This is a genomic window from Citrobacter sp. wls717 (genome assembly GCF_005280955.1).
Classification (GTDB): domain Bacteria; phylum Pseudomonadota; class Gammaproteobacteria; order Enterobacterales; family Enterobacteriaceae; genus Citrobacter; species Citrobacter werkmanii.
This window is the reverse complement of record NZ_SZWW01000017.1, coordinates 1-57,671: the sequence shown is the minus strand read 5'-3', so window position 1 is coordinate 57,671 and position 57,671 is coordinate 1. Positions and strand designations below refer to the sequence as shown.

53 protein-coding genes, 1 tRNA gene and 1 other RNA gene (1 of these 55 running past the window's edge) are annotated in these 57,671 nt (G+C 52.7%); 34 read left to right on the top strand and 21 right to left on the bottom strand.

All coding sequences use genetic code 11. The features are described 5' to 3' along the window. Positions 1-758: the 5' portion of an argininosuccinate synthase gene (argG, locus tag FDX09_RS13030; protein ID WP_006687887.1), read on the bottom strand. 586 nt of this gene lie to the left of the window's left edge; 758 of the gene's 1,344 nt are visible here — the first part of the coding sequence; the start codon lies at positions 756-758; its stop codon lies beyond the left edge, outside the window. 334 nt (positions 759-1,092) lie between these two features. Between argG and FDX09_RS13025 the strand changes: the two genes are divergently transcribed. The 12 genes from FDX09_RS13025 (at position 1,093) to mtr (ending at position 15,044) form a co-directional block, all read left to right on the top strand. Further along, positions 1,093-1,169, top strand: a tRNA-Met gene (locus FDX09_RS13025). A gap of 207 nt (positions 1,170-1,376) precedes the next feature. Beyond that, positions 1,377-1,829 (top strand): ribosome maturation factor RimP, encoded by a 453-nt coding sequence (gene rimP / locus FDX09_RS13020; protein WP_003024996.1) that lies wholly within the window; start codon positions 1,377-1,379, stop codon positions 1,827-1,829. A 28-nt stretch (positions 1,830-1,857) separates the two neighbouring features. After that, the gene (gene nusA / locus FDX09_RS13015; protein WP_038634199.1) at positions 1,858-3,345 is read left to right on the top strand and encodes a transcription termination factor NusA; all 1,488 of its coding nucleotides are present in this window, start codon (positions 1,858-1,860) and stop codon (positions 3,343-3,345) included. 24 nt (positions 3,346-3,369) lie between these two features. After that, positions 3,370-6,060, top strand: coding sequence for a translation initiation factor IF-2 (infB, locus tag FDX09_RS13010; protein ID WP_038634196.1), 2,691 nt, complete (start codon positions 3,370-3,372; stop codon positions 6,058-6,060). Between the two features lie 220 nt (positions 6,061-6,280). Beyond that, positions 6,281-6,685, top strand: a complete 405-nt coding sequence (gene rbfA / locus FDX09_RS13005) for a 30S ribosome-binding factor RbfA (protein ID WP_003024988.1) — start codon at positions 6,281-6,283, stop codon at positions 6,683-6,685. Beyond that, positions 6,685-7,629, top strand: a complete 945-nt coding sequence (gene truB, locus FDX09_RS13000; protein ID WP_121529596.1) for a tRNA pseudouridine(55) synthase TruB — start codon at positions 6,685-6,687, stop codon at positions 7,627-7,629. The genes rbfA and truB overlap by 1 nt, the downstream gene beginning before the upstream one ends. Positions 7,630-7,902: 273 nt before the next feature. Then, positions 7,903-8,172, top strand: a complete 270-nt coding sequence (gene rpsO / locus FDX09_RS12995) for a 30S ribosomal protein S15 (protein ID WP_000059465.1) — start codon at positions 7,903-7,905, stop codon at positions 8,170-8,172. 246 nt (positions 8,173-8,418) lie between these two features. Next, a complete protein-coding gene (pnp, locus tag FDX09_RS12990) occupies positions 8,419-10,554 on the top strand; it encodes a polyribonucleotide nucleotidyltransferase (protein WP_038634187.1) in 2,136 nt (711 codons plus the stop codon). Between the two features lie 109 nt (positions 10,555-10,663). Further along, positions 10,664-11,548: a lipoprotein NlpI gene (nlpI, locus tag FDX09_RS12985; protein ID WP_038634184.1), complete on the top strand. Its 885-nt coding sequence runs from the start codon at positions 10,664-10,666 to the stop codon at positions 11,546-11,548. A gap of 106 nt (positions 11,549-11,654) precedes the next feature. Then, positions 11,655-11,735, top strand: a complete 81-nt coding sequence (gene yrbN / locus FDX09_RS12980) for a protein YrbN (protein ID WP_010723222.1) — start codon at positions 11,655-11,657, stop codon at positions 11,733-11,735. Next, complete coding sequence (deaD, locus tag FDX09_RS12975) at positions 11,728-13,653, top strand: ATP-dependent RNA helicase DeaD (RefSeq protein WP_038634182.1); 1,926 nt, start codon at positions 11,728-11,730, stop codon at positions 13,651-13,653. The genes yrbN and deaD overlap by 8 nt, the downstream gene beginning before the upstream one ends. Positions 13,654-13,799: 146 nt before the next feature. Further along, positions 13,800-15,044, top strand: coding sequence for a tryptophan permease (gene mtr / locus FDX09_RS12970; RefSeq protein WP_085048659.1), 1,245 nt, complete (start codon positions 13,800-13,802; stop codon positions 15,042-15,044). 88 nt (positions 15,045-15,132) lie between these two features. Here the strand turns inward: mtr and FDX09_RS12965 are convergent, their stop codons facing one another. The 3 genes from FDX09_RS12965 to FDX09_RS12955 form a co-directional block, all read right to left on the bottom strand. Continuing rightward, positions 15,133-16,140, bottom strand: coding sequence for a luciferase-like monooxygenase (locus tag FDX09_RS12965; protein WP_121529595.1), 1,008 nt, complete (start codon positions 16,138-16,140; stop codon positions 15,133-15,135). A 178-nt stretch (positions 16,141-16,318) separates the two neighbouring features. Beyond that, the gene (locus tag FDX09_RS12960) at positions 16,319-17,215 is read right to left on the bottom strand and encodes a U32 family peptidase (RefSeq protein WP_137347330.1); all 897 of its coding nucleotides are present in this window, start codon (positions 17,213-17,215) and stop codon (positions 16,319-16,321) included. Beyond that, on the bottom strand, positions 17,206-18,201 hold the full coding sequence (locus FDX09_RS12955; RefSeq protein WP_006687898.1) for a peptidase U32 family protein: 996 nt from the start codon (positions 18,199-18,201) through the stop codon (positions 17,206-17,208). The genes FDX09_RS12960 and FDX09_RS12955 overlap by 10 nt, the downstream gene beginning before the upstream one ends. A 220-nt stretch (positions 18,202-18,421) precedes the next feature. Here FDX09_RS12955 and FDX09_RS12950 point away from each other — a divergent pair, with 220 nt between their 5' ends. Continuing rightward, the gene (locus tag FDX09_RS12950) at positions 18,422-18,946 is read left to right on the top strand and encodes an SCP2 domain-containing protein (RefSeq protein ID WP_038634172.1); all 525 of its coding nucleotides are present in this window, start codon (positions 18,422-18,424) and stop codon (positions 18,944-18,946) included. After that, on the top strand, positions 18,940-19,443 hold the full coding sequence (locus tag FDX09_RS12945) for an N-acetyltransferase (RefSeq protein WP_003024966.1): 504 nt from the start codon (positions 18,940-18,942) through the stop codon (positions 19,441-19,443). The genes FDX09_RS12950 and FDX09_RS12945 overlap by 7 nt, the downstream gene beginning before the upstream one ends. On the opposite strand, the gene FDX09_RS12940 is transcribed toward FDX09_RS12945, so the two are convergent. Continuing rightward, complete coding sequence (locus FDX09_RS12940; protein WP_038634168.1) at positions 19,430-19,729, bottom strand: GIY-YIG nuclease family protein; 300 nt, start codon at positions 19,727-19,729, stop codon at positions 19,430-19,432. The genes FDX09_RS12945 and FDX09_RS12940 overlap by 14 nt on opposite strands. A 52-nt stretch (positions 19,730-19,781) precedes the next feature. Between FDX09_RS12940 and FDX09_RS12935 the strand changes: the two genes are divergently transcribed. Continuing rightward, positions 19,782-20,225, top strand: a complete 444-nt coding sequence (locus FDX09_RS12935) for a YhbP family protein (RefSeq protein ID WP_085048662.1) — start codon at positions 19,782-19,784, stop codon at positions 20,223-20,225. On the opposite strand, the gene FDX09_RS12930 is transcribed toward FDX09_RS12935, so the two are convergent. Then, the gene (locus FDX09_RS12930; protein WP_038634164.1) at positions 20,205-20,723 is read right to left on the bottom strand and encodes a type 1 glutamine amidotransferase domain-containing protein; all 519 of its coding nucleotides are present in this window, start codon (positions 20,721-20,723) and stop codon (positions 20,205-20,207) included. The genes FDX09_RS12935 and FDX09_RS12930 overlap by 21 nt on opposite strands. A 128-nt stretch (positions 20,724-20,851) precedes the next feature. Here FDX09_RS12930 and FDX09_RS12925 point away from each other — a divergent pair, with 128 nt between their 5' ends. Beyond that, the gene (locus tag FDX09_RS12925; protein ID WP_038634162.1) at positions 20,852-21,487 is read left to right on the top strand and encodes an NAD(P)H-binding protein; all 636 of its coding nucleotides are present in this window, start codon (positions 20,852-20,854) and stop codon (positions 21,485-21,487) included. Between the two features lie 93 nt (positions 21,488-21,580). Here the strand turns inward: FDX09_RS12925 and dolP are convergent, their stop codons facing one another. Genes dolP through FDX09_RS12905 form a run of 4 tightly spaced genes read right to left on the bottom strand, consistent with a single transcriptional unit; the run spans position 21,581 to position 25,195 of the window. Continuing rightward, positions 21,581-22,156: a division/outer membrane stress-associated lipid-binding lipoprotein gene (gene dolP / locus FDX09_RS12920; RefSeq protein WP_003024954.1), complete on the bottom strand. Its 576-nt coding sequence runs from the start codon at positions 22,154-22,156 to the stop codon at positions 21,581-21,583. 9 nt (positions 22,157-22,165) lie between these two features. After that, positions 22,166-22,756 (bottom strand): DnaA initiator-associating protein DiaA, encoded by a 591-nt coding sequence (diaA, locus tag FDX09_RS12915; protein WP_003024948.1) that lies wholly within the window; start codon positions 22,754-22,756, stop codon positions 22,166-22,168. Positions 22,757-22,790: 34 nt separating this feature from the next. Then, complete coding sequence (locus FDX09_RS12910) at positions 22,791-23,186, bottom strand: YraN family protein (RefSeq protein ID WP_137347329.1); 396 nt, start codon at positions 23,184-23,186, stop codon at positions 22,791-22,793. Further along, positions 23,144-25,195 carry a penicillin-binding protein activator gene (locus tag FDX09_RS12905; protein ID WP_137347328.1) on the bottom strand — a complete coding sequence of 684 codons (2,052 nt, stop codon included), beginning with the start codon at positions 25,193-25,195 and terminating at the stop codon, positions 23,144-23,146. The genes FDX09_RS12910 and FDX09_RS12905 overlap by 43 nt, the downstream gene beginning before the upstream one ends. 63 nt (positions 25,196-25,258) lie before the next feature. Between FDX09_RS12905 and rsmI the strand changes: the two genes are divergently transcribed. Both rsmI and FDX09_RS12895 read left to right on the top strand, forming a co-directional pair. Further along, positions 25,259-26,122: a 16S rRNA (cytidine(1402)-2'-O)-methyltransferase gene (gene rsmI / locus FDX09_RS12900; RefSeq protein WP_137347327.1), complete on the top strand. Its 864-nt coding sequence runs from the start codon at positions 25,259-25,261 to the stop codon at positions 26,120-26,122. Between the two features lie 2 nt (positions 26,123-26,124). Continuing rightward, on the top strand, positions 26,125-27,126 hold the full coding sequence (locus tag FDX09_RS12895; protein ID WP_137347326.1) for a Fic family protein: 1,002 nt from the start codon (positions 26,125-26,127) through the stop codon (positions 27,124-27,126). 318 nt (positions 27,127-27,444) lie between these two features. On the opposite strand, the gene kbaY is transcribed toward FDX09_RS12895, so the two are convergent. The 8 genes from kbaY to kbaZ all read right to left on the bottom strand — a co-directional run bounded on the left by kbaY (position 27,445) and on the right by kbaZ (position 34,844). Next, positions 27,445-28,320, bottom strand: a complete 876-nt coding sequence (kbaY, locus tag FDX09_RS12885) for a tagatose-bisphosphate aldolase subunit KbaY (protein ID WP_137347325.1) — start codon at positions 28,318-28,320, stop codon at positions 27,445-27,447. Between the two features lie 12 nt (positions 28,321-28,332). Beyond that, entirely contained in the window at positions 28,333-29,487 is a 1,155-nt protein-coding gene (locus tag FDX09_RS12880; RefSeq protein ID WP_121529590.1) for an AgaS family sugar isomerase, read from the bottom strand. 299 nt (positions 29,488-29,786) lie between these two features. Then, positions 29,787-30,920, bottom strand: coding sequence for an N-acetylglucosamine-6-phosphate deacetylase (gene nagA / locus FDX09_RS12875; protein WP_137347324.1), 1,134 nt, complete (start codon positions 30,918-30,920; stop codon positions 29,787-29,789). Next, complete coding sequence (gene agaF, locus FDX09_RS12870; RefSeq protein WP_137347323.1) at positions 30,917-31,351, bottom strand: PTS galactosamine/N-acetylgalactosamine transporter subunit IIA; 435 nt, start codon at positions 31,349-31,351, stop codon at positions 30,917-30,919. The genes nagA and agaF overlap by 4 nt, the downstream gene beginning before the upstream one ends. Positions 31,352-31,367: 16 nt before the next feature. Beyond that, a complete protein-coding gene (gene agaE, locus FDX09_RS12865) occupies positions 31,368-32,246 on the bottom strand; it encodes a PTS N-acetylgalactosamine transporter subunit IID (RefSeq protein ID WP_038634142.1) in 879 nt (292 codons plus the stop codon). Beyond that, positions 32,236-33,015, bottom strand: coding sequence for a PTS N-acetylgalactosamine transporter subunit IIC (gene agaW, locus FDX09_RS12860; RefSeq protein ID WP_038634140.1), 780 nt, complete (start codon positions 33,013-33,015; stop codon positions 32,236-32,238). Before agaW ends, agaE begins: the two co-directional genes overlap by 11 nt. Positions 33,016-33,025: 10 nt before the next feature. Further along, positions 33,026-33,499 carry a PTS N-acetylgalactosamine transporter subunit IIB gene (agaV, locus tag FDX09_RS12855; RefSeq protein WP_038634137.1) on the bottom strand — a complete coding sequence of 158 codons (474 nt, stop codon included), beginning with the start codon at positions 33,497-33,499 and terminating at the stop codon, positions 33,026-33,028. 19 nt (positions 33,500-33,518) lie between these two features. Beyond that, entirely contained in the window at positions 33,519-34,844 is a 1,326-nt protein-coding gene (gene kbaZ / locus FDX09_RS12850) for a tagatose-bisphosphate aldolase subunit KbaZ (protein WP_071888042.1), read from the bottom strand. Between the two features lie 219 nt (positions 34,845-35,063). Between kbaZ and FDX09_RS12845 the strand changes: the two genes are divergently transcribed. Next, entirely contained in the window at positions 35,064-35,873 is an 810-nt protein-coding gene (locus FDX09_RS12845) for a DeoR family transcriptional regulator (RefSeq protein ID WP_038634132.1), read from the top strand. Between the two features lie 59 nt (positions 35,874-35,932). On the opposite strand, the gene garD is transcribed toward FDX09_RS12845, so the two are convergent. Next, entirely contained in the window at positions 35,933-37,504 is a 1,572-nt protein-coding gene (gene garD / locus FDX09_RS12840) for a galactarate dehydratase (protein ID WP_038634129.1), read from the bottom strand. A 406-nt stretch (positions 37,505-37,910) separates the two neighbouring features. On the opposite strand from garD, the gene garP reads away from it, so the two are divergent. The 14 genes from garP to FDX09_RS12760 all read left to right on the top strand — a co-directional run bounded on the left by garP (position 37,911) and on the right by FDX09_RS12760 (position 55,647). Beyond that, positions 37,911-39,245 carry a galactarate/glucarate/glycerate transporter GarP gene (gene garP, locus FDX09_RS12830; protein WP_038634125.1) on the top strand — a complete coding sequence of 445 codons (1,335 nt, stop codon included), beginning with the start codon at positions 37,911-37,913 and terminating at the stop codon, positions 39,243-39,245. Between the two features lie 15 nt (positions 39,246-39,260). Then, the gene (garL, locus tag FDX09_RS12825; protein WP_038634122.1) at positions 39,261-40,031 is read left to right on the top strand and encodes a 2-dehydro-3-deoxyglucarate aldolase; all 771 of its coding nucleotides are present in this window, start codon (positions 39,261-39,263) and stop codon (positions 40,029-40,031) included. 30 nt (positions 40,032-40,061) lie between these two features. Beyond that, positions 40,062-40,952 carry a 2-hydroxy-3-oxopropionate reductase gene (gene garR / locus FDX09_RS12820; RefSeq protein ID WP_038634119.1) on the top strand — a complete coding sequence of 297 codons (891 nt, stop codon included), beginning with the start codon at positions 40,062-40,064 and terminating at the stop codon, positions 40,950-40,952. Between the two features lie 65 nt (positions 40,953-41,017). Next, on the top strand, positions 41,018-42,163 hold the full coding sequence (gene garK, locus FDX09_RS12815; RefSeq protein WP_121529587.1) for a glycerate 2-kinase: 1,146 nt from the start codon (positions 41,018-41,020) through the stop codon (positions 42,161-42,163). A 32-nt stretch (positions 42,164-42,195) separates the two neighbouring features. After that, positions 42,196-42,572, top strand: an RNA gene (gene rnpB / locus FDX09_RS12810) — RNase P RNA component class A. Positions 42,573-43,431: 859 nt separating this feature from the next. Then, a complete protein-coding gene (gene tdcA / locus FDX09_RS12805; protein ID WP_042311194.1) occupies positions 43,432-44,370 on the top strand; it encodes a transcriptional regulator TdcA in 939 nt (312 codons plus the stop codon). A gap of 98 nt (positions 44,371-44,468) precedes the next feature. Continuing rightward, entirely contained in the window at positions 44,469-45,458 is a 990-nt protein-coding gene (tdcB, locus tag FDX09_RS12800) for a bifunctional threonine ammonia-lyase/L-serine ammonia-lyase TdcB (protein WP_042311192.1), read from the top strand. A 22-nt stretch (positions 45,459-45,480) separates the two neighbouring features. Then, the gene (tdcC, locus tag FDX09_RS12795; RefSeq protein WP_006687934.1) at positions 45,481-46,812 is read left to right on the top strand and encodes a threonine/serine transporter TdcC; all 1,332 of its coding nucleotides are present in this window, start codon (positions 45,481-45,483) and stop codon (positions 46,810-46,812) included. 31 nt (positions 46,813-46,843) lie between these two features. Continuing rightward, positions 46,844-48,052, top strand: coding sequence for a propionate kinase (gene tdcD / locus FDX09_RS12790; protein WP_137347321.1), 1,209 nt, complete (start codon positions 46,844-46,846; stop codon positions 48,050-48,052). A 28-nt stretch (positions 48,053-48,080) separates the two neighbouring features. After that, complete coding sequence (gene tdcE / locus FDX09_RS12785) at positions 48,081-50,375, top strand: 2-ketobutyrate formate-lyase/pyruvate formate-lyase (RefSeq protein ID WP_085048674.1); 2,295 nt, start codon at positions 48,081-48,083, stop codon at positions 50,373-50,375. 13 nt (positions 50,376-50,388) lie between these two features. After that, positions 50,389-50,784 carry an enamine/imine deaminase gene (locus FDX09_RS12780; protein ID WP_038634102.1) on the top strand — a complete coding sequence of 132 codons (396 nt, stop codon included), beginning with the start codon at positions 50,389-50,391 and terminating at the stop codon, positions 50,782-50,784. Positions 50,785-50,871: 87 nt separating this feature from the next. Beyond that, positions 50,872-52,236 carry an L-serine ammonia-lyase gene (gene tdcG / locus FDX09_RS12775; RefSeq protein ID WP_038634099.1) on the top strand — a complete coding sequence of 455 codons (1,365 nt, stop codon included), beginning with the start codon at positions 50,872-50,874 and terminating at the stop codon, positions 52,234-52,236. Between the two features lie 744 nt (positions 52,237-52,980). Continuing rightward, the gene (locus FDX09_RS12765; RefSeq protein ID WP_038634097.1) at positions 52,981-54,312 is read left to right on the top strand and encodes an amino acid permease; all 1,332 of its coding nucleotides are present in this window, start codon (positions 52,981-52,983) and stop codon (positions 54,310-54,312) included. A 24-nt stretch (positions 54,313-54,336) separates the two neighbouring features. Beyond that, positions 54,337-55,647, top strand: coding sequence for a serine dehydratase subunit alpha family protein (locus FDX09_RS12760; RefSeq protein ID WP_137347320.1), 1,311 nt, complete (start codon positions 54,337-54,339; stop codon positions 55,645-55,647). 53 nt (positions 55,648-55,700) lie between these two features. On the opposite strand, the gene FDX09_RS23690 is transcribed toward FDX09_RS12760, so the two are convergent. Together FDX09_RS23690 and FDX09_RS12755 are read right to left on the bottom strand one after the other, a co-directional pair. Beyond that, a complete protein-coding gene (locus FDX09_RS23690) occupies positions 55,701-55,850 on the bottom strand; it encodes a hypothetical protein (protein WP_087856874.1) in 150 nt (49 codons plus the stop codon). Between the two features lie 26 nt (positions 55,851-55,876). Further along, on the bottom strand, positions 55,877-56,578 hold the full coding sequence (locus tag FDX09_RS12755) for a pirin family protein (protein ID WP_085048676.1): 702 nt from the start codon (positions 56,576-56,578) through the stop codon (positions 55,877-55,879). A gap of 104 nt (positions 56,579-56,682) precedes the next feature. Here FDX09_RS12755 and yhaJ point away from each other — a divergent pair, with 104 nt between their 5' ends. Then, positions 56,683-57,579 (top strand): DNA-binding transcriptional regulator YhaJ, encoded by an 897-nt coding sequence (gene yhaJ, locus FDX09_RS12750; RefSeq protein WP_016154624.1) that lies wholly within the window; start codon positions 56,683-56,685, stop codon positions 57,577-57,579. The last annotated feature ends 92 nt before the right edge of the window (positions 57,580-57,671 follow it).

Below are 57,671 nucleotides of genomic sequence, written 5' to 3'. Positions count from 1 at the left end.
GTTTTACCGTTTAGCGCTACAGGATGACCCTGTTCAAAGCGTACGGTCACTTCTTCTGCCGGGATCTTCACGCTCTCATCCCAGAACTTCACGCCCATAATCGGGTTGACGATTTTGACGCTGGAGTTCAGGAATTCCAGGTCTTTCGCTTCGTGGGTCGCGCCGAGCATATTGGAGTCAGTGGAGTACGCTTTCTCGACAGACATTTTGTAGTCGAAACCGCAGGCGATCATAAATTCGGACATCTCATGGCGACCACCCAGTTCATCGATAAAATCGGTATCCAGCCATGGTTTGTAAATCTGCAGTTCCGCGTTGGTCAGCAGGCCGTAACGATAGAAACGTTCAATATCGTTGCCTTTATAGGTGCTGCCGTCACCCCAGATATTCACGCCATCTTCTTTCATGGCGGCAACCAGCATGGTGCCGGTGACTGCACGGCCCAGTGGGGTGGTATTAAAATAGGTTAGTCCGCCAGTAGTGTTGTGGAAGGCGCCGCACTGAATGGCTGCGATCCCTTCGGCAACCAGTTGCTTACGGCAATCTACCAGGCGAGCATTCTCAGCACCATATTCCATTGCGCGGCGAGGAATGGCGTCATAGTCATCCTCATCCGGCTGGCCCAAATTCGCAGTATATGCATATGGGACAGCCCCTTTTTGTCGCATCCACAGCAGTGCTGCACTGGTGTCCAGGCCGCCGGAAAAAGCGATACCAATACGTTGACCTACCGGGAGATGCTTGAGAATCGTCGTCATAAAATAAAACCCTGCTTGATAGACTGGTGAAGAGGTCGGCTTATTATACTAAATGCATTTTTATGCAAAATAAATGAGTTTTCATTTAATCATCTTTTCTGGATGACAGGAAGAGTTTAGCGATAATTTCGTTAAATAACGGCGCGGCCGGTACATTTATCTTGATTACCACCCGCTGGTCAGCATTCATTGATTTGCATAGTGGTAACAAGGTTGACATAACACATAGAGTATCAATATACTGTGAGCAGATTTTACGTCCCGTCCTCGGTACCAAATCCCAGCAGTATTTGCATTTTTTACCCAAAACGAGTAAAATTTGCCACGTTTCAGGCGCGGGGTGGAGCAGCCTGGTAGCTCGTCGGGCTCATAACCCGAAGGTCGTCGGTTCAAATCCGGCCCCCGCAACCACTTTCCCTTAGAGTTCTTTTTCAAATATACTGTGAAGACTTAGGCCTTCGTAGCTGGATTTGAAAAAAATTCTTTCGGAAGGTTCTCCGAACCGCAGGTGCGGTTATAGGGTTCAGTTATCTAAAGCCCCGATTTATCGGGGTTTTTTGTTATCTGACTACAGAATAACTGGGCTTTAGGCCCTTTTTTTATGTCTTGGGGGTGGGCTTGTCCACATTAGAGCAAAAATTAACAGAGATGATTACAGCCCCGGTTGAAGCCCTGGGCTACGAACTGGTCGGCATCGAATTTATTCGCGGTCGCACATCCACACTGCGCATCTATATTGATAGTGAAGATGGCATCAATGTTGATGATTGTGCTGATGTGAGCCATCAGGTAAGCGCCGTGATGGATGTCGAAGACCCAATCACCGTTGCCTATAACCTGGAAGTTTCCTCGCCGGGTCTCGACCGTCCTCTGTTCACTGCTGAACACTACGTGCGTTTCCTGGGGGAAGAAGTCACGCTGGTTCTTCGTATGGCGGTTCAAAACCGTCGTAAATGGCAGGGCGTTATCAAAGCGGTGGACGGTGAGATGATCACGGTCACAGTCGAAGGTAAAGATGAAGTGTTCGCGCTGAGTAATATCCAGAAGGCGAACCTGGTTCCCCACTTTTAACAGTCTGGATTGAGGTGAAAAGCCCGCGATGAACAAAGAAATTTTGGCTGTTGTTGAAGCCGTATCCAACGAAAAAGCGCTGCCACGCGAGAAAATTTTTGAAGCGCTGGAAAGTGCGCTGGCTACAGCAACAAAGAAAAAATATGAGCAAGAGATCGACGTCCGCGTAGAAATTGATCGTAAAAGCGGTGATTTCGATACCTTCCGTCGTTGGGTAATCGTAGAAGAAGTTACCCAGCCAACCAAAGAAATTACGCTGGAAGCGGCACGCTTCGAAGACGAAAGCCTGAACGTGGGCGACTATGTTGAAGATCAGATTGAATCTGTCACCTTTGACCGTATCACCACCCAGACTGCGAAACAGGTTATCGTACAGAAAGTACGTGAAGCTGAACGCGCAATGGTTGTTGATCAATTCCGCGAACACGAAGGCGAAATCGTTACGGGTGTGGTGAAAAAAGTTAACCGTGACAACATTTCCCTGGATCTGGGCAGCAATGCTGAAGCCGTGATCCTGCGCGAAGACATGCTGCCGCGCGAAAACTTCCGTCCAGGCGACCGTATTCGCGGTGTTCTGTACTCTGTGCGCCCGGAAGCGCGCGGTGCGCAACTGTTCGTCACCCGTTCCAAACCGGAAATGCTGGTTGAGCTGTTCCGCATTGAAGTGCCAGAAATTGGCGAAGAAGTGATTGAAATTAAAGCGGCTGCTCGCGATCCGGGCTCTCGTGCGAAAATCGCCGTTAAGACCAACGATAAGCGTATTGATCCGGTCGGCGCGTGTGTGGGTATGCGCGGTGCGCGCGTTCAGGCGGTCTCTACCGAACTGGGCGGCGAGCGTATCGATATCGTCCTGTGGGATGATAACCCGGCGCAGTTCGTGATTAACGCAATGGCGCCAGCAGATGTCGCTTCTATCGTGGTGGATGAAGACAAACACACCATGGATATCGCGGTTGAAGCCGGTAACCTGGCTCAGGCGATTGGACGTAACGGTCAGAACGTCCGCCTGGCTTCACAACTGAGCGGTTGGGAACTCAACGTAATGACCGTTGATGATCTGCAAGCGAAGCATCAGGCTGAAGCTCATGCCGCCATCGATACCTTCACCAAATATCTCGATATCGATGAAGATTTCGCGACAGTTCTGGTGGAAGAAGGTTTTGCGACGCTGGAAGAACTGGCCTACGTGCCAATGAAAGAACTGCTGGAAATTGACGGCCTTGATGAACCGACCGTTGAAGCGCTGCGCGAGCGTGCTAAAAACGCACTGACCACTCTGGCTCTGGCCCAGGAAGAAAGCCTCGGTGATAACAAACCGGCTGACGATCTGCTGAATCTGGAAGGATTGGATCGCGATATGGCCTTCAAACTGGCTGCCCGTGGTGTTTGTACGCTGGAAGATCTCGCCGAACAGGGCATTGATGATCTGGCTGATATCGAAGGGTTGACCGACGAAAAAGCCGGTGAGCTGATTATGGCTGCCCGTAATATTTGCTGGTTCGGTGACGAAGCGTAATAAACTGTAGCAGGAAGGAACAGTATGACAGATGTAACCGTAAAAACGCTGGCTGCAGAGATACAGACCTCCGTGGATCGCCTGGTACAGCAATTTGCTGATGCAGGTATCCGGAAGTCTGCTGATGACTCTGTGTCCGCACAAGAGAAACAAACCTTACTGGCGCATCTGAACCGTGAGAACGGCTCAGCGCCGGATAAGTTGACATTGCAGCGTAAAACGCGCAGTACTCTCAATATTCCAGGTACCGGTGGGAAAAGCAAATCGGTACAAATCGAAGTCCGCAAGACACGCACCTTTGTGAAACGCGATCCGCAAGAGGCTGAACGCCTGGCCGCGGAAGAGCAGGCGCAGCGTGAAGCGGAAGAGCAAGCCCGTCGTGAGGCAGAAGAAGCTGCCAAACGCGAGGCGCAACAAAAAGCCGAACGTGAGGCCGCAGAACAAGCTAAGCGTGAAGCCGCTGATAAAGCGAAACGTGAAGCTGCGGAAAAAGACAAAGTGAGCAATCAACAGACCGACGATATGACTAAAACCGCCCAGGCCGAAAAAGCCCGCCGTGAAAATGAAGCCGCAGAACTGAAACGTAAAGCGGAAGAAGAAGCACGTCGCAAGCTTGAAGAAGAAGCTCGCCGCGTAGCGGAAGAAGCTCGCCGTATGGCGGAAGAAAACGAGAAAAATGGTGTGGATAACGCTGAACCTGTTGAAGATACCAGCGATTATCACGTCACGACTTCTCAGCACGCTCGCCAGGCAGAAGACGAAAACGATCGTGAAGTTGAAGGCGGCCGTGGTCGTACTCGCAGCGCGAAAGCCGCGCGTCCGGCGAAGAAAGGCAACAAACACGCTGAATCGAAAGCCGACCGTGAAGAAGCGCGCGCCGCAGTTCGTGGTGGTAAAGGCGGTAAACAGCGTAAAGGTTCCGCTCTGCAGCAGGGCTTCCAGAAGCCAGCTCAGGCCGTTAACCGTGACGTTGTGATCGGCGAAACCATCACCGTTGGCGAACTGGCTAACAAGATGGCGGTTAAAGGCTCTCAGGTCATCAAAGCGATGATGAAACTGGGCGCAATGGCGACCATCAACCAGGTCATCGACCAGGAAACCGCACAACTGGTTGCCGAAGAGATGGGCCACAAAGTTATCCTGCGTCGTGAAAACGAGCTGGAAGAAGCAGTAATGAGCGACCGTGACACCGGCGCTGCGGCTGAACCGCGCGCACCGGTTGTAACCATCATGGGGCACGTTGACCACGGTAAAACCTCCCTGCTGGACTACATTCGTTCTACGAAAGTGGCTTCTGGCGAAGCGGGCGGCATTACTCAGCACATCGGTGCGTACCACGTTGAAACTGACAACGGTATGATCACCTTCCTGGATACTCCGGGTCACGCCGCGTTTACCTCTATGCGTGCTCGTGGTGCTCAGGCAACGGATATCGTGGTTCTGGTTGTTGCAGCAGACGACGGCGTGATGCCGCAGACCATCGAAGCTATCCAGCACGCGAAAGCGGCAGGTGTGCCGGTGGTGGTTGCAGTCAACAAAATCGATAAACCAGAAGCGGATCCGGATCGCGTTAAAAACGAACTGTCCCAGTACGGCATCATGCCGGAAGAGTGGGGCGGCGAAAGCCAGTTCGTCCACGTTTCTGCGAAAGCCGGTACCGGTATCGACGAACTGCTGGATGCGATCCTGCTGCAGGCCGAAGTTCTGGAGCTGAAAGCTGTTCGTAAAGGTATGGCGAGCGGCGCGGTAATCGAATCCTTCCTGGATAAAGGTCGTGGTCCGGTTGCTACCGTCCTGGTGCGTGAAGGTACGCTGCATAAAGGCGACATCGTACTGTGTGGCTTCGAATACGGCCGCGTGCGTGCGATGCGTAACGAACTGGGTCAGGAAGTTCTGGAAGCAGGTCCGTCCATTCCGGTGGAAATCCTCGGTCTGTCCGGTGTTCCGGCTGCCGGTGACGAAGTGACCGTGGTGCGTGACGAGAAGAAAGCCCGTGAAGTTGCACTGTATCGTCAGGGCAAATTCCGTGAAGTTAAACTGGCTCGTCAGCAGAAATCTAAACTTGAGAACATGTTCGCCAACATGACCGATGGCGAAGTTCACGAAGTGAACGTCGTACTGAAAGCTGACGTACAGGGTTCTGTAGAAGCGATCTCCGACTCCTTACTGAAACTGTCTACCGACGAAGTGAAAGTGAAGATCATCGGTTCCGGCGTAGGTGGTATCACTGAAACCGACGCGACCCTGGCTGCGGCGTCCAACGCGATTCTGGTTGGCTTCAACGTCCGTGCTGATGCTTCTGCGCGTAAAGTGATCGAATCTGAAAGTCTGGATCTGCGTTACTACTCCGTCATCTATCATCTGATCGACGAAGTGAAAGCGGCGATGAGCGGTATGCTGTCTCCGGAACTGAAACAGCAGATCATTGGTCTGGCTGAAGTGCGCGATGTGTTTAAATCACCGAAATTTGGCGCGATCGCGGGCTGTATGGTTACCGAAGGTACTATCAAGCGTCACAACCCAATCCGCGTCCTGCGCGACAACGTGGTTATCTATGAAGGCGAGCTGGAATCCCTGCGCCGCTTCAAAGATGACGTTAACGAAGTCCGTAACGGTATGGAATGTGGTATCGGCGTTAAGAACTACAACGACGTTCGCGTTGGCGATATGATCGAAGTGTTCGAGATTATCGAGATCAAACGTACCATCGCATAATCTTCGTCGTCTTTTGGACCGCAACGGCGTTGGCTGCGCTCGCTCACCCCGGTCACATAGTTATCTATGCTCCCGGGGATTTACGAGCTTGCCGCCTTGTTGCAATCCAAAATCCTTAGAAGATGATTAGGCGTAGGCCGGGTAAGCGAAGCGCCACCCGGCAAGAAATTTAAAAAGGGGCTTATGGCCCCTTTTTTGTCATTATTCTGGAGAATTTATTATGGCGAAAGAATTTGGTCGCCCGCAGCGTGTGGCGCAGGAGATGCAGAAAGAAATCGCACTCATCTTGCAACGCGAAATCAAAGATCCGCGCGTAGGCATGATGACTACCGTATCTGGTGTTGAGATGTCCCGTGACCTGGCGTATGCCAAAGTATTCGTGACTTTCCTTAACGACCAGGACGAAGCGGCTGTGAAAAACGGCATTAAGGCCCTGCAGGAAGCCTCTGGTTTTATCCGCTCCCTGCTGGGGAAAGCGATGCGTCTGCGTATCGTGCCTGAACTGACCTTCTTCTACGACAACTCGTTGGTTGAAGGGATGCGTATGTCTAACCTGGTGACCAGCGTGGTGAAACATGACGATGAACGTCGTGTGAACCCAGCGGACGACAGCAAGGAGGACTGATGAGTCGTCCTCGTCGTCGTGGTCGCGACATTCACGGTGTCCTGCTGCTGGATAAGCCGCAGGGCATGTCCAGCAATGACGTACTGCAAAAAGTAAAGCGCATCTACAACGCCAACCGTGCGGGTCATACCGGCGCGCTGGATCCGCTGGCGACGGGCATGCTGCCTATCTGCCTCGGCGAAGCGACGAAGTTTTCACAGTATTTGCTGGATTCTGACAAACGCTATCGCGTAGTAGCCCGCCTGGGGCAACGTACTGACACCTCCGATGCTGACGGGCAAATCGTGCAGGAACGTCCGGTAATCTTCAGCGCAGAGCAACTTGCGAGCGCACTGGAGACTTTCCGCGGCGATATCGAGCAGATTCCGTCAATGTATTCGGCGCTGAAATATCAGGGTAAAAAGCTGTACGAATATGCGCGTCAGGGCATTGAAGTGCCGCGTGAAGCGCGCCCGATTACCGTCTATGAGCTGCTGTTTATTCGCCATGAAGGTAACGAGCTGGAGCTGGAAGTTCACTGCTCCAAAGGCACCTATATTCGCACTATTATCGACGATCTGGGCGAGAAGCTCGGCTGTGGTGCGCACGTAACGTACCTGCGTCGTCTGACGGTCAGCAAGTATCCGGTGGATCGTATGGTGACGCTGGAACACTTGCGCGAGCTGGTTGAACAGGCTGAGCAGCAGAACATTCCGGCCGCTCAGTTGCTTGATCCCTTGCTGATGCCAATGGACAGTCCAGCATCGGACTATCCTGTTGTTAATTTGCCTTTAACATCGTCGGTTTACTTTAAAAATGGTAACCCGGTACGTACGACAGGTGTCCCGCTGGAAGGCCTGGTGCGTGTGACGGAAGGCGATGACGGCAAATTTATCGGCATGGGGGAGATCGACGATGAAGGTCGTGTCGCCCCCCGTCGCCTGGTGGTTGAGTATCCTGCATAGCGCTCTCTGTCTTGCGATAAAAGGGCGCTGCGAGTAGAATACTGCCGCTTAACGTCGCGTGAATTGTTTAACAATCTGCGTGGCGTATACACAAAATCATTCGAGCTGCATCAAGGCGGCAAGTCTGAGAATCCTCAGGAGCTTACTTAGGTAAGTGACTGAGGTGAGCGGACGCAGCCAACGCAGAGTCAGTTTGAAGGATAAAGTGTATACACTGGGATAGCTGAATTAGAGATCGGCATCCTTTCATTCTTAACACTTTGGAGTTTTAAAATGTCTCTAAGTACTGAAGCTACCGCTAAAATCGTTTCTGAGTTTGGTCGTGATGCAAACGACACCGGTTCTACCGATGTTCAGGTTGCTCTGTTGACTGCACAGATTAACCACCTGCAGGGCCACTTTGCAGAGCACAAAAAAGATCACCACAGCCGTCGTGGTCTGCTGCGCATGGTTTCTCAGCGTCGTAAACTGCTCGACTACCTGAAACGTAAAGATGTTGCACGCTACACCGCGCTGATCGAGCGTCTGGGTCTGCGTCGCTAATTCTTTCGAGTTTCAGAAAGAGGGGGCCTTCATGGCCCCTTTTTTCCAGCAGATGGCAGCAATTCGCTGGAAACTAATGTATTGTTGCTATGAATGATCTTCCGTTGCAGAGGTTCGCGCGGCTAATGAGAGGCTTTACTCATGCGTATGGGTTAGGGTTGTCATTAGTCGCGAGGATGCGCAGAAGATCGGGTATTAACGATGGCGCAAAAATGTGCCGTCAAAAAATAGAGAAAGGATATTATTTTGCTTAATCCGATCGTTCGTAAATTCCAGTACGGTCAGCATACCGTTACGCTGGAAACCGGCATGATGGCGCGTCAGGCGACTGCCGCTGTTATGGTTAGCATGGATGACACTGCGGTATTCGTTACCGTTGTCGGCCAGAAAAAAGCGAAACCAGGCCAGGACTTTTTCCCACTGACCGTTAACTATCAGGAGCGTACCTACGCTGCTGGCCGTATCCCGGGTAGCTTCTTCCGTCGTGAAGGCCGTCCGAGCGAAGGTGAAACCCTGATCGCGCGTCTGATTGACCGCCCGGTTCGCCCGCTGTTCCCGGAAGGGTTCGTTAACGAAGTTCAGGTTATCGCGACCGTTGTGTCCGTTAACCCGCAGGTTAACCCGGATATCGTGGCAATGATTGGCGCATCCGCTGCGCTGACGCTGTCTGGCATCCCATTCAACGGCCCGATCGGTGCTGCGCGTGTTGGTTATATCAATGACCAGTACGTACTGAACCCGACTCAGGACGAACTGAAAGAAAGCAAGCTGGATCTGGTTGTTGCCGGTACCGAAGGTGCCGTACTGATGGTTGAATCCGAAGCTGAACTGCTGAGCGAAGACCAGATGCTGGGCGCTGTAGTATTCGGTCACGAACAGCAGCAGGTTGTTATTCAGGCGATCAATGAGCTGGCGAAAGAAGCCGGCAAACCGCGTTGGGACTGGCAGCCAGAAGCCGTCAACGAAGCACTGAACGCGCGCGTTGCCGCACTGGCAGAAGCTCGCCTGAGCGATGCTTACCGTATCACCGACAAACAAGAGCGTTACGCTCAGGTTGACGTGATCAAATCTGAAACCATCGCTCAGCTTACGGCAGAAGATGAAACCCTGGACGCCAACGAACTGGGCGAAATCCTGCACGCCATTGAGAAAAACGTTGTTCGTAGCCGCGTACTGGCAGGCGAGCCGCGTATCGATGGCCGTGAAAAAGACATGATCCGTGGTCTGGACGTGCGTACTGGCGTTCTGCCGCGTACCCACGGCTCCGCGCTGTTCACCCGTGGCGAAACTCAGGCGCTGGTTACTGCGACCCTGGGCACCACCCGTGATGCGCAGAACCTCGACGAACTGATGGGCGAGCGTACTGACAACTTCCTGTTCCACTACAACTTCCCTCCGTACTGCGTAGGTGAAACCGGTATGGTCGGTTCTCCGAAGCGTCGTGAAATTGGTCACGGTCGCCTGGCGAAGCGTGGCGTGCTGGCAGTGATGCCGGAACTGGATAAATTCCCGTACACCGTGCGTGTGGTTTCTGAAATCACCGAATCTAACGGTTCTTCTTCCATGGCTTCCGTATGTGGCGCTTCCCTGGCGCTGATGGACGCAGGCGTGCCGATCAAAGCGGCCGTTGCGGGTATCGCGATGGGTCTGGTGAAAGAAGGCGACAACTATGTTGTTCTGTCTGACATCCTGGGCGACGAAGACCACCTGGGCGATATGGACTTCAAAGTAGCGGGTTCCCGCGACGGTATCTCTGCACTGCAGATGGATATCAAAATTGAAGGTATCACCAAAGAGATCATGCAGGTTGCTCTGAACCAGGCTAAAGGTGCGCGTCTGCACATCCTGGGTGTGATGGAACAGGCGATTAACGCGCCGCGTGGCGATATCTCTGAATTCGCGCCACGTATCCACACCATCAAGATCAGCCCGGACAAGATTAAAGACGTTATCGGTAAAGGCGGTTCTGTTATCCGCGCCCTGACCGAAGAAACTGGCACTACTATCGAAATCGAAGATGACGGTACTGTGAAGATCGCAGCGACCGACGGCGAGAAAGCGAAATATGCTATCCGTCGTATCGAAGAGATCACCGCAGAGATCGAAGTAGGTCGTATCTACACGGGTAAAGTGACCCGTATCGTTGACTTTGGCGCATTCGTTGCCATCGGTGGCGGTAAAGAAGGTCTGGTACACATTTCTCAGATCGCTGACAAGCGCGTTGAGAAAGTGACCGATTACCTGCAGATGGGCCAGGAAGTACCGGTTAAAGTTCTGGAAGTTGATCGCCAGGGCCGTGTACGTCTGAGCATTAAAGAAGCAACTGAGCAGTCTCAGCCTGCAGGCGAACCGGAAGCTCCGGTAAGCCAACAGGGCGAGTAAGGTTGCCATTGCCCTCCGTGAGAACGGAGGGCCTTTAACCCGGCAGGACGCCTTGTTAGCAACCGGGGAACCTGGACGTTCATTCAATCGTTGTCTTCGGGAGTGGGAAATGAAGCCTTTTTTGCGCTGGTGTTTCGTTGCGACAGCACTCACGCTGGCTGGATGTAGTAATTCCGCCTGGCGTAAGAGTGAAGTCCTCGCAGTACCATTGCAACCGACTTTGCAGCAGGAAGTGATTCTGGCACGTATGGAACAAATTCTTGCCAGTCGGGCTTTAACCGATGACGAACGCGCACAGCTTTTATATGAGCGCGGAGTGTTGTATGATAGTCTCGGTCTGAGAGCACTGGCGCGAAATGATTTTTCACAAGCGCTGGCAATCCGACCAGATATGCCTGAAGTATTCAATTACTTAGGTATATATTTAACGCAGGCAGGCAATTTTGATGCTGCCTATGAAGCGTTTGATTCTGTACTTGAGCTTGATCCAACTTACAACTACGCGTACTTAAATCGCGGTATCGCATTGTATTACGGCGGTCGCGATAAGTTAGCGCAAGATGATCTGCTGGCGTTTTATCAAGACGATCCCAATGATCCTTTCCGCAGTCTGTGGCTTTATCTTGCCGAGCAGAAGCTCGATGAGAAGCAGGCTAAAGAAGCGTTAAACCAACGCTTCGAGAAATCGGATAAAGAGCAATGGGGATGGAACATTGTCGAGTTCTACCTGGGCAACATTAGCGAAGCAACGCTGATGGAACGCCTGAAGGCGGACGCAACGGATAACACCTCGCTCGCTGAGCATCTCAGTGAAACCAACTTCTATTTAGGTAAGTACTACCTAAGTCTGGGGGATTTGGACAACGCTACGGCATTGTTCAAACTGGCGGTGGCTAACAACGTTCATAACTTTGTTGAGCACCGATACGCATTGTTGGAATTATCGCTCCTGGGCCAGGACCAAGATGACCTGGCAGAATCGGACCAGCAATAGCTGACGTACACATCAGCCCGTAATCTTTTTTGATTGCCATCACCTTCACGGGTGAGGGCGTTGTTGTTCGTTAATACACCTACTTTGAGCCGGTTCACACTTTTCAATGAAAATTGCAGATCAATTTCATGATGAGTTATGTAGACTGGCCGCCATTAATTTTGAGGCACACGTACTACATGGCTGAATTCGAAACCACTTTTGCAGATCTGGGCCTGAAGGCTCCTATCCTTGAAGCCCTTAACGATCTGGGTTACGAAAAACCATCTCCAATCCAGGCAGAGTGCATTCCGCATCTGCTGGGCGGTCGCGATGTTCTGGGTATGGCCCAGACCGGTAGCGGCAAAACGGCAGCGTTCTCTTTACCGCTGCTCAACAATCTTGATCCTGAGCTGAAGGCACCTCAGATTCTGGTGCTGGCACCGACCCGCGAACTGGCGGTTCAGGTTGCAGAAGCCATGACGGATTTCTCTAAACACATGCGCGGCGTGAACGTGGTTGCCCTGTACGGCGGCCAGCGTTATGACGTGCAATTACGTGCCCTGCGTCAGGGACCACAGATCGTCGTCGGTACGCCGGGTCGTCTGCTGGATCACCTGAAGCGCGGTACTCTGGACCTCTCCAAACTGAGCGGTCTGGTACTGGACGAAGCTGATGAAATGCTGCGTATGGGCTTCATCGAAGACGTTGAAACCATTATGGCGCAGATCCCGGAAGGTCATCAGACCGCTCTGTTCTCTGCCACCATGCCGGAAGCGATTCGTCGTATTACCCGCCGCTTTATGAAAGAGCCGCAGGAAGTACGCATTCAGTCCAGCGTCACTACACGTCCTGACATCAGCCAGAGCTACTGGACTGTGTGGGGCATGCGTAAAAATGAAGCGCTGGTGCGTTTCCTGGAAGCAGAAGATTTTGATGCGGCGATTATCTTCGTCCGTACCAAAAATGCGACTCTGGAAGTGGCAGAAGCGCTGGAGCGTAGCGGTTATAGCAGCGCTGCGCTGAACGGCGACATGAACCAGTCTCTGCGTGAGCAGACTCTGGAGCGTCTGAAAGATGGCCGTCTGGATATTCTGATTGCAACCGACGTTGCGGCCCGTGGCCTGGACGTTGAACGTATCAGCCTGGTCGTTAACTACGATATCCCGATGGACTCCGAATCTTACGTTCACCGTATCGGCCGTACCGGTCGTGCGGGTCGTGCTGGCCGTGCGCTGCTGTTCGTTGAGAACCGCGAGCGTCGTCTGCTGCGTAACATCGAACGCACCATGAAGCTGACTATTCCAGAAGTAGAACTGCCGAACGCAGAGCTGCTGGGCAAACGCCGTCTGGAAAAATTCGCCGCGAAAGTACAGCAGCAGCTGGAAAGCAGCGATCTGGATCAGTACCGTGCTCTGCTGGCGCAGATTCAGCCTACCGCTGAAGGCGAAGAGCTGGACATGGAAACCCTGGCAGCCGCACTGCTGAAAATGGCTCAGGGCGAACGTAGCCTGATCGTACCACCAGATGCACCGATGCGTCCTAAGCGTGAATTCCGCGACCGTGACGATCGTGGTCCGCGTGACCGCAACGATCGTGGCCCGCGTGGCGACCGTGAAGACCGTCCGCGTCGTGAACGTCGTGACGTTGGCGATATGCAGCTGTACCGCATTGAAGTGGGTCGTGATGACGGTGTTGAAGTCCGCCATATCGTTGGCGCGATTGCTAACGAAGGTGATATCAGCAGCCGTTACATCGGTAACATCAAGCTGTTTGCTTCCCACTCGACCATCGAACTGCCGAAAGGTATGCCGGGCGACGTGCTGCAGCACTTTACCCGTACCCGCATCCTGAACAAGCCGATGAACATGCAGCTGGTTGGCGATGCAGTACCGCATACCGGTGGTGAGCGTCGTGGCGGTGGCCGTTTCAGCGGCGAGCGTCGTGAAGGCGGTCGCGGTGAAGGCCGTGGTTTTGGCGGTGAGCGTCGTGAAGGCGGTCGTGGTGATGGTCGTCGTTTCAGCGGCGAACGTCGTGAAGGTGGTCGTGGCCCGCGCCGTGACGATTCTTCTGCTCCACGTCGTGATGACTCAGCCGGTCGTCGTCGTTTCGGCGGTGACGCATAAGCCAAAACGGCTTAAAAGCGTAAAATAAAGTATACAGCCCCGATCTCAACAATCGGGGCTTTTTTTATTTCAATTGTACTCGTGTACTGGTACAGTGCAGCACATTGATAAGTAGTCACAATATAAATGACTGGAGAGATGGCTAAATGGCAACACTAACCACCACCCAAACGTCACCTTCGCTGCTTGGCGGCGTGGTGATCATCGGCGGCACCATTATTGGCGCGGGGATGTTCTCTCTGCCGGTGGTCATGTCCGGGGCGTGGTTCTTCTGGTCAATGGCGGCGCTGATCTTCACCTGGTTCTGCATGCTGCACTCCGGGCTGATGATCCTTGAAGCCAACCTCAATTACCGGATTGGTTCCAGCTTCGACACCATTACCAAAGATCTGTTGGGCAAAGGCTGGAACGTTGTTAACGGCATCTCCATCGCCTTTGTGCTCTACATTCTGACCTACGCCTATATTTCGGCAAGCGGCTCGATTCTGCATCACACCTTTGCCGAGATGTCGCTGAACGTTCCGGCGCGCGCGGCAGGTCTTGGCTTTGCGCTGCTGGTCGCGTTTGTGGTGTGGTTAAGCACCAAAGCGGTTAGCCGCATGACGGCGATTGTGCTGGGCGCGAAGGTGATTACCTTTTTCCTGACCTTCGGCAGTCTGCTGGGACACGTGCAGCCCGCAACGCTGTTTAACGTGGCGCAGAGCAACGCTTCATATACGCCGTACCTGCTGATGACGCTGCCATTCTGTCTGGCTTCATTTGGTTATCACGGCAACGTCCCAAGCCTGATGAAGTATTACGGCAAGGATCCGAAGACCATCGTTAAGTGCCTGGTATACGGCACGTTGCTGGCGCTGGTGCTGTATACCGTATGGTTGCTGGGAACGATGGGTAATATTCCGCGTCCGGAATTTATTGGTATTGCGCAGCAGGGTGGGAACATTGATGTGCTGGTGCAGGCGTTGAGCGGTGTGCTGAACAGCCGTAGTCTGGATCTGCTGTTGGTGGTGTTCTCCAACTTTGCGGTCGCCAGTTCCTTCCTCGGCGTGACGCTGGGCCTGTTTGATTATCTGGCTGATTTATTTGGTTTTGATGACTCCTCAATGGGGCGTTTTAAAACCGCATTGCTGACGTTTGTGCCGCCAATTGTCGGTGGCCTGCTGTGGCCGAACGGTTTTCTGTACGCCATTGGCTATGCAGGTTTAGCTGCAACTATCTGGGCTGCCATTGTGCCAGCGCTGTTGGCACGTAAATCTCGCGAACGTTTCGGCAGCCCGAAATTCCGCGTCTGGGGCGGTAAACCGATGATTGCCCTGATTCTGGTCTTCGGCGTCGGCAACGCGGTTATCCATGTTCTGTCGAGCGTTAACCTGCTGCCGGTGTACCAGTAGAACAATTGCCCGGTGGCGCTACGCTTACCGGGCCTACAGAGATTGCGTAGGCCGGATAAGGCGCAGCCGCCATCCGGCACAAATAGCACTATCCCAACAATTCCTGCTTCACATCCATCGCCAAATCAAATGAGTGTAGCCGCGCCTGGTGATCAAAAATCTGGCCGTTAACCATAATTTCATCAGCCTGGGTTTCACGCAAAATAGCCTCCAGCCCGTGCCGCACTTTCGCCTTATCACCGACCAGCGACATGCGTAGCGCCTGCTGCACGCCATACTGTTCAGAAGCGGACCACAGTTGATGCATATTCTCTACCGGTGGCGGTAGCTGGCCGGTTTCGCCACGACGCAGTTTCATAAACGCCTGCTGCATTGAGGTGAAAAGATATTCGGCATCGCGATTGCTGTCGGCAGCAATGATGTTGATGCATACCATTGCATACGGCTTTGCCAGGCGCGCCGAAGGCGTGAATTGGCTACGATACAGATGCAGCGCCTGATGCAGCATATCCGGAGCAAAGTGCGAGGCGAAGGCAAACGGCAGGCCAAGCTGCGCCGCCAACTGTGCGCTATACAAGCTGGAACCTAATAACCAGACCGGGATCTGCTCGCCGTAGCCAGGCACCGGGCGTACATGGGGGTTCGGGTCGTGGGCGTCGAACCACTCCACCAGTTCTGCTACGTCGCGTGGGAAGTTATCGATATCGCCACTCATATGGCGGCGCAGCGCGCGCATCGTTGGCTGATCGCTCCCCGGTGCGCGGCCAAGCCCGAGATCGATGCGTCCCGGATACAGCGTGTTCAGGGTACCGAACTGCTCGGCGATCACCAGCGGCGAATGGTTGGGCAGCATCACGCCGCCAGAACCCAGATGCAGCGTGGTGGTATTGGCAGCCAGATAACCAATCAGCACAGAGGTTGCGGCGCTGGCGATGCCGGTCATGTTGTGATGTTCTGCCAGCCAGTAGCGGTGATAGCCGCGCTTTTCAGCCAGCCGTGCGAGATCAAGCGAGTGCGTAAAGGCTTCTTTTGCCGAAGATCCTTCAGGGATCGGTGCCAGATCCAGCACCGAGAACGGAATAGTTTTATCAGTCATAACGGCTCACTTTGTTACCGGTTAATCATTTAATACTGCATTAAAATTTGATTAACGTTGTTAACAAAGTGAGCTTTATGAGACTGACGGCAAAAACAATGCCTGATGGCGCTGCGCTTATCGGGCCTACGGGATCGCGATTTGTAGGCCGGATAAGGCATTTATGTCGCCGGTTTTATCAGGATTGCAGCTCCAGCCCAGCCAGACGTTTCCAGTAACCGTTGCAGTCGCTATGGGCGGCAAGCGGTAATGGGGCAGTGCCGTTTTCATTGGCGCGGAAGGCATCCAGCATGGCAAATGTTTCCGTGCCTGAAGGGGACAGACGCACAATATCTACCAGTCCCTGCATGGATGTCAGCTCGTTGCCGAGGTTATAAACATAGCCGCTCATGGTCTGAATCCCGTTGAGAACAAAGACCTGTTGATTCTCCTGCGACAGCACATCTCGCCCGTTCGGGTATTTGATGCAGCAGGTTTCACACTCGTCTTTTGGCCGATCTTCGGAACGCGCCGTAAAGCAGCGGGCAGAGTACGCCAGCGGCAGATGGCCGTAGCTCAGCACTTCCACTTCAAACTTATCGCGGATAGCTAACTCTTCACACTGGTTGAGCAGATTGATCAGCCAGTCGCGAGATAATTCTACCGGCATACACCAGCGCACCATCCCTTGTTTGAGCAGCAAACGTAGCGTCACCGCGTTGTAGCAGTTGAGCGCATGTCCGGCGACAAACGGCAGCTTACGTTCCGCGCACATGTTTACCACGCCCAGATCGCTGGCTTCCAGCAGGAAGTCGCCGTTTTCGACATAGCGCTTTAATTCGCCTAGCTCAGACGAGGCCTGCACCAGCGCCAGCGTTGACAGCACCACCTGTTTACCGCTGCCGGCGAGCGACTTCGCCATATCAATCCAGTCGCCGACTTTAGTGGCGCGACGTTTGCTGCATACCGCTTCGCCAAGATAGATAATGTCGGCCTGGCTGGCGGCGGCCTGATGATAAAAATCTTCCAGCGTTTCTTTTGGCCAGTACCACAGCACCGGCCCTAAGGAATATTTCATTGCTTCTCTCACTGCCATTTACGGTGATACGCGCCAAGCGTGGTCTGCGTGCCTTCGGACATGGAACCGAGCGTTTCCATCCATGCCGCCTGTGGCGCATAGTTCTGTGGGTCGGCTATACAACGATCGATCGCCTGACGCCACACTTTCGCCACCTGGCTGACGTAGGCCGGACTACGCTGGCGTCCCTCGATTTTTACCGAGGCAATATTGGCCGCCAGCAGCTCCGGCAGCAGCTCCAGCGTGTTCAGGCTGGTGGGTTCTTCCAGCGCATGATAGCGCTCGCCGTCAACCAAATAGCGGCCTTTACACAGTGTCGGATAACCGGCATTTTCTCCGTCCTGATAGCGGTCAATCAGCACTTCATTCAGACGCGATTCCAGACCTTGTTGGGTCTGCTGCCAGCGAACAAAACGCGCGGGAGAGCAAGCGCCAACCGTGTTAGGCGATTCACCCGTCAGGTAGGATGAAAGATAACACCGCCCTTCCGCCATAATGCACAGACTGCCAAAGGCGAACACTTCGAGTGGAACGGGCGTGACGCGAGCGAGCTGTTTCACCTGATGAATAGACAACACGCGCGGCAGCACCACGCGGGCGACATCAAAGTTGCGATGATAAAAATTAATCGCCTCTTCGTTGGTAGCAGATGCCTGAACAGAGACATGGCGCTCAATATGCGGGTAGCGCTCTGCGGCATACTCAAGCATGGCGAGGTCGGCGAGGATTAGTGCATCCGCACCCAGTTGCGCCGCCATATCTACGGCCCGCTGCCAGCGCGCATAACCATCCGGATGCGCAAAGGTGTTAATCGCGATGTGCAGCTTACGACGGTGTTGATGGACAAAACTCACCGCTTCCTGCAATTTTTTCTCGGTAAAATTAAGGCCGGCGAAATGACGGGCGTTGGTATCATCTTTCAGCCCGATGTAGACAGCATCAGCGCCGTTCTCGATGGCCGCCTTAAGCGCCGGGAGATTTCCGGCAGGGCAGAGCAGCTCCATAATTTATCCTGAACGTAGCGCCGTGAAGGGCGCAGAAATGTTAACGAAGAGGGATTTTAGTTAACCTTGCTGAGACAATTTTTGATTTGAGGCAGTTAAAGTCGTATTGGTGACAGCAATAAAGAGGTAACAATTTCGCATCGAATTGTTGATTTATGCCGCTATGTCGTTTATTGGATATGGCAAAATAGCAGGACTATTGAAACAGGGAGTAAAGCTCGTGTTGGATAAACTGCGTTCACGCTTAGTACATTTTGGTCCTTCTCTGATGAGTGTACCGGTTAAACTGACGCCCTTTGCGCTGAAGCGCCAGGTCCTGGAGCAGGTTCTGAGCTGGCAGTTTAGCCAGGCGCTGGCTGATGGAGAGCTGGAGTTCCTCGAAGGCCGCTGGCTGAGTATTCATGTGCGTGATATTGGCCTCCAATGGTATACCTCTGTTGAGAACGATAAACTTATCGTCAGCCAGAGTGCCGATGCGGATGTGAGTTTTAGCGCTGACGCCAGCGATTTACTGATGATTGCTGCACGTAAGCAGGATCCGGATACGCTTTTCTTCCAGCGTCGCCTGGTGATTGAAGGTGACACAGAATTAGGGCTATACGTAAAAAATCTGATGGACGCCATCGAACTGGATCAGATGCCTAAAGCGTTGCGCGTCATGCTGATGCAGTTGGCGGATTTTGTTGAGGCGGGAATGAAAACGACGCCAGACACCAAACAGACTTCGGTAGGTGAGCCATGCTGATTCGAGTTGAGATTCCCATCGATGCCCCCGGTATTGATGCGTTGCTGCGTCGTTCATTTGAGAGCGATGCGGAAGCGAAATTAGTGCACGACCTGCGTGAAGATGGTTTCTTAACGCTGGGTTTGGTTGCGACAGATGACGAAGGTCAGGTAGTGGGTTACGTCGCGTTCAGTCCTGTCGATGTTCAGGGTGAAGATCTGCAATGGGTTGGCATGGCGCCGCTCGCAGTGGATGAAAACTACCGTGGTCAGGGCCTGGCGCGTCAACTGGTCTATGAAGGACTCGACTCCCTGAACGAGTTTGGCTACGCCGCGGTGGTTACGCTGGGCGATCCGGCACTGTACAGCCGTTTTGGCTTTGAGCTGGCTGCACATCATGACCTGCGTTGCCGCTGGCCGGGCACCGAAAGCGCGTTCCAGGTTCATCGCCTGGCGGACGATGCGCTGGAGGGCGTGACGGGCCTGGTGGAATACCACGACCACTTCAATCGTTTTTAACATCCGGGGTTTGCAGGCTGCTCAGCAGAGCCTCAAGCCCTCCGCCCTCTACAAGGCGCTCTTTCTGACGCTTTGTGAGCTGTTTGACGCGATACTCGATGCGCAGAGCCAGCGAACGGTCGCCGACCTGCGCCGCAAATGCCAGGGTGAGTTCTCCCTTTCCACGTAGCGCCTTCGCGCCTTTCCCGCTCTGATGTTGCTTATATCGACGCTCCACATCGGTGGTTATTCCGGTGTATAAAGCGTTGTCCGCGGTACGGATCAGATACAGATACCAGGGTGTCATTGTCACCATCGACGTGATAATTTTCAGGCCTACAGTATAAAAGAGAACAGAAATGGAAACACTGACTGCGGTGACCCGCTGGCTGGCAAAACAGCACGTCGTAACCTGGTGTGTTCACCATGATGGTGAATTGTGGTGCGCCAATGCGTTTTACCTGTTTGATGCGCAAAAGGTGGTGTTCTATGTGCTGACCGAAGAGAAAACGCGTCATGCTCAGATGTCCGGGCCACGTGCGCCTGTTGCCGGTACGGTAAACGGCCAGCCCAAAACGGTAGCCCTGATTCGCGGCGTACAGTTTAAAGGGGAAATCCGCCGTCTTGAGGGGGAGGAGAGTGACGTTGCGCGTAAAGCGTATAATCGCCGCTTCCCGGTGGCCAGAATGCTGTCCGCACCCGTGTGGGAAATTCGGTTGGATGAAGTCAAATTTACGGACAACACGCTGGGCTTTGGCAAAAAAATGCTCTGGCTACGAGACTCACGCCCCGAGAATACGTAATGCCTCACGGTTAAACGCTGGCAGGTCATCCGGTGTTCTGCTGGTTATCAGCTGATCGTTATCATTCACCATTTCCTGATCGTAAAATTCGGCGCCCGCATTTTTTACGTCAATGATGATAGGTTTCACGGCGGTAAGTTTACGGCCACGAATGACATCCGCGCTGATCAGCAACTGTGGACCGTGGCAAATAGCAAACACCGGTTTGCCGCTGTTAACGAAATCCCGGGTAAAGGTCACGAAACGATCGTCCCCGCGCAGGTAGTCCGGCGAGTGACCGCCTGGCAGTAGCAGGGCGTCAAAATCGGCAGGGCGCACATCCTCGATCGCTTTGTCGATGGTGACACTGGCTTCTCCTTTTTTTCCCTTCACCGTTTTGCCTGCCTGTTTTTCAATGGTGATGACTTCATGCCCGGCCTGGCGAAATTCTGCTGCTGGTGATGTAAATTCTGAATCTTCAAACTCATCAGTGATTAAAACGGCAATCTTCTTGCTCATGTTTCCTCCGTTGAGTTGCTTGCGAATGAGGCAGAATTTCCATGTTGGCGGATAATTACCTCACGAACTATTAAGTCTGGTCGCTAAGGCTGAGAGTGCAAGACGGACAAATCTGTAAAGGAGCAAGGATGAGTCAGGTGTTAATAACAGGCGCAACGGGGCTGGTAGGCGGAAATTTACTGCGTATGCTGCTTAATGAACCCCGGGTCAACGCCATTACGGCGCCGACGCGTCGACCGCTGGCTGATACGGTTGGCGTTTATAATCCCCATGATCCGCAGCTAACTGATGCTCTGGCGCAAGTCACCGATCCGGTCGATATCGTTTTTTGTTGTCTGGGAACCACCCGGCGTGAAGCCGGCTCGAAAGAGGCGTTTATCCACGCTGACTATACGCTGGTGGTGGACACCGCCCTGACGGGACGCCGGTTAGGTGCCCAGCATATGCTGGTGGTGAGTTCGATGGGCGCGAATGCGAATTCACCGTTTTTTTATAACCGGGTGAAAGGGGAAATGGAGCAGGCGTTAATCGCGCAGAAATGGCCGCGCCTGACGATTGTCCGACCTTCGATGCTACTGGGGGAACGGGATAAACAGCGGACGAATGAGAAGTTTTTAGCGCCGTTGTTCAGGCTGCTGCCGGGTAACTGGAAGTCGATTGAAGCGCGTGATGTTGCACGGGCAATGCTGGCAGAAGCGCTGGCGCCAGGAGATGAGGGCGTTACGATCCTGACCTCCTCCGAGCTACGCGAAAGGGCAAAATAAAATGCCGGGTGGCGCTGACGTTTATCCGACCTACAAACGATGACGTCCTGTAGGCCGGATAAGACGCTTATGCGTCGCTATCCGGCATCGGTATTACTTAATAAACGTAAAGGCCGTCGTGACGCGTTTCACGCCGCTTACCCGGCTGGCGATATCCGCCGCCGCCTTCGCTTCACGTTCAGTAACCAGGCCCAGCAGGAACACTTCCCCGTTCTCGGTGGTGACTTTCACGTTAGAGGATTTCACCTGATCGCTGGTCAGCAACTGGGAACGTACTTTGGTGGTGATCCAGGTATCGTTGGACGCATCGCCCAGACCGATTGGCTGGCCCTGACGGATCTCATTAAAGACCTCAGTGGTACCTTCTACGCCCATTGCAATCTGTTTTGCCCGCGCAGACAGCTCGCTATTTGGTGACTGACCGACCAGCAGAACCTTGCCCTGATACGCGCTAACGTTGATACGCGCTTCTTTCTTGATCTGGGCATCTTTCGACAACGCCGTATTGACGCGTAATTCCAGGGTTCCGTCGTCTACCTGAGTGCCGACACTACGCGGATCCGTCGCGGCTTTAGTCCCGACGGCTGCGGTTCCGACCACGGCGGCAGCTACACAGCCTTGCAGCAGCAGTGCAGCGATAATCACAGCAAGCGGCGAAAATGCCTTCATGTGTACTCCTTAATCATCCTGGTGAGGAAAAAGCGTGTTATCGATGAGATCGCAAAGGCAGTTGACCGTAAGCATATGCATTTCCTGAACGCGGGCGCTGTGGTGTGAAGGAATGCGGATTTCAACATCCTGCGGCCCCAGCAACCCGGCCAGCTCCCCTCCGTCATACCCGGTCAGCGCGACGATTGTCATGTCGCGGGTCACGGCGGCTTCAACGGCTTTCACGATATCGCGGCTATTACCACGCGTAGAGATTGCCAGCAGAACATCACCTGCATGTCCCAGCGCACGGACTTGTTTTGCATAAACTTCGTCGTGCAGGCGATCGTTGGCAATCGCAGTTAAGACCACATTATCAGTATTTAGTGCAATAGCAGGTAAACTTGGCCGTTCCGTTTCAAAACGATTGATCATGCTGGCAGCAAAATGCTGTGCGTTGGCAGCGGACGTCCCATTACCACAACAGAGAATTTTGTTGCCATTGAGCAGGGACTGAACCAGCGTCATGGCTGCACGGGAGATCGCATCCGGGAGCGCTTCAGCCGCAGCTATCTGAGTTTGAATGCTTTCTGTAAAGCAGACTTTAATTCTATCTAACACGCTAATCCTTAAGAACCAGGCTCTGAATCTTCAACTATGAGCGGTCGTTGAACGCGTCTTTAAACCACTCAACATCATTTCCGGTGAAGGCTAACACATCGAACCGGCAATCCACAGTATCAAAACTCCCATTGTGGCGCGCAAGCCACAAGCGGGCGGTCTGTAATAATTTGTGTTGTTTGCTCCGGGTCACACTCGCCGCCGCGCCGCCAAACTGGGCTGAACGCCGGTAGCGAACTTCAACAAATACGGTGGTGTTGCCTTCACGCATTATCAGGTCGATTTCGCCGCCACGTTTACGCACGTTGGCGGCGATGAAATGCAGTCCCTTGCTGTGCAGCCAGTCACGCGCAACAGCTTCCCACGCGTCACCGGTCTGTTTACTCGTTAACTGGCGGGGACGACCTGTCCTTGCTGGTATTTGAGCCATGATAACTTCCTGTTAATCACACAATCCTGATTTGCGGTTAATGCGCCAGTGTTGCCGTTAATTTCGAAGCCCTGCACCTGACGCATTTGCGAGAAGTGGTTGGCAAGCGACCAGGCATCGACACCCATCGCGTACATACGCGCCAGCGAGTAGTCGTTACGCACCGCGCCAAGCGCCTGCTGCATGAGAGGCATGTTAGCGCCTGCCAGCATTGGGATTTCGCTGTACTGCAAGCCTTCCATTTCCAGACGGAAGTCCGGGCCAGCGGTTCCCTGCGCGCTACGGGAGCTGGCATACAGCGTTGCTCCGCTCTGGCTGCCGTTACGCATGGCGATCATCGGTTTAATAAAGGCGATTTCTTCCGGCGTCGCCAGAATATACACGGCGTCAACACGGCCACTGCCCCCGGTGATTTGCGCATCGGTGGGCGCTGCCGGAATCGTCAGACCGCCAATCGTCACGCCAGGCTGCGCAGGTACAGAAGAGGCTACCGGGCTGCCCGTCAGGGAAATACCAGCGCCGCCGTTGACACCCATTTTCAGCTCAGCCGTGGAGCCGAACTTCTGCTGCAGCACGACGCCGCCGCCCAGTTTTTGCCATTCCTGCGCAAAAGCATTAGCCACGCGATCGCCTAACGAACTGCGTGGGATCAACAGCAGCGGCGTCTGTTTGCCTTGATCGCGGATGTGGCGTGCGGCATCGCGCGCTTCATCTTCTGGCGACAGGGCAAAGTAACAAACATTCGCCAGATTCTGTACGGACTCAGGCTGGTTAAGCGCCAGGACGTTTAATGGCGTATTGCTTTTCATCAGCTCTTCAACATTATTCTTCAACAGCGGGCCTACCACGATGCTGGCGCCATCTTGCTGAACCTGGGCCAGGATCTGGTTCAGCGGCTGCGATGAGGTGTCGTAGATTTTCAACTCAGCGGACGGATTTGCCGGCGCGCTGGCGATAGTTGGTTGTGCTGGTGCGGTTGGCTGTGGGGCTGTAGCTCCTGGCTGCGCAGGCGTCTCGTTGGTCAGATCGCTTACTGACGCCTGAGAAGGGCTGGCAACACCGTCAGTCGTTTGCGGCTGATCCGTGGTCGTCACAGCAGAGGCATCCGCAGCAGGCGCGGCGGTAACAGGAGCGGCTACCGGCTGAGTGCCCATGTTTTTCGCGGCTTCAAAGCCTTGCTGAATAGTACGACCAAATACAGCGGCCTGACCGTTCAGCGGCAGCAGCAGGGCAATCTTGCTGGTGGAAGCTGGCTTAAAGCTCTGCACGTTAACCAACTGCGTTGGCAGCAGTTTTGCTCCCGGGTTTTGCGGGTAACGTTTTTGCCAGTCGGCAATACCGGCTTTCATCATGTCCGGGTCGTTACGGTTATCGAACCAGACGCGCTGGAGGTCCAGCCAGCCTTGCAGTACGTTTTCATCCGCATTGATGACCAGCGTCTGCGCTTGCTCCTGGGTCATGGACGACAGCGCCTGCCAGGTTGCATCGATGTTTTTCTGTTTAGCGTTCGCGGCAAGCAGTGGTTCCTGGGCGATCAGGGCGCGCAGCAGCGACAGCGACGGGCGACCCTGATTGGCGTCGATTTGCGCCTGCCAGTAACGCGCCTGCTGGTTTTGGTCGAAATCGGCGGGCGTGAGTTTATCCAGCAGGGCCTGGGCTCCCGCGACATCTTTCTGCGCGAGCTTGATCTCGACGGCCAGCAGTGACTGCTCACGACGCTGGGCATCGTTTAGTTTCTGCGGTAACTGGTTGAACAATTCGATAGCCTGCTGGCTCTTGCCTTCTTTCAGCAGTGCACGAATGGCGAGTAATTGCCAGTTGGTCTTGCTATCATCTGAACTTTGCTGCATCTGTTGCAGATAAAAGGCGGAATCAGCCTGCGCAGTGCCCTGCATATAGGCTGCACTCTGGTCTGGCGCCTGGGTGCCACAGCCTGCGAAAATCAATGCTGCCAGAATGACTGGTAGCGCGCGCGCGGCTTTCAAACGAGAAAATGTTGAGGGTACCATACTGTATCCAGTGATATTTTTTTACGCAATGCTCAATATTAAATCGGCAATACGGACGACACAATGAAACAACACGAATCGGCGGATAATTCTCAAGGCCAACTCTTTATTGTACCTACTCCTATCGGAAATTTGGCTGATATTACCCAACGAGCGCTCGAAGTTTTACAAGCCGTTGATTTAATTGCCGCTGAAGACACCCGTCATACAGGATTATTGTTACAACACTTCGCGATTAACGCCCGTTTGTTTGCCTTACACGATCACAATGAGCAACAAAAAGCCGAGACGCTGGTGGCAAAGCTCAAAGAGGGGAAAAACATTGCGCTGGTTTCTGATGCCGGAACGCCGCTGATTAACGATCCGGGCTACCATCTGGTGCGCACCTGTCGCGAAGCAGGTATCCGCGTGGTGCCGCTGCCTGGCCCGTGTGCGGCGATTGCCGCGCTGAGCGCTGCCGGTCTGCCGTCTGACCGTTTTTGCTATGAGGGTTTTCTGCCTGCCAAATCGAAAGGCCGCCGCGATGCGATGAAAGCCATTGAGGCAGAACCGCGTACGCTTATTTTTTATGAATCCACTCACCGTTTACTGGATAGTCTGGAAGATATGGTCGCCGTCTGGGGAGAATCCCGTTATGTGGTGCTGGCGCGCGAACTGACCAAAACCTGGGAAACCATACACGGCGCGCCGGTCGGCGAACTACTGGCGTGGGTCAAGGAAGATGAAAACCGTCGTAAGGGCGAAATGGTGCTGATTGTCGAAGGGCATAAAGCGCAGGAAGATGACCTCCCGGCTGATGCGCTGCGTACGCTGGCGTTGTTACAAAAAGAGCTGCCGCTGAAGAAAGCGGCGGCGCTGGCAGCTGAAATTCACGGCGTGAAAAAGAATGCGCTGTATAAGTACGCGCTGGACCAGCAGGGGGAGTAAGAGTGAGCACCTACCAACCACCTTTCGTCGTCACTCCATTGATCCTTAATCAAGTCATTGAAATTGGTGAGTTGATGGGGCATTGGGCCGCGATGGCTGGTAGGGCATCTCCTCTTTTGCACAAAGAAAATCGTATTCGCACCATTCAGGCCTCTTTAGCGATTGAGCATAATTCATTGACTACAGAACAAGTCACCGCTCTGATGGAAGGAAAACGTATTCTGGCTCCTGCTAAAGACATACAGGAAGTGAGAAATGCGATTCTGGCCTATGAAAAGATGTCGGAATGGAAAAGTGAACAATTATCCGACCTTTTACAAGCACATCGGGTCCTCATGCTCGGTCTGGTCGATAACCCGGGCCAGTTACGTGCCGGCAATGTTGGTGTTTACAGGGAAAAGCAGCTTATTCACATGGCTCCGCCAGCCTCACAAGTTTTACGTTTGATGAATGATTTACTGGGCTGGTTAAAAACGACAGAGCTTCACCCGCTGATTGCTGGCGCTGTTTTTCATTATGAATTTGAATTTATTCATCCTTTTGCCGACGGTAATGGACGGATGGGACGGCTGTGGCAGACATTAATCCTGCGTGAGTGGCGATCGGAATTGGCGTGGTTACCCGTAGAGACACTGATCCACTACCAACAGGACCGCTATTACCAGGTGTTAGGGCAGTGCGATCGGCAAAGTAGCTGCACGCCATTTATAGAGTTTATCCTGGAAAACATCATCTCTGCTTTGCAGGAGGGATTGGGAAAACCATCAACCCTGTCGGAAGAAATGTCGGAAGAAATGTCGGAAGAAATGTCGTCTGATTTACTGGATATAGAAAAACGTATTCTACAAATCTTGTCGAATCAGCCGGGCAGATCTGCCAAAAGTATCGCTGATGAGTGTGAAATTTCAGCCCGCACCGTAGAGCGCTATCTGAAAGCGTTGCAGCTAAAAGGCAAACTGCAACGCGTTGGCGCGACAAAAGGGGGGATATGGAGGGTGCTGTAAATTTTTATTTATCAGGATATTGTGAGCCATCAATCAGACTACTCACATTACGGTGCAGTCATAAAAATGAATCAGGAATAGTTGTAGTGACGGTGGCGGCCTGGTCGTTTTCTACCGCATTGTGCTTCGCTTTAGCTGCTATCAGTAGCAAGATCTCTTTAGCATTCAGGATGTCCTTCTACCCTGGCGTATGTCGCGAATCACACGATGAGCAGCCGTTTTTAACATGTCATGATGGTGTGTATCCCGCCTAATTATTCGAACAATGAGCGCTACCTGACAACACGCAGATAGCACTCGCGCAGAATATAATGATGGTCACGATAATTCGCAGGTAGCCATCAATTTGTTTGCTGAACCACAGACATTAATTTTACTCCGCACCACTTCTTTCATCGCATCCATACCGACCCGCATGTAATAGCGGGGATCGTTGCCCTGCGGATTTTCTGCAAACCATGCTTTGACCGCGTCGGCAAAGGCGATTTTCAGTTCGGTGGCCACGTTAACTTTGCATATTCCCAGTTCGATTGTGCGGCGGACGTAGTCGTCAGGAACATCGCTTGCGCCATGTAGCACCAGCGGAATATCCACCACTTCACGGATTTCCCCTAAACGCTGGAAATCGATTTTTGGCGTTTTAGTATACAAACCGTGTGCCGTGCCGATGGCAACAGCCAGGCTGTCGACGCCGGTACGTTCGACAAACCGTTTCGCTTCCTGCGGGTCGGTCAGGAAGGCGCTTTCGGCATCCACGCTCATATCATCTTCAACGCCGCCGAGGCGGCCCAGCTCAGCTTCCACGCTGCAATCTTTGGCATGGCAAAAATCCACAACGGATTTCACCAGCTTGACGTTTTCTTCAAACGGGAAGTGGCTGCCATCAATCATGGCGCTGCGCACCCCGGCATTCACCTTACGGCGGATATCGTCCAGCGATTCATGGTGGTCGAGGTGCAGCGCCAGCGGCATGCCGTAGCTGGTGGAATAAGCGCTGCACAGCGCATAAATCTCTTCCAGCGCGATATGTTTAAACGTACCCGGCGTTCCGGCAAGGATCACCGGCGATTGCATTTCATCGCACACTTCCAGGATCGCCTGGATCGTTTCGGCGTTATGGATGTTAAAGGCCGGTACGGCATAGCCTTTTTTTTGCGCATCCTGCAGGAGGTATTTTGTAGAAATAATGCTCATAAAACGATCCTTTTAGGCGTTCCAGGGATGAATAACAACGCCCTGTACGACGCGGTTCACGGTACCGCTGGCAGAAGGCGTATCTGGCGTATTACCGATACTGATTGACTGTGTCAGGGCAAAGACCTGCGCATACATCAGGAAGCAGAACGCCAGTTCCATATCATTGAAGGTGCGGGCAGGCGGCAGCAGGATATGCGGACCGGCTTCAATCACGTCATCGGTTTGTGCGGCAATCGCGACTACCCGCAGCGCCTGCCGATCGCGGCGTAACTCAGCTAACAGATCAAGATCGTATTGGCGTGTATAGGGGTGGCTGGAAACAAAGACCACTACCAGCGTTTCGTTATCAACCAGCGATTTTGGCCCATGACGAAAACCGGTCGGCGAATCATAGAATGCCGCCAGTTTACCCGCTGTCAGTTCCAGGACTTTCAGTGCCGATTCACGCGCGGCTCCCTGTAACCCACCGCTACCGAGGTAGACGATCCGTTTCCATGGCGCGTTGCCGAATACGCCGTCGCTGAAATCACCCAGTGATGTCAGGATCGTCTGGCAACGATCGGCCACGTCGCGGAAGGTCTGGCTGTTGATTTTTTGCGGGGCGAATACCGCCAGGCAACTGGCCATCATGGTGGTAATACTGCTGGTCATGGCGAAGCCACGGTCATGCGTTTCAGCAGGCATTAACAGTGCAAAGGCATTGTCGCTTGCGACGGCGTTTTGATACAGGCTACCTGCTTCGTTACAGGTAATTGGCAGGTGATAACACTCAGGTACAAACTGATTAGCCAGTTCCACAGCCGCAACGCTTTCGGGGCTGTTACCTGAGCGAGCGAAAGAAACCAGCAGCAACGGATGTGCGGGATTCAGATAATCCATAGGATTGGTGACCAGATCGGTGGTCGGCACGGCGCTGATGTTTTTTCCGGTTTGGCTTGCCAGCCACGGAGCAATAATGTCGCCGATAAATGCGGAAGTACCCGCCCCGGTCAGTACGATCCGCAGATCGTTTTTGCGCAACAATGGCGCGAGAAAGCTATCAATGGCGGATCGAATATTATCGATATTAGCGAGAGAGCGGATCCAACTAGCGGGTTGCTGACGGATCTCTTCTTCTGTCCAGGTGCCCGTCGACGCGTGAGCAGGGGTGTAGGTTTCTGGCATAACTTAAGTCCTTAGTCTCGTAAATTCCACATAAGACGCTGGCAAAATGTCGCTATCTTTCGTTTCGTTTCACTTGTTCATATGATCGATTGATTAAAATCTATATGAAAGAAAGTGAAAGTTCAATGATGCAAAATGAAATAAAACGAAATTTGTGATCATGAGAACGAAGGCTGTAATTATCTTGTTGATCTTTAAAGAATCGCTTGCAGATAGTGCGGATCAAAATTTTATAAGCGAAAGGAAAAGAAAGGCCGGCGATCAAAGACCGCAGGCCAATACGAGACAAAATGAAAGGTCTAAAGGGGGAGAGCCTGACCCTGAATCCAGATCTGCTGCAAATGCAGGCCGCTATTGAGGGCGATAATGTCGGCATATTTGCCCACCGCTAACGATCCGCGTTGGCGATCGATTCCCAACAGGCGAGCAGGATGGAGCGAAGCCATGTGGATCGCCTCTTCAGAGGTAATCCCGGTGAACTCGACCATATTACGTACGGCTGCATCAACCGAGAGCGTGCTGCCCGCCAGGCCACCGGAAGCGGTACGCACTATACCGCTGCGCATTTCCACCTCCTCACCGCAGAGCGTATAGCGCCCGTCCGGCATACCAGCAGCCTGCATCGCATCGGTGATCAGCACCAGTCTGTCTTTTGCGCAACAGCAGCACAGCTTCATGGCCGCCGGGTGGACATGGTGTCCGTCAGCGATAAGCTCCAGCCAGGCGCGAGAGTCGGTTAACCCTGCGCCAACCATTCCGGGCTCCCGGTGGTGTAAACCGGTCATACCGTTATAGCAGTGAACCAGTCCATCAGCCCCGGCATCAAAGGCGGCGCGGGTTTGCTCCCAGGTGGCTGCGCTGTGGCCCAGCATCACCCGTACGTTGCGCTGCTTCAGATGTTTGATAGCCTGCAATGCGCCGGTTTTTTCTGGCGCCAGCGCAACGACGCGCAATGTTTGTTGGGAAATCGCAATCAGTTCATCCAGTTCCCTGAGCTCCAGTTCCCTGAAGAGCTCAGGCGGATGCGCCCCTTTGTTCTGTGGCGTAAAGTACGGACCTTCAAGATAACTCCCCAGCACCTGCGCGCCAGGCCCGCCGGAATAGTAGCGGTGGGCAATACGTTTCAATGCGCGGTGAATATCGGGTAATGGGGCGGTGACGGTGGTGGGTAGCCAACTGGCTACCCCTTCGCGCGCTTTATGCATTGCCAGCTTGTCGAGCGTATCCGGCGCATCATCCATGACATCGACACCTGCGCCTCCATGCACATGGGTATCGATATATGCAGGGCACAACAGCTCAGCATCGCGCACCATCACGCCTGAGACGATAGGCTCAATGGCTCTAATGGTGCCATCCTCAATACGCACCTGATGATCGTCCAGCCAGCCTTGTTCCGTGAGCAGACGCTTGGCGCGTAGCACCTGTATCATATCCCTTCCTCGACGGTTTTTTCCTCGCGACAGCGTCCCAGCTCGTCCACCAGGCTGGTCAACCCCCGATGTCCGCATTCCAGCGCCTGCAAACGAAACGCTTCGCTGCTCAGGCCGTCGCGTTCCAGTACCATTTCCAGCAGCAGTTGCAGATTGGTGCCGGTGATCACTTCAGTACCTTGCCTTTGCATGGCCAGTGTGGAAGCGACGCGAAATGGTGTTCCGCCCAACAAGTCAGTCAGAAACACGATGTCTTGCTGAGCATCCAGTTCACTCACTGCCTGTTCAAGTTGCGAGGTGAGTAAGGCTGTGGTTGAGGTTTCCGGAAAGTCGATGGCGATGAACTGAGTCTGTTCACCTAAAATCTGTTTCATCGCTTTTTCCATTCCGCTGGCAAACCCGCCATGACCCGTCAAAATAATACCTAACATCTACAACCCCTTACATTTACAGGAAGTGACAGAACTTACCCACGATGCCGAGCACCACGGTAATAGCGATAAGACGCAGAGGGCTCCAGCCACGACGAACCAGCCAGAACATGGTCAATGTGTAGACCAGCGGCAAAAATGCAGGCATCAGCTTGTCTATAACGTCTGTCTGTAGTTTCACAACCGCATCGCCAGCAGTAATTTCCAGCGTGGTGCTCAGGCGAACATAGGTCGCTACCAGCGCGCCGATCACCGTCATCCCAACGATAGATGCCGCATGTCCAACCTTTTTGGTGTTAGCTTTAATCAGTGGGATAGCTGCAACGCCCATTCGATAAGCATAGTGTGCCAGCCCAAAGCGCAGACCAAGATGAACCACGTTAAACATCACAATAAAGACAACAGCGCCAAGAATAGAGCCTTGTAGCGCCAGGCTTGCCCCGATACCGCCGCAAATAGGCAATAACGTTAACCAGAACATGGCATCACCGATACCGCCAAGCGGCGCACCGACGGCAATCTTGGTACTTTGAATACTGTTCACATCCTGCTTGGAGCGTTCCATTGCCAGGATAATCCCGATAACAAACGTGACCAGGAACGGGTGCGTGTTGAAGAAGCCCATATGCCCTTTCATTGAACGCGCCAGGTCTCGCTTGTTGGTATGGATCTTTTTCAGTGCAGGTAACAGGCCGTACAACCATCCTGATGCCTGCATACGTTCATAGTTGAAAGAGGCCTGTAACAACATGGAACGCCAGGCAACACGGTTGATATCTTTTTTCGTCAGCTCGGCACCGATATTCTGGTCTTCGTAGACGTTTTCATTCGTGCCGGACAGCAGCGTTTCTTCGGTTTCGGAAACGTTCGGCAGAGCCGTTTGATTAGATGCCATCTTCGAATTCCTCTTTTTGTGCTGCGGGAGCTGTAGGTTCAGGTGACTTACGCAGAAAATCGATCAGCGCCATGGCCAGTGCTGCGGCGGCGATCGCCAGCACAGGGAGTTTGAGCCAGGCGGCGGCGACAAAACCCAGGATGAAGTAAGGGATGTAGACGTTTTTCATCATGATTTTCAGCAGTACGGCGAAACCGATAGCTGGCATGATGCCGCCTGCCACGCCGAGGCCGTCAATTAGGCGGGTCGGCAGAACATCTATAGCTGTTTTGGCATGTTCCGCGCCAAAGTAAATCGGCAGGAAAGCGCATAAGAAGTAGAACGTCCCCAGCGCCAGTAACGCCAGATAGTTGACCCGCTCAATTCCGTCTGTATCGGCATTCGCCGCCATGCGATCGCAGCGCGCCATCACCCCGGACATCACGGAGAAGAGGAAGGTAATACCCATTTGTACCGCTACCGCGAACGGTACAGCGACACCGACAGCGACTTCCGGTTTTACGCCAGTGGTGATGGCGAAAGTCGTCCCCACGATGGTGCCGATGATGACGTTTGGCGGCTGTGCTCCCGCCAGCGGAGCCAGACCCATCCACACCAGTTCCAGCGTACCCCCGGTTAAAATACCGGTATGAAGATCGCCCAGAATCAGGCCGACCAGCGGCCCGAGAACAACCGGGCGGTGCATGTGCGTTAACCCGTTGAACATATCCAGGCCTGCAATAAAGGCGAGAATACCCAACGCAAAAGCCTGCAACAGACTGATTTCCATTGTGAATCCCTCAGAGAAGTTTATAGAGGTCCTGGGCGGGTTCTGTGGGAACGCCCTGAACGAAGCATTCCACCCCAGCGGCTTTCAACCCGTTGAACGCCGCTATATCGGCAGCGTCTACAGAAACCGTTTTGGCGATTTGCTGCTTGCCGTTGGCATAGTGCATGTTGCCAACGTTGATACGATTAACAGGAACACCGCCTTCGACCAGACGGTAGAAATCCGCAGGCGATTTGCAGACCAGCAAAATTTTCTGGCGATCGGCGGCACGGTGAATATTGTCGATTACTTTTTGTAGTGACCAGAAGCGCACGGCAATCCCTTCCGCCAGAACCATTTCCATCAGGTTTTGCTGCACCGGATCTTCAGCCACCTCATCATTGGCGACCAGCACCAGATTTGCCCCCGCAAATCCGACCCATTGCACACCGACCTGACCGTGAATTAAACGTTCGTCAATGCGACTTAATACAATGTTTGGCATGGTATTTTTCTCTTTCTTGTTATGCGTTATGGGATGAATCACCCAGGCTGGCGCAGTGATATTGCTGCAGTATGTCCTGAATATGGTTAATGATGAGTTCTCGCGGTGTCGCGCTGAGATCTCCCTCGCGCACTTTTACGTACTGCAAGGGTAGATACTGGCTAATCAGCGGTAACGGGATCGGTTCGTCGGCCAGGTTACGCACAAGACGTTCGAATGCCTCATCAATCTGGCTGTCCGGCCAGTAGTAACGAACCCGATCTGAGTAGCTATATCCGCGGGCCAAACGGCGCGCGTTGCCATCGCCGTGATAGTGGCTCTGCCAGTACTCCGGTCGATCAAGCATCACGCTTTCCAGGACATGTCGCAGGCCTGAGCTGGCTTTTGCGGGCAGCAATTCCTCTTCAATAGCGGCTAATGAAAATAACGCTTCGCGCAGGGCAAAGGTCAGCGCCGGGCCGACTTTCAGGATCGCGAAATGATCTTTAACCAACTGGCGCAAGGACTGAGGCGTTTGGTAATCGGTAGAATGCGCTTCAAAAATCAGCGTGTCGTAGTCTTCCACCATTTTGCTGAGTGACACGGCTTTCTGCGGTTGGTAATCAATGATGTGGGTGTGGTCGAATTCGACGCCGGGTTGCACCACCAGGGCGATGATACGCGGCCAGATACCTTCCAGTCCGCGCTTTTCAAAGGCGTGATAGTGGGCCTGCAGCGTTGCGCGTGCCGCATCCGGCGTTGTTACCGCCAGTTCGGTTAATGCTTCGTGAGCGCCGCCAGGAACCGGGACTTCTGTGCCAATTACATAGACCAGGTCAGACTCACCAAAATGCGCAATACAGGTTTCTTCGGCAACTTTTGCCAGGCGTGCGGCGCGCTCAGCGACGATTTCATCCGTTAGTGGAACCGGGTCGTTAGCACAAGACATGCTGCAATCAAGGTGGATCTTTTTAAAGCCAGCGGCGACATAACTCTTGATCAGATCGTCAGCGTTGGCCATTGCTTGTTCTGCTGGCAGATTTTGCCAACGGTTTGGTCCAAGGTGGTCTCCACCGAGAATCAGCATATCCTGAGAAAAATTAAGCGAGTCGGCTAAACCGCAGACAAAACTGCGAAAATCGGCTGGTGTCATACCCGTATAGCCGCCAAACTGGTCAACCTGATTAGAAGTTGCTTCGATCAATAGCGGTGTATGATTGGCATGGGCGTAGCGTATTGCGGCTTCCAGTACGATTGGATGCGCGGAACAAACGGCATAAATCCCGTTTGCCTTCCCCCGTTTATGTTGCTCGACCATTTTAGTTAGATGTTTCACTTTCCTCTCCAGGTCAGATAACTGCGACATCAATCTTTCGTTTTGTTTCATTTAATACTGCATCATGGTGATTTAAAAATAAAACGAAAGATAATAGTTTTCCGATCTGTTTCACAAAAGAAACACAATGAAAGGTTTCAGCGTGAATCCGTTCGACTCTTCCCTGCTTGTGGGGCTTGCATTCGCGTAAAAGAAAGGCGTTAATAGACAAAACGAAATAAAACGAAAGAGACAACTAAAGGATTTCTTATGAGTAACACCGAGTCTTCTGCAGACAAGCGCGTTATCGGCACCAGCGAAAGGCGCGAGCAGATCATCCAGCGGTTACGGCAGCAGGGAAGCGTTCAGGTTAACGATCTTTCCTTATTTTATGGCGTCTCCACGGTCACGATTCGTAACGACCTCGCTTTTCTGGAAAAACAGGGGATTGCGGTACGCGCCTATGGTGGGGCGCTGATTTGCGATAGCACTACGCCTGGTGTTGAGCCTTCTGTTGAAGACAAAAGTTCGCTCAATACAGCGGTAAAACGCAGTATTGCCAGAGCCGCCGCAGAGTTGATTAAACCGGGGCACCGCGTGATCCTTGATTCCGGCACCACGACGTATGAAATTGCCCGCCTGATGCGCCAGCATACCAATGTGATTGCAATGACCAATGGTATGAATGTCGCTAATGCGTTACTGGAAGCCGAAGGGGTTGAGCTGCTGATGACCGGCGGTCACTTGCGTCGTCAGTCGCAATCCTTTTATGGCGATCAGGCTGAGCAATCGCTACAAAATTATCACTTCGACATGCTGTTTCTTGGCGTTGATGCTATCGACTTAGAGCGTGGTGTTAGCACACACAATGAGGATGAAGCGCGTCTCAATCGCCGGATGAGTGAAGTCGCGGAGCGCATAATCGTTGTTACCGACTCGACGAAGTTTAATCGCTCCAGTCTGCATAAGATCATTGATACCCAGCGGATCGATATGATTATTGTTGATGAAAATATTCCAGAGGAGAGTCTGGAAGGCTTACGTAAGCATGGGATTGAGGTTGTTCTGGTGAGTATTTGACAAAAAGGTCGGAAAGTTTTCGAACTCCCCGACCTGTAATCGAATTTCACTTTCAGCAATCAGGTCACTGGCGCCGGGTTAAACACCGCCAGTTGGTTATGCAGTCCCCACTGATCCGAGAAGGTTTTCTTACGCCCGCTGGCGACCTCGAGAATAAACTCGAACAATTTCAGACCCACGTCTTCAATGGTTTCTTCTCCGGTGGCGATGGTACCGGCGTTGATGTCCATCAGGTCAAACCAACGATTGGCCAGCTCAGTACGCGTCGCCATTTTTATCACCGGCACCGCCATCAGGCCGTACGGCGTACCGCGACCGGTGGTGAATACCTGCACGGTGATCCCGGAAGCAACCTGCTGTGTACCACAGACAAAATCGCTGGCGGGGGTCGCGGCGTAAATCAGTCCTCGTTTGGTTGGGCGCTGGCCCGGCGACAATACTTCGACGATGGCGCTCTTGCCTGATTTGGCGATAGAGCCCAGCGCTTTTTCCACCACGTTTGCCAGACCGCCTTTCTTGTTGCCCGGTGAAGGGTTGGCGCTGCGGTCAGTCTTGCCCATATCCAGGTAGTTATCGTACCAGGCCATCTCTTCGAGCAGACGCTTACCTACTTCTTCGTTAATCGCGCGTGGGGTAAGAAGATGGATAGCATCGCGCACTTCGGTCACTTCCGAGAACATCACGGTCGCGCCGCAGCGTACTAACAGGTCGGAGGCATAACCGACCGCCGGGTTGGCCGTGACGCCGGAAAAGGCATCGCTACCGCCGCACTGCATACCGACCACCAGTTCTGATGCCGGGCAGGTTTCACGTTGGCGTTGGTTGAGCTTTGCCAGATGGCGTTCTGCCACTTGCAAAATATCAGCAACCATTGATTGAAAGCCGACGTGCTTTTCATCCTGCAGGCTGACGATGCTGGCGCTGTCGACCGGGATACTTTTTACATCGTGAGTCCCTTCCAGCAGTCGCTCTGGTTGCAGTTTTTCGCAGCCGAGGCCAATAACCATCACTTCACCGCCAAAGTTGGGGTTCAGCGCGATATTATGGATGGTGCGAATCGGCACAATGGCGGCCGGAGCGTTAATCGCCACCCCACAGCCGTACAGGTGATTAAGCCCCACCACGCCATCGACATTCGGGTATTTGGGGAGCAGATCGCGCTCAATGATTTTCACCACATAATCCACCACGCCCGCTACGCAGTGTACGCTGGTGGAGATGCCGAGCAGATTTTTGGTGCCGACGCTGCCGTCTGCATTGCGATAGCCTTCGAAGGTATAACCCTCAAGAGGCGGTAGCGGCTCCGGTACTTTGGTCGCCAGCGGCAGCGTCTCCAGCGGCGGGGCCTTGGGCAGCTCAACCATGGATTCATCAATCCAGCTACCGCGCGGGATATCGCGAACGGCATAGCCTATCACTTCGCCATAACGCACAATTTCGCCGTGAACAGGAATATCGCATAGCGCCACTTTATGACCCTGGGGAATATGTTCAATCAGCTCCAGCCCATCCGGAAAACGCGTCCCGGCTTTCAGGCCATTGTCATTGACAATAATCGCCACATTATCTGTTGCGTGAACTTTAATATAAAACGCCGAGGGCGATTCTTGTCTGATTTCGATGTCGGCCATTGTCCAGTATTCTCCAGCAAGGTGGTAATAATAGTGTGGATATTTATATTTTGAATCTAATTATCAGTAATAAATATTCGGTATAGTGAAATAAGAATGTCAGGAGTTTAAAATTAAGAATGTGATCATGATCACTTAAACTCAGCAGGACCGTACCACCAAGGGGACTAATCAGTAAATGTGTGCATTAGCGCCCATGCGTGTGTGCATATGCCCAAAATATTATTTTAACAACGCGTGATTAGTGAGCGTCTGCACAATGATTAACGTTGCTCTGCTGATTATACTAAATCACGGTTTCATGACGTCTGATAAATTATTATGTGTTTTTATTATCGGTAATTTATCACCAGGGATAGCTAACAAATAATAATAAAAACATTTTTATGTGCCCGAGGTAAATAGAATGATTCTGGATACAATTGTCGAGAAAAAGAAAGGTACACATACCCGCTATTTAATATTACTGATAATTTTTATTGTAACTGCCGTTAACTATGCGGACCGTGCGACGCTGTCAATTGCCGGCACGGAAGTGGCGAAAGAGTTGCACCTCAGCGCCATCTCCATGGGGTATATTTTTTCCGCCTTCGGTTGGGCTTACCTGCTGATGCAAATCCCCGGCGGCTGGCTGCTCGATAAGTTCGGCTCGAAGAAAGTCTATACCTGGAGCCTGTTCTTCTGGTCGCTGTTTACCTTCCTGCAGGGCTTTGTGGACATGTTCCCGCTGGCCTGGGCAGGTATTTCAATGTTCATCATGCGCTTTATGTTGGGCTTCTCAGAAGCACCTTCCTTCCCGGCCAACGCCCGTATCGTGGCGGCCTGGTTCCCGACCAAAGAGCGCGGTACGGCATCCGCGATTTTTAACTCCGCACAGTATTTTTCCCTGGCGCTGTTTTCGCCGCTGCTCGGCTGGCTGACCTTCGCCTGGGGCTGGGAGCACGTCTTTACCGTGATGGGGGCGATTGGTTTTGTGCTCACCGGGCTATGGGTAAAGTTTATTCATAACCCAACCGATCACCCGCGTATGTCGCAAGAAGAACTGAAGTTTATCTCTGAAAACGGCGCGGTCGTGGATATGGACCATAAGAAGCCGGGCGATGTGAAGTCAGGTGGTCCTAAGCTGCATTATATCAAGCAGTTGCTGACCAACCGTATGATGCTTGGCGTGTTCTTCGGACAGTATTTTATTAACACAATTACCTGGTTTTTCCTTACCTGGTTCCCGATTTATCTGGTACAGGAAAAAGGTATGTCGATCCTCAAAGTTGGTCTGGTGGCGTCTATTCCGGCGCTATGTGGATTCATTGGCGGCGTGCTGGGTGGGGTGTTCTCTGATTATCTGATTAAACGTGGCTCCAGCATCACCCTGGCGCGTAAGCTGCCGATTGTGCTCGGCATGCTGCTCGCATCGACCATTATTCTGTGTAACTACACCGATAACACCGCTCTGGTAGTCGCGCTGATGGCGCTGGCGTTCTTCGGCAAAGGCTTCGGGGCGTTGGGCTGGCCGGTGATTTCCGATACCGCGCCGAAAGAGATTGTCGGCCTGTGTGGTGGCGTATTTAACGTATTTGGCAACGTGGCCTCCATTGTTACTCCGTTGGTGATTGGGTATCTGGTGAGCGAGTTGCACTCATTTAATGCCGCGCTGATGTTTGTAGGGTGCTCAGCGCTGATGGCAATGGTTTGCTACCTGTTTATTGTCGGTGACATTAAACGTATGGAATTGCAGAAATAAACAAAGGTATAGGCGATGAATAACACGATTTTCCCGAATAAGTTTAAAGCGGCCCTCGCGGCGCAGCAGATTCAGATTGGCTGCTGGTCTGCATTAGCCAGTCCAATCAGCACTGAAGTTTTAGGTCTGGCGGGTTTCGACTGGCTGGTGCTGGACGGCGAACATGCGCCGAACGATATCTCGACGTTTATCCCGCAATTGATGGCGCTTAAAGGTAGCGCCAGCGCGCCGGTGGTACGTGTGCCGACCAACGAGCCGGTGATCATTAAGCGTCTGCTGGATATCGGGTTTTACAACTTCCTGATCCCGTTTGTTGAGACCGAAGAAGAGGCGGTGAATGCGGTGGCGTCAACCCGCTATCCACCGGAAGGTATTCGCGGCGTGTCCGTATCCCACCGCGCCAATATGTTTGGCACCGTGCCGGACTATTTTGCGCAGTCGAATAAGAACATCACCATCATCGTGCAGATCGAAAGTCAGCAGGGCGTTGATAACGTTGATGCAATCGCGGCGACCGAAGGCGTTGACGGTATCTTCGTCGGCCCCAGCGATCTGGCTGCGGCGTTAGGCCACCTCGGCAATGCGTCCCATCCCGATGTGCAGAAAGCTATCCAGCACATTTTCGCCCGCGCGAAAGCCCACGGCAAACCCAGCGGCATTCTGGCCCCGGTAGAGGCGGATGCGCGGCGTTATCTGGAGTGGGGCGCGACGTTTGTTGCTGTCGGCAGCGACCTTGGCGTGTTCCGTTCAGCCACGCAGAAACTGGCTGATTCTTTTAAGAAATAACCACCATCGACAGTAGAGAGAGATAAAGACATGACAATGAAAGTTGGTTTTATTGGCCTCGGTATCATGGGTAAACCAATGAGTAAAAACCTCCTCAAGGCAGGTTACTCGCTGGTGGTTGCTGACCGTAACCCGGAATCCATTGCGGACGTGATTGCCGCAGGCGCAGAAACCGCCGCCACGGCGAAAGACATTGCCGAGCAGTGTGATGTGATCATCACCATGCTGCCGAACTCTCCGCACGTGAAAGAGGTGGCGCTGGGCGAAGGCGGCATCATTGAAGGGGCGAAACCGGGGACGGTACTGATCGATATGAGTTCCATCGCACCGTTAGCCAGCCGTGAAATCAGCGAGGCGCTGAAAGCGAAAGGTGTGGATATGCTGGATGCGCCGGTCAGCGGCGGCGAGCCAAAAGCGATTGACGGTACGTTGTCAGTGATGGTCGGCGGCGATAAAGCGATTTTCGACAAGTACTACGATCTGCTGAAAGCGATGGCGGGTTCCGTGGTGCATACCGGCGAGATTGGCGCAGGCAACGTGACCAAGCTGGCTAATCAGGTGATTGTGGCGCTGAACATTGCGGCGATGTCTGAAGCACTGACGCTGGCGACTAAAGCGGGCGTGAATCCGGATCTGGTGTATCAGGCCATTCGTGGCGGACTGGCGGGCAGCACCGTACTGGATGCGAAAGCGCCGATGGTGATGGACCGCAACTTCAAACCGGGTTTCCGCATTGACCTGCATATTAAAGATCTGGCGAATGCGCTGGACACCTCGCATGGCGTTGGCGCTCAGTTGCCGCTGACGGCTGCTGTCATGGAGATGATGCAGGCGCTACGCGCAGATGGGTTGGGCACCGCCGATCATAGCGCGCTCGCCTGCTACTACGAAAAACTGGCGAAAGTGGAAGTCACTCGCTAACAAGAAGGGCGCGGATGCGCGCCCTGTATTTCTTGCCTTGCGCGGCACTTTCAGGCTACATAACTATGAAAATCGTAATTGCCCCAGACTCTTATAAAGAAAGCCTTTCTGCCACCGAGGTGGCTCAGGCAATAGAAAAAGGATTTCGGGAAATTTTCCCCGATGCGCAATATGTGTCTGTTCCGGTTGCCGACGGCGGCGAAGGAACAGTCGAAGCCATGATTGCCGCCACGCAAGGGAGTGAACATTCCGCGTGGGTGACGGGGCCGCTGGGCGAAAAAGTGAATGCCTGCTGGGGCATGTCCGGGGACGGTAAAACCGCGTTTATCGAAATGGCGGCAGCCAGTGGTCTGGCGCTGGTTCCTCCTGAAAAGCGCAATCCGTTAGTCACTACGTCGCGTGGTACCGGAGAGTTGATTTTGCAGGCGCTGAACAGCGGCGCACAAAGCATTATTATCGGCATTGGCGGTAGCGCGACCAACGACGGCGGCGCAGGTATGGCGCAGGCGCTGGGGGCGAAACTCTGTGATGCCAACGGAACTGAAATTGGCTACGGCGGTGGTAGCCTGATGAGTCTGAACGCTATCGATATCTCGGGCCTGGATCCTCGCTTAAAAACCTGTTCAATTCGCGTAGCCTGTGATGTGACCAATCCACTCACCGGCGACACTGGCGCTTCACGTATCTTTGGCCCGCAGAAAGGGGCCACGGAAGAACGTATTCTCGAACTGGACCGTAATCTGTCTCACTATGCTGACATCATTAAAAAATCGCTACGGGTCGACGTGAAGGACGTTCCCGGCGCCGGTGCGGCTGGTGGGATGGGCGCAGCGTTAATGGCTTTTTTAGGCGCGGATCTGCGCAGTGGGATAGAGATTGTGACTCAGGCGCTTAATCTGGAAGAACATATTCACGATTGCACGCTGGTAGTGACTGGCGAGGGGCGGATCGACAGCCAGAGTATTCACGGCAAAGTGCCGGTAGGTGTGGCGAATGTCGCGAAGAAGTACCACAAGCCAGTGATTGGTATTGGCGGCAGCCTGACGCATGATGTGGCGGTGGTGCATCAATATGGTATCGACGCGGTGTTTAGCGTATTGACCAGTATCAGCACACTGGAAGAGGCGTTCCGTGGGGCATTTGATAATATTTATCGTGCTTCAAGGAACATTGCCGCCACGCTGGCGATAGGAATGCGCAGTGCGGGGTGACATTGCCCCGCAAACCCTCTATACTGCGCGCCGAAGCTGACCAGACAGTCGCCGCTTCGTCGTCGTCCTCTTCGGGGGAGACGGGCGGAGGGGAGGAAAGTCCGGGCTCCATAGGGCAGGGTGCCAGGTAACGCCTGGGGGGGAAACCCACGACCAGTGCAACAGAGAGCAAACCGCCGATGGCCCACGTAAGTGGGATCAGGTAAGGGTGAAAGGGTGCGGTAAGAGCGCACCGCGCGGCTGGTAACAGTCCGTGGCACGGTAAACTCCACCCGGAGCAAGGCCAAATAGGGGTTCACAAGGTACGGCCCGTACTGAACCCGGGTAGGCTGCTTGAGCCAGTGAGCGATTGCTGGCCTAGATGAATGACTGTCCACGACAGAACCCGGCTTATCGGTCAGCTTCACTCTTTATAAAACCCCGCTTCGGCGGGGTTTTTGCTTTCTGAGTAGATTGTCATGCCTGATGGCGCTGCGCTTATCAGGCCTACTGGGTGTATGGAACGGGTTTTGTAGGCAGGATAAGGTGGTTACGCCGCCATCCGGCAAATGTTTTCCTGATAGCGTTGCGATTGGTTTACCACGAATCTGGCGTTTATTTCCCATTCATCTAATCTTTATTTCGTTCTTATTAATATTCCTGACTTCTTTTATAAGAGGAAATGTCTCTCGGGATAATTCTTGTTTTGTGATGTGCAACACAAAACGCTACGCGATACGTTTTTACCGAGAATAATCACGCGCAATCGATCGCCATCACAAAATTAGTTGCTGACAAAATGCGCAAAACCAGTGTTAATGTAATGTTGCTAATGGTGATCATTTGTTTTAATTGGTTTAAATATTGATAAATGCAATGTTTCTTTACAAACAAACAAGGCAAAAAAATGTGATGCATGGCGTTATTTAAACACCATAAACGATAAAATATAATTATATTTGATAAATTACTTATTAAATTTAAGCGCCATTTTTACCGATAATTACTCTGTAATTGATTGAAATATAGCCTTTCGTGGTTCGAAGAAATAACAACAAAAATGATGTCGTTATAGCCATAAAAAATCGTTATCCCCCCATCTTTTTTTGATTAAAGTCAGGGTTAAGTGAGATCGATATTTTCTATCTATATGATTAATAAGAAATTATCAATTTAATAATAATCTTACAAAATGTAAGGGAAGGGGATTTGTGAGTGGTCGCACATATCCTCGTTTGCTTAATTTGGTAAACTTCCTGCCGTCAACAAAGTTATTAGAGCAGGACGATATGAATACTATTTCCCTCCCTAAAACACAGCACTTAGTGGTCTTTCAGGAAGTCATTAGAAGTGGTTCTATCGGTTCTGCTGCAAAAGAATTAGGTTTAACTCAACCGGCGGTCAGCAAAATCATTAATGATGTTGAGGCTTATTTTGGTATTGAGTTAGTGGTGCGTAAAAATACCGGCGTTACCTTGACTCAGGCAGGTCAGGTGATGCTCTCATGGTCTGAATCCATTACTCGTGAAATGAAAAACATGGTTGATGAGATGAACAGCATGACGAGTAACGCAGTGGTTGATGTGTCGTTTGGCTTTCCTTCACTGATCGCCTTCACCATCATGTCCGGCATGATTAAAAAATTTAAAGAGGTGTTTCCGAAGGCGCAGGTTTCCATGTACGAAGCGCAGCTCTCCTCGTTCTTACCCGCGCTTCGTGACGGGCGCCTCGACTTCGCTATCGGTACGCTGAGTGATGAGATGAAACTACAGGATCTCCATGTTGAGCCGCTCTTTGAGTCAGACTTTATACTGGTCGCCAGCAAGTCCCGAACATGCACCGGCATCACCTCGCTGAGCGCGTTGAAAAACGAACAGTGGGTGTTGCCACAAACGAATATGGGATACTACCGCGAACTTCTAACTACGTTACAAAATAATGGCATCAGCAGTGAAAACATCGTTAATACTGACTCCGTCGTCACCATTTATAATCTTGTTCTCAATGCTGATTTCTTAACTGTAATTCCCTGTGACATGACCACACCGTTTGGCTCAAACCAGTTTATTACTATCCCGGTACAAGAGACGTTACCCGTCGCGCGTTATGCCGCCGTGTGGTCGAAAAATTATCGAATTAAAAAAGCAGCATCTATTTTGGTGGAATTAGCCAAGGAATATTCATCATATAATTGTCGAAGACGAAGGCAATTAATTGAAGTTGATTAAAGATTGAATTTGTTTTAACACGGACTCAACGCCATCTGTCTATATCTGACAATGGTTACGGCTATCTATTTACTTTAATACCCAGGTAAGAGGTTCTAATGCACATTACATACGATCTCCCAGTTGCAATTGAAGATATCCTCGAAGCGAAAAAAAGACTGGCGGGGAAAATATATAAAACGGGAATGCCTCGCTCTAACTATTTTAGTGAACGTTGCAAAGGGGAAATTTTCCTCAAGTTTGAAAACATGCAGCGTACCGGTTCATTTAAAATCCGTGGCGCTTTTAACAAGCTCAGTTCATTAACCGAAGCTGAAAGATGTAAAGGCGTGGTGGCTTGCTCTGCAGGGAACCATGCGCAAGGGGTTTCTCTCTCCTGCGCCATGCTCGGAATTGACGGCAAAGTGGTGATGCCGAAAGGCGCGCCGAAGTCTAAAGTGGCGGCGACCTGCGATTATTCCGCAGAAGTTGTGCTGCACGGCGACAACTTCAACGACACCATCGCGAAGGTTAGCGAGATTGTGGAAACGGAAGGCCGTATCTTTATTCCGCCATATGATGACCCGAAAGTCATTGCCGGTCAGGGCACTATTGGTCTGGAAATTCTCGAAGATCTGTACGATGTCGATAACGTGATTGTGCCAATTGGCGGCGGCGGACTGATTGCAGGTATTGCAGTGGCAATTAAATCGATTAACCCGACCATTAAAATTATTGGCGTACAGTCTGAAAACGTTCACGGCATGGCGGCTTCTTTCCGCGCTGGAGAAATAACCACGCACCGAACGACCGGCACCCTGGCGGATGGTTGTGACGTCTCCCGCCCGGGTACTTTAACGTATGAAATCGTTCGTGAGTTGGTAGATGACATTGTCCTGGTCAGCGAAGATGAAATTCGCAACAGCATGGTGGCATTAATTCAGCGAAATAAAGTTGTGACTGAAGGTGCCGGTGCGCTGGCATGCGCAGCATTATTAAGCGGGAAATTAGATAGCTATATCCAGAACAGAAAAACAGTCAGCATTATTTCTGGCGGTAATATCGATCTTTCTCGTGTATCTCAAATTACTGGTTTAGTTGACGCTTAATATACTTCGTTGAGGATAGGATATGAGTACTACTGATAGCATTGTATCCAGCCAGACAAAGCAGTCGTCCTGGCGCAAATCGGACACCACCTGGACACTGGGTTTATTTGGTACAGCCATCGGCGCAGGGGTGCTGTTCTTCCCTATCCGCGCAGGTTTTGGCGGACTGATCCCCATTCTGATCATGCTGGTGTTAGCATACCCCATCGCTTTCTATTGCCACCGTGCGCTGGCACGCCTGTGTCTTTCCGGTTCTAACCCTTCCGGTAACATCACAGAAACGGTTGAAGAGCACTTTGGTAAAACGGGCGGCGTGGTAATCACGTTCCTCTACTTCTTTGCGATTTGTCCGCTGCTGTGGATTTATGGCGTCACCATTACCAACACCTTTATGACCTTCTGGGAAAACCAGCTGCAGATGCCCGCGCTAAACCGTGGCTTCGTGGCGCTGTTCCTGTTGCTGCTGATGGCATTCGTCATCTGGTTTGGTAAAGATCTGATGGTTAAAGTGATGAGCTACCTGGTATGGCCGTTCATTGCCAGCCTGGTGCTTATCTCTCTGTCACTGATTCCTTACTGGAACTCTGCGGTTATCGATCAGGTTGATATCAGCAATATCGCCCTGACTGGCCATGACGGCATCCTGGTTACCGTATGGCTGGGTATTTCCATCATGGTGTTCTCTTTCAACTTCTCGCCAATCGTTTCTTCCTTCGTCGTCTCTAAACGCGAAGAGTATGAGAAAGATTACGGTCGCGAATTCACCGAGCAGAAATGTTCTAAAATCATCTCCCGCGCCAGTATGCTGATGGTTGCGGTGGTAATGTTCTTCGCCTTTAGCTGCCTGTTCACGCTCTCTCCGGCAAACATGGCGGATGCGAAAGCGCAAAACATTCCAGTGCTGTCTTACCTGGCGAACCACTTCGCTTCACTGTCCGGTACGAAGTCTACCTTCGCCACGATTCTGGAATACGGTGCTTCAATCATCGCCCTGGTTGCTATCTTCAAATCTTTCTTCGGCCACTATCTGGGGACGCTGGAAGGTCTGAACGGTCTGGTGCTGAAGTTTGGTTACAAAGGCGATAAAACCAAAGTTTCCATGGGCAAGCTCAACACCATCAGCATGATCTTCATCATGGGTTCCACCTGGGTTGTGGCATACGCCAACCCGAACATCCTGGACCTGATTGAAGCAATGGGCGCGCCGATTATTGCCTCTCTGCTCTGCCTGCTGCCGATGTATGCCATCCGTAAAGCGCCATCACTGGCGAAATACCGTGGCCGTCTGGATAACGTGTTTGTTACCGTGATTGGTCTGCTGACCATCCTGAACATTGTCTACAAACTGTTTTAATCCTTAAGCTCAGGATGAGCGGAGTAGTGAAATGAATGAGTTTCCGGTAGTACTGGTTATTAACTGTGGTTCATCTTCCATTAAATTCTCAGTGCTCGATGCAGCAAACTGTGAAGTTTTAATGGCGGGAATTGCAGACGGTATTAACTCTGAAAATGCGTTCATAGCAATTAATGGAGGAGAGCCAGCTAAGCTGGCTCACCACAGCTACGAAGACGCATTAAAAGCGATTGCCGTTGAACTGGAAAAACGTAATTTAATGGACAGCGTGGCCTTAATTGGCCACCGCATTGCCCACGGCGGAAATATCTTTACCGAATCAGCAATTATTACTGAGGAAGTTATCGACAATATTCGCCGGGTATCGCCATTAGCACCGCTACATAATTATGCGAACCTGAGCGGGATTGAATCTGCTCAGCACCTTTTCCCAGGCGTGCAGCAGGTCGCGGTATTTGATACCAGCTTCCACCAGACGATGGCCCCAGAAGCCTATCTGTACGGTTTACCGTGGAAATATTTTGAGGAGTTAGGCGTTCGTCGTTACGGTTTCCACGGCACGTCGCATCGCTATGTTTCGCAACGGGCGCATGAACTTCTGGATCTGCAGAATGATGATTCTGGTCTGGTTGTGGCGCATCTGGGCAACGGCGCGTCTGTCTGTGCGGTACGTAACGGGCAGAGCGTTGATACCTCGATGGGCATGACGCCGCTGGAAGGGCTGATGATGGGCACACGCAGCGGCGACGTGGATTTCGGCGCGATGGCGTGGATTGCCGCTGAAACCAACCAGACGCTCGGCGACCTTGAGCGCGTAGTGAATAAAGAGTCCGGGTTGCTGGGTATTTCCGGTCTGTCCTCTGACTTACGTACGTTAGAAAAAGCCTGGCACGAAGGGCATGAGCGCGCGCAACTGGCGATTAAAACGTTTGTGCATCGTATTGCGCGTCATATCGCCGGACATGCCGCATCGCTGCATCGTCTTGATGGCATTATTTTCACCGGTGGAATCGGTGAGAACTCAGTATTAATTCGGCGTTTGGTTATCGAGCATCTGGCCGTTTTAGGTGTAAATATCGATAGCGAGATGAATAGTCTGCCAAATTCTCATGGCGAAAGAATTATCTCTAATAAGGATGCTCGTGTTATTTGTGCGGTTATTCCGACAAATGAAGAGAAAATGATTGCTCGTGATGCCATTGCGTTAGGCAAAATTAATATCCCAGTAGCATTTGCATAATTAATTTTCAGCAGAGAGATTATTTTTCATGAAGGTAAATATCGATACCAGCGATATGCTGTATGCCGAAGCCTGGAAAGGCTTTAAAGGTACGGACTGGAAAGAAGAAATTAATGTCCGTGATTTTATTCAGCACAACTACACGCCTTATGAAGGGGATGAATCTTTCCTCGCCGAAGCAACGCCAGCAACCACGGCGTTGTGGGAAAAAGTTATGGCGGGCATCCGTATTGAAAACTCGACCCATGCGCCGGTTGATTTCGATACCAATATTGCCACCACGATAACCGCGCATGACGCCGGTTATATTGAACAAGAACTGGAAAAAATCGTCGGTCTGCAAACGGATGCGCCGCTCAAGCGCGCCCTGCATCCGTTTGGCGGCATCAACATGATCAAAAGCTCTTTTGACGCTTATGGTCGTGAGATGGACGCTAATTTTGAATACCTGTTTACTGACCTGCGTAAGACCCACAACCAGGGGGTATTCGATGCTTATTCCCCGGATATGCTGCGTTGCCGTAAATCCGGCGTACTGACCGGTCTGCCGGACGGCTATGGTCGTGGCCGTATCATCGGTGATTACCGTCGCGTCGCGCTGTACGGTATCCGCTATCTGGTGCGTGAGCGTGAACTGCAGTTTGCCGATCTTCAGTCGAACCTGGAGTGGGGGCAGAATCTTGAAGCCACGATTCGTCTGCGTGAAGAGCTGTCTGAACACCGTCGCGCTCTGCTGCAAATGCAGGAAATGGCGGCGAAGTATGGCTGCGATATCTCCCGTCCGGCGCGAAATGCGCAGGAAGCGGTACAGTGGGTGTACTTTGCTTATCTGGCTGCGGTGAAATCGCAGAACGGCGGCGCCATGTCGCTGGGCCGTACCGCATCGTTCCTCGACATCTACATTGAGCGCGACTTCAAAGCGGGAATTTTAAACGAACAGCAGGCGCAGGAGCTGATCGATCACTTCATTATGAAGATCCGTATGGTGCGCTTCCTGCGTACGCCGGAATTCGACACCCTGTTCTCAGGCGACCCTATCTGGGCAACCGAAGTTATCGGCGGTATGGGGCTGGATGGCCGTACGCTGGTGACCAAAAACTCGTTCCGCTACCTGCATACGCTGCACACCATGGGGCCGGCGCCCGAGCCGAACCTGACGGTACTGTGGTCCGAGCAGCTACCGATTGCCTTCAAAAAATATGCCGCTCAGGTGTCCATCATCACCTCGTCTTTACAGTACGAAAACGATGATCTGATGCGTACTGACTTTAACAGCGATGACTATGCCATTGCCTGCTGCGTAAGCCCGATGGTTATCGGCAAGCAAATGCAGTTCTTTGGCGCGCGCGCCAACCTCGCCAAAACGTTGCTGTACGCAATCAACGGCGGTGTGGATGAGAAGCTGAAAATCCAGGTCGGGCCGAAAACGGCGCCGCTAATGGATGAAGTGCTGGATTACGACACGGTGATGGAGAGCCTGGACCACTTTATGGACTGGCTGGCCGTGCAGTACATCAGCGCGCTGAACATCATCCACTACATGCACGACAAGTACAGCTACGAAGCTTCGCTGATGGCGCTGCACGATCGTGATGTTTATCGCACGATGGCCTGTGGTATGGCGGGGCTGTCCGTAGCGGCGGATTCACTGTCGGCTATTAAATACGCCCGCGTGAAACCGATTCGTGATGAAAACGGTCTGGCGGTTGATTTTGAAATCGAAGGCGACTACCCGCAATACGGCAACAACGACGAGCGCGTAGACAGTATTGCCTGCGACCTGGTCGAACGCTTTATGAAGAAAATTAAGGTGTTGCCGACCTACCGTAATGCGGTGCCGACGCAGTCCATTCTGACCATCACCTCCAACGTGGTGTACGGCCAGAAAACCGGTAACACGCCGGATGGACGTCGCGCAGGCACGCCGTTTGCGCCAGGGGCGAACCCGATGCACGGCCGCGATCGCAAAGGTGCGGTGGCGTCGTTAACCTCGGTCGCCAAACTGCCGTTTACCTATGCCAAAGACGGTATTTCGTACACCTTCTCCATTGTGCCGGCTGCGCTTGGCAAAGAGGATAGCGTGCGTAAAACCAACCTGGTCGGGCTGCTGGACGGTTACTTCCACCATGAAGCGCATGTGGAAGGTGGGCAGCATCTGAACGTTAACGTTATGAACCGTGAAATGTTAATGGATGCCATTGAGCATCCGGAAAACTATCCGAACCTGACGATCCGCGTGTCTGGTTATGCGGTGCGCTTCAATGCGTTGACCCGCGAACAGCAGCAGGACGTTATTTCACGTACTTTCACCCAGGCGCTCTGACGCCGGAGGGGATATGAGAAAAGTTATTGCAACCGAATGTGCGCCAGGGGCGATTGGACCTTACGTACAGGGTGTGGATCTGGGCAGTATGGTGTTGACCTCAGGTCAGATTCCGGTGTGTCCACAGACCGGTGAAGTGGCAGAACACGTGGCCGATCAGGCGCGTCAAAGCCTGGAAAACGTGAAAGCGATCGTCGAGTCCGCCGGTTTGAAGGTGAGCGATATCGTCAAGACCACCGTTTTCGTTTCTGACCTGAACGACTTCGCCACCATTAACCAGGTGTACCAGCAGTTTTTTGATGAGCACAAGGCAATCTACCCTACGCGCAGCTGCGTACAGGTCGCCCGCTTACCAAAGGATGTGAAGCTGGAGATTGAAGCCATCGCCGTGCGTGGCGATACGCTGTAATCCCTTGCGGGGCGATCGCAGGATCGCCCCGATCCTTAATGAGTGTGAAACCTGGTCTTCACTGAACGGCAATCCGAGGGTGTGGATATGATTAGCGCATTCGATATTTTCAAGATTGGCATTGGACCTTCCAGCTCCCATACCGTGGGGCCAATGAACGCAGGTAAAAGCTTTATCGATCTGTTGGTCAGCAGCGGGGAACTCTTCAGGACCACGCATATCGTGGTTGATCTTTATGGATCGCTCTCTCTGACCGGCAAAGGTCATGCGACAGACGTCGCCATCATGATGGGACTGGCCGGTAACAGTCCGCAAAACGTTAATATAGATTCAATCGCTGGTTTTACTCAGGAAGTGGCCCGTACCGGACGTTTGCCGGTTGCTGAGGGCACGCATATTGTCGATTTCTCGCCAGACGAAAATATTCTCTTTCATAGCGAAACGCTGCCGCGCCATGAAAATGGTATGCGTATTACCGCATGGCACGGCAACGAGACACTGCTAAGTAAAACCTATTACTCCATCGGCGGTGGTTTTATCGTTGAAGAGGAGCAATTTGGTCAGGCGCATGACATTGAAACACCCGTGCCCTACAACTTTCATTCCGCCAGCGAACTGCTGAAGCTGTGCGAGCGCAACGGGTTATCTGTTTCTGGCCTGATGATGCAAAACGAACTGGCGATGCGCAGCAAAGAAGAAATCGATGCTGGTTTTGCCGCCATCTGGGACGTCATGCACGCCGGGATTGAGCGCGGCATGAACACCGAAGGCGTCCTGCCGGGCCCGCTTAACGTCCCGCGTCGCGCCGTGGCGCTGCGGCGACTGCTGGTTTCCAGCGACAACCTGTCCAGCGACCCGATGAACGTTATCGACTGGATCAACATGTTCGCTCTGGCCGTGAGCGAAGAAAATGCCGCCGGGTGTCGGGTTGTTACCGCGCCAACCAACGGCGCTTGCGGAATTATTCCCGCCGTACTGGCCTATTACGATAAATTCCGCCGCCCGGTGAATGCGAACTCGATTGCCCGATATTTGCTGGCGGCTGGGGCGATAGGCGCGCTGTATAAGATGAATGCCTCTATTTCTGGTGCCGAAGTGGGCTGTCAGGGAGAGATTGGCGTAGCCTGTTCCATGGCGGCAGCCGGGCTGACAGAGTTGCTTGGCGGTAGCCCTGCGCAGGTATGCATTGCGGCGGAAATCGCCATGGAGCATAACCTGGGGCTGACCTGCGACCCGGTTGCCGGACAGGTGCAAATACCGTGCATCGAACGCAACGCGATCAACGCGGTAAAAGCCGTTAACGCCGCGCGTATGGCGTTACGTCGGACGTCTGAGCCACGCGTTTCGCTCGATAAGGTGATCGAGACCATGTACGAAACGGGCAAAGATATGAATGACAAGTACCGTGAAACTTCGCGCGGTGGCCTGGCGATTAAAGTGGTTTGTACCTGAGATGAAAGGGTGCGTTGGTAGGCCGGATCAGGCGTAAGCGCCGCCATCCGGCAGTGAATCCATCAATTTGGCATGATAGAAAAGGTGCACTTTAGTGTAATTTCGCTCAGTTAAGCATGTATGGAGAACATGTGATTCTTACTCAGGGTTCCGTTCACCTCAGCGCTGTCATTTTTCTGAAACGCAGTTACCCGTGAACGTGCAAGGGAGGCTCACCGCCGCCTCCCTTGCATCCCAGGCTCCCGGCGGGAAAATCGTCGCTGCGCGAGCTATTCGTCTTATTCCGTCTGCCTGTCGGGTCGGGGCCGAGCCTGCATCCCTGCAGGCCGTCCCCTCTGCCCGCATCCCTGCGGGCAGTCCCGGTCAGCCGTCAACGCCTCATCGATTTTCAGCCGGACCGGGGTCATCGCTTCAACGCTCTGACTTCCAGTTAAATCTGTTTTGCTGTTTTAACAAAAAACGCAGAAGGTGAGGTGTTAACTGATCAGCATTAGCACTTTAGCGCGCATTTTTTGTTGTGATCTGCTTCAAATACAGAAATTTAATACATTTAATGGTATTAAAAGAGAAATTATTTCTTAACTTTTAGAAATTACAGGGGTTTGTTTGTGAAGTTTTTCTCTGATCCTACGCGTATCATTTATTCATTACTCCAATAGCTCACCTGCATCTTAAGTACTGCGTATCGCATTAAGCAGTACGAAAAAAATAAAAAACCTCTACCTACACATTGAGCGGGAAATTATGGAAACGGCAACGAATAGCAGCGTAATACTCGACGCATCTGCTCCGGCGCGTCGGGCGGGAATGACCGAAAGCGAATGGCGCGAAGCCATTAAATTCGACAGCACGGACACCGGCTGGGTCATTATGAGTATCGGTATGGCAATCGGCGCGGGAATTGTTTTTCTTCCCGTCCAGGTAGGGCTGATGGGGCTGTGGGTATTCTTACTCTCCTCCATTATTGGCTACCCTGCCATGTATCTGTTCCAGCGTCTGTTTATCAATACACTGGCTGAATCTCCGGAATGTAAAGACTACCCGAGCGTGATCAGCGGCTACCTGGGTAAAAACTGGGGCATCCTGTTGGGGGCATTGTATTTTGTGATGCTGGTCATCTGGATGTTCGTCTATTCCACCGCCATCACTAACGACAGCGCCTCCTATCTGCACACGTTTGGCGTGACTGAAGGCTTACTGTCCGACAGCCCGTTCTATGGCCTGGTGCTGATTTGTATCCTGGTGGCCATCTCGTCGCGCGGGGAAAAACTGCTGTTTAAAATCTCTACCGGTATGGTACTGACCAAGCTGCTGGTGGTAGCGGCGCTTGGCGTGTCGATGGTAGGGATGTGGCATTTATATAACGTAGGTTCGCTGCCGCCGATGGCGCTGCTGATCAAAAACGCGATTATCACGCTGCCGTTTACGCTGACCTCGATTCTGTTTATTCAGACCCTTAGCCCAATGGTTATCTCATATCGTTCTCGCGAAAAATCCATTGAGGTGGCGCGTCATAAAGCGCTGCGCGCTATGAACATCGCGTTTGGTATTCTGTTCGTTACGGTCTTTTTCTACGCTGTTTCCTTCACACTGGCGATGGGTCATGACGAAGCGGTTAAAGCCTATGAGCAGAACATTTCCGCACTGGCGATTGCCGCGCAGTTTATTAGCGGCGATGGCGCTGGCTGGGTGAAAATCGTCAGCGTTATCCTGAACATCTTTGCCGTAATGACCGCCTTCTTCGGCGTCTATTTAGGCTTCCGTGAAGCCACTCAGGGGATCGTGATGAACGTGCTGCGCCGTAAAATGCCAGCCGAGAAAATCAATGAAACCCTGGTGCAGCGCGGCATTATGGTTTTCGCCATCTTACTGGCCTGGAGCGCAATTGTGCTCAATGCGCCGGTACTGAGCTTCACCTCTATTTGTAGCCCAATCTTCGGCATGGTGGGTTGTCTGATCCCGGCGTGGCTGGTCTACAAAGTTCCAGCACTGCACAAATACAAAGGCGCTTCCCTGTATCTGATTATTATCACGGGCCTGCTGCTGTGCGTTTCTCCGTTCCTGGCATTTTCCTGAGTTATCTGAGCAAAGGTTGTTGTTATGTTTGAGACTACATTGAATCCATTATGGGATAGTTTTATTCGCGCAGTGCAGGAAGAAGTGAAGCCCGCGCTGGGCTGCACGGAACCTATCTCTCTGGCTCTGGCGGCGGCCGTCGCCTCCTCTGAGCTGGAAGGCGCGGTTGAACGCATTGATGCGTGGGTCTCGCCAAACCTGATGAAAAATGGCCTGGGAGTGACCGTTCCGGGGACTGGCATGGTGGGGTTACCGATTGCCGCCGCGCTGGGCGCGATCGGCGGTAATGCCAAAGCTGGGCTGGAAGTGCTGAAAGACGCTTCGGCTGAGGCGGTGGCGCAGGCCAAAGCGATGCTGAGTGCCGGGAAGGTTACGGTGATGCTGCAGGAGCCTTGCGAAGATATTCTCTTTTCCCGCGCGAAAGTGTACAGCGCTGAAGGATGGGCGTGCGTGACCATTGTTGGCGGCCATACCAACGTTGTGCGCATTGAAACCAACAAAGGCGTGGTGTTCGCCACAGAAGAGAGCACTCAGGAAGAGGAGCAGGAATCACCGCTGGCGGTACTGTCTCACACCTCGCTGGAAGAGATTCTGGCGTTTGTGAATGCGGTGCCGTTTTCGTCAATCCGCTTTATTCTCGATGCGGCAAAACTGAACGGGGCGCTGTCTCAGGAAGGGCTGCGCGGCAACTGGGGCCTGCACATCGGGACTACGCTTGAGAAGCAGTGCGCGCGTGGCCTGCTGGCAAACGATCTGTCTACCGCTATTCTGATCCGTACCAGTGCGGCATCGGATGCGCGAATGGGCGGGGCGACGCTACCGGCGATGAGCAATTCCGGCTCCGGTAATCAAGGTATTACCGCCACCGTTCCGGTGATGGTGGTTGCTGAGCATTTTGGCGCGGATGAGGAAAAACTGGCGCGTGCGCTGATGCTGTCTCACCTGAGCGCAATCTACATCCATCATCAGCTTCCACGTTTGTCCGCACTGTGCGCGGCAACCACGGCGGCGATGGGCGCTGCGGCGGGTATGGCATGGATTGTCGATGGGCGCTACAACACCATCGCGATGGCGATCAGCAGCATGATTGGCGACGTGAGCGGAATGATTTGCGATGGCGCCTCAAACAGCTGCGCGATGAAAGTTTCAACCAGCGCATCTGCGGCGTGGAAAGCGGTGCTGATGGCACTGGACGATACTGCCGTAACGGGTAACGAAGGGATTGTGGCGCATAACGTGGAGCAATCTATCACTAACCTGTGCGCGCTGGCGTGTCGTTCAATGCAGGAAACCGACAAGCAGATCATTGAGATCATGGCCAGTAAAGCGCATTAATTTATAGGCCGGGTAAGGTGCAGCCGCCACCCGGCATCACTCTTAGCCGCCTTTCAGGCGGCTTCTTCATCTTCGAGCCGTAGCTCGGCATCGGCCACAATCGCTTCCAGTTCTGTCAGCATTTCTTCATAACCGAAAGTCGCCGTATTCTGTTTTTGCGGCTCAGCCTGCGGCTGGCGTTTTTTTGTTTTTTTCTTGCTCAATAGCCGTACTCCATTGTTTTCCATGACTATACGGGCAAATCTATCAGCAAAGCACGCAGCGGGGTATCGGCGACTAACGTTATGTTAGTCTCGTCACGAATAAATGCGCCATCGCCGCAGGTGAGGGCTTCTTTTTCGGCGCCAGCCGTCACCGCATGGAATCTGCCGTGGATCGACTGCAGATAAGCGCGAGGCCCATGTAACTGAAAACTGAGCGATTCGCCTTGTTGCAGCTCAACATGATGCACCCAAACCTGTTGGCGCAGATGCAGGCTGCCTTGCTCACCGTCCGGCGAGGCCAGCAGCTGATGCTTACCGGCACTCAGCGTGGCTTTCTGCACGCAGGTATTTTCGCGCTGCGGGCAGGCATCCAGCCAGAGCTGCATTCTGGTTAACGGCTTATCTTTACTGATATTGTGTTCGCTATAGCTGATTCCGGGTTGTGTCGCGAGCAATAGCACTTCGCCTGCTTTGGCCTGGATATGGTTGCCTTCACTGTCGCGGTACTCAGCTTCCCCTTCGAGGATCAGGTTGACGATATCCACTTTCGGATAGGTACGTGGCTGGAAAGAGGCCCCCGGTGCCAGAACTTCCTGGTTCAGAACACGCAGCGAGGCATAACCCAGCAGTTTAGGATCAAAATAGTGTCCAAAGGAGAAGGTATAACGGGCCTGCAGCCAGCCGTAGTCTGCCTGTCCGCATTGTTTGGCTGTACGGGTAGTAATCATAGTTCTTGACCTCTCTTTACTTCCTTTTATGTTAAATGGCTAGACGCTGCATTGTTAGCCAGATATTCTGCCCGGTATGTTCAAATTTCCTGAATGAGAACGAGATGGCCAAAGAAAGGGCTTTAACGCTTGAAGCGTTACGCGTCATGGACGCAATAGACAGACGCGGTAGCTTTGCCGCCGCGGCAGATGAACTGGGGCGGGTTCCGTCAGCCCTCAGCTATACCATGCAGAAGCTGGAGGAAGAGCTGGACGTCGTGTTGTTTGATCGTTCAGGTCACCGCACAAAATTCACCAACGTCGGGCGTATGCTGTTGGAGCGTGGACGCGTCCTGCTGGAAGCTGCGGATAAGCTGACTACCGATGCCGAAGCGCTGGCGCGTGGGTGGGAAACGCATCTGACTATCGTGACCGAAGCGTTGGTGCCGACGGCGGCGTTTTTCCCGCTGATCGACAGGCTTGCCGGGAAGGCCAATACCCAGCTTTCCGTTATCACCGAAGTTCTGGCCGGGGCGTGGGAGCGTCTGGAGCAAGGGCGAGCGGATATTGTGATTGCGCCGGATATGCATTTTCGCTCATCTTCAGAAATCAACTCGCGCAAGCTGTACTCGCTGATGAATGTGTATGTGGCGGCACCGGATCATCCTATCCATCAGGAGCCGGAACCGTTATCAGAAGTCACCCGCGTGAAATACCGTGGTATCGCGGTGGCGGATACCGCGCGTGAACGTCCGGTGTTGACCGTACAACTGCTGGATAAACAACCTCGTCTGACGGTGAGTTCGATAGAAGATAAACGTCAGGCGCTGTTAGCCGGACTGGGCGTGGCGACGATGCCGTACCCGCTGGTGGAAGAGGATATTGCGGCTGGTCGGTTGCGGGTAGTAAGCCCAGAGTCGACAAGTGAAATTGATATCATTATGGCTTGGCGGCGAGACAGTATGGGCGAGGCGAAATCCTGGTGTCTGCGGGAAATCCCGAAACTGTTTGCGGGAAAATAGCCGGACTATTACGCCGGATACGGTGCAATTGCACCTTATCCGGCCTGGAGGACGGAGTATGTTGCAGGCCTGATAAGCGCAGCGCCATCAGG

Bases quoted from the DNA above. Each gene is read 5' to 3' on its own strand.
- agaV (WP_038634137.1), bottom strand. From the start codon at position 33,499: ATGCCAAACATTGTATTAAGTCGCATTGACGAACGTTTAATTCACGGT.
- FDX09_RS12960 (WP_137347330.1), bottom strand. From the start codon at position 17,215: ATGGCAGTGAGAGAAGCAATGAAATATTCCTTAGGGCCGGTGCTGTGG.
- garK (WP_121529587.1), top strand. From the start codon at position 41,018: ATGAAAATCGTAATTGCCCCAGACTCTTATAAAGAAAGCCTTTCTGCC.
- truB (WP_121529596.1), top strand. From the start codon at position 6,685: ATGAGTCGTCCTCGTCGTCGTGGTCGCGACATTCACGGTGTCCTGCTG.
- tdcC (WP_006687934.1), top strand. From the start codon at position 45,481: ATGAGTACTACTGATAGCATTGTATCCAGCCAGACAAAGCAGTCGTCC.
- agaW (WP_038634140.1), bottom strand. From the start codon at position 33,015: ATGGAAATCAGTCTGTTGCAGGCTTTTGCGTTGGGTATTCTCGCCTTT.
- FDX09_RS12880 (WP_121529590.1), bottom strand. From the start codon at position 29,487: ATGCCAGAAACCTACACCCCTGCTCACGCGTCGACGGGCACCTGGACA.
- FDX09_RS12955 (WP_006687898.1), bottom strand. From the start codon at position 18,201: ATGGAGCTGCTCTGCCCTGCCGGAAATCTCCCGGCGCTTAAGGCGGCC.
- rsmI (WP_137347327.1), top strand. From the start codon at position 25,259: ATGAAACAACACGAATCGGCGGATAATTCTCAAGGCCAACTCTTTATT.
- FDX09_RS12945 (WP_003024966.1), top strand. From the start codon at position 18,940: ATGCTGATTCGAGTTGAGATTCCCATCGATGCCCCCGGTATTGATGCG.
- tdcE (WP_085048674.1), top strand. From the start codon at position 48,081: ATGAAGGTAAATATCGATACCAGCGATATGCTGTATGCCGAAGCCTGG.
- FDX09_RS12910 (WP_137347329.1), bottom strand. From the start codon at position 23,186: ATGGCTCAAATACCAGCAAGGACAGGTCGTCCCCGCCAGTTAACGAGT.
- agaE (WP_038634142.1), bottom strand. From the start codon at position 32,246: ATGGCATCTAATCAAACGGCTCTGCCGAACGTTTCCGAAACCGAAGAA.
- garD (WP_038634129.1), bottom strand. From the start codon at position 37,504: ATGGCCGACATCGAAATCAGACAAGAATCGCCCTCGGCGTTTTATATT.
- nlpI (WP_038634184.1), top strand. From the start codon at position 10,664: ATGAAGCCTTTTTTGCGCTGGTGTTTCGTTGCGACAGCACTCACGCTG.
- deaD (WP_038634182.1), top strand. From the start codon at position 11,728: ATGGCTGAATTCGAAACCACTTTTGCAGATCTGGGCCTGAAGGCTCCT.
- tdcA (WP_042311194.1), top strand. From the start codon at position 43,432: ATGAATACTATTTCCCTCCCTAAAACACAGCACTTAGTGGTCTTTCAG.
- tdcD (WP_137347321.1), top strand. From the start codon at position 46,844: ATGAATGAGTTTCCGGTAGTACTGGTTATTAACTGTGGTTCATCTTCC.
- FDX09_RS12925 (WP_038634162.1), top strand. From the start codon at position 20,852: ATGAGTCAGGTGTTAATAACAGGCGCAACGGGGCTGGTAGGCGGAAAT.
- dolP (WP_003024954.1), bottom strand. From the start codon at position 22,156: ATGAAGGCATTTTCGCCGCTTGCTGTGATTATCGCTGCACTGCTGCTG.
- garL (WP_038634122.1), top strand. From the start codon at position 39,261: ATGAATAACACGATTTTCCCGAATAAGTTTAAAGCGGCCCTCGCGGCG.
- mtr (WP_085048659.1), top strand. From the start codon at position 13,800: ATGGCAACACTAACCACCACCCAAACGTCACCTTCGCTGCTTGGCGGC.
- rbfA (WP_003024988.1), top strand. From the start codon at position 6,281: ATGGCGAAAGAATTTGGTCGCCCGCAGCGTGTGGCGCAGGAGATGCAG.
- FDX09_RS12845 (WP_038634132.1), top strand. From the start codon at position 35,064: ATGAGTAACACCGAGTCTTCTGCAGACAAGCGCGTTATCGGCACCAGC.
- agaF (WP_137347323.1), bottom strand. From the start codon at position 31,351: ATGTTAGGTATTATTTTGACGGGTCATGGCGGGTTTGCCAGCGGAATG.
- nagA (WP_137347324.1), bottom strand. From the start codon at position 30,920: ATGATACAGGTGCTACGCGCCAAGCGTCTGCTCACGGAACAAGGCTGG.
- FDX09_RS12935 (WP_085048662.1), top strand. From the start codon at position 19,782: ATGGAAACACTGACTGCGGTGACCCGCTGGCTGGCAAAACAGCACGTC.
- FDX09_RS12765 (WP_038634097.1), top strand. From the start codon at position 52,981: ATGGAAACGGCAACGAATAGCAGCGTAATACTCGACGCATCTGCTCCG.
- tdcG (WP_038634099.1), top strand. From the start codon at position 50,872: ATGATTAGCGCATTCGATATTTTCAAGATTGGCATTGGACCTTCCAGC.
- FDX09_RS12780 (WP_038634102.1), top strand. From the start codon at position 50,389: ATGAGAAAAGTTATTGCAACCGAATGTGCGCCAGGGGCGATTGGACCT.
- kbaY (WP_137347325.1), bottom strand. From the start codon at position 28,320: ATGAGCATTATTTCTACAAAATACCTCCTGCAGGATGCGCAAAAAAAA.
- infB (WP_038634196.1), top strand. From the start codon at position 3,370: ATGACAGATGTAACCGTAAAAACGCTGGCTGCAGAGATACAGACCTCC.
- FDX09_RS12940 (WP_038634168.1), bottom strand. From the start codon at position 19,729: ATGACACCCTGGTATCTGTATCTGATCCGTACCGCGGACAACGCTTTA.
- FDX09_RS12930 (WP_038634164.1), bottom strand. From the start codon at position 20,723: ATGAGCAAGAAGATTGCCGTTTTAATCACTGATGAGTTTGAAGATTCA.
- nusA (WP_038634199.1), top strand. From the start codon at position 1,858: ATGAACAAAGAAATTTTGGCTGTTGTTGAAGCCGTATCCAACGAAAAA.
- yhaJ (WP_016154624.1), top strand. From the start codon at position 56,683: ATGGCCAAAGAAAGGGCTTTAACGCTTGAAGCGTTACGCGTCATGGAC.
- tdcB (WP_042311192.1), top strand. From the start codon at position 44,469: ATGCACATTACATACGATCTCCCAGTTGCAATTGAAGATATCCTCGAA.
- kbaZ (WP_071888042.1), bottom strand. From the start codon at position 34,844: ATGTCGCAGTTATCTGACCTGGAGAGGAAAGTGAAACATCTAACTAAA.
- FDX09_RS12905 (WP_137347328.1), bottom strand. From the start codon at position 25,195: ATGGTACCCTCAACATTTTCTCGTTTGAAAGCCGCGCGCGCGCTACCA.
- FDX09_RS12965 (WP_121529595.1), bottom strand. From the start codon at position 16,140: ATGACTGATAAAACTATTCCGTTCTCGGTGCTGGATCTGGCACCGATC.
- yrbN (WP_010723222.1), top strand. From the start codon at position 11,655: ATGAAAATTGCAGATCAATTTCATGATGAGTTATGTAGACTGGCCGCC.
- FDX09_RS12755 (WP_085048676.1), bottom strand. From the start codon at position 56,578: ATGATTACTACCCGTACAGCCAAACAATGCGGACAGGCAGACTACGGC.
- rpsO (WP_000059465.1), top strand. From the start codon at position 7,903: ATGTCTCTAAGTACTGAAGCTACCGCTAAAATCGTTTCTGAGTTTGGT.
- garR (WP_038634119.1), top strand. From the start codon at position 40,062: ATGACAATGAAAGTTGGTTTTATTGGCCTCGGTATCATGGGTAAACCA.
- FDX09_RS12760 (WP_137347320.1), top strand. From the start codon at position 54,337: ATGTTTGAGACTACATTGAATCCATTATGGGATAGTTTTATTCGCGCA.
- garP (WP_038634125.1), top strand. From the start codon at position 37,911: ATGATTCTGGATACAATTGTCGAGAAAAAGAAAGGTACACATACCCGC.